The sequence below is a fragment of the Neomoorella stamsii genome (assembly GCF_002995805.1).
Classification (GTDB): domain Bacteria; phylum Bacillota; class DSM-521; order Neomoorellales; family Neomoorellaceae; genus Neomoorella; species Neomoorella stamsii.
In genome coordinates this window covers 1-57671 of the sequence record NZ_PVXL01000004.1, presented here as the reverse complement: position 1 = coordinate 57671, position 57671 = coordinate 1, and the positions used below count along the sequence as shown (strand labels likewise).

Below are 57671 nucleotides of genomic sequence, written 5' to 3'. Positions count from 1 at the left end.
ACCGGGTAATCAAGGATAAAGGTGGGCTGTACCAGATGGGGTTCCACTCTGGCCTCAAAGACTTCGTTAATGATTTTCCCCCATTCCAGGCCGGGTTCGAGTTCCACCCCCAGGTCAGTTGCCGCCTGCCATGCCTCTTCCCTCGTTGTTAGCCCGGAAAAGTCCACTCCGGTATATTTCTCAATGGCCGCAAACATGGTTAGCCTCGGCCAGGGCGGGGTTAAATCCAATTCCTCACCCTGGTAGGTAACGGTAGTCGTCCCCAGGGCTTCCCTGGCAACAAAGGCCACCATCTCCTCCAGCAGGCTCATCATATCTTCATAGTCGGCATAGGCCTGGTACAACTCCAGCATGGTAAATTCGGGGTTGTGTTTGGTGGATATGCCTTCGTTGCGGAAAATACGTCCCATTTCATAGACCTTTTCCAGGCCGCCCACCAGCAGCCGCTTTAAGTGCAGCTCCAGGGCAATGCGTAAATAAAGATCGATATCCAGGGCGTTATGGTGGGTAATAAAGGGCCGGGCCGCCGCGCCGCCGGGGATGGTGTGCATGCTCGGCGTTTCCACCTCTAAAAAGCCCCGGCTATCCAGAAAGGTGCGTATGGCCCGTAAAACCCCGGCTCTGGTAATAAATACTTGCCTTACTTCCGGGTTGACAATGAGGTCGAGGTAACGCTGCCGGTAGCGCAAATCTACATCCCTCAAGCCGTGCCATTTCTCCGGCAGGGGGCGTAAACTCTTACACAGCAGGGTTAGTTGATGGACTTCCAGGGAGATTTCCCCGCGGTGGGTACGAAAGACCCTGCCTTTAACACCAATAATGTCACCGATATCCAGCCGGCGGAAAAAATCATAGGTTTCAGGGCCAACATTGTCTATCCGGATATAGAGCTGGATGCGGCCGTCCCGGTCCTGTAAATCGGCAAAGGAGGCTTTACCATGCCCCCTGATAGCCAGGATACGTCCCGCCAGGGTTACTTCTTGACCTGCCAATTCGTCAAAATGCTGGTGAACGGCTGCCGTGGTATGGGTACGCTCAAAACGGCCCCCGTAAGGGTCGATGCCTTCCTCCTGGAGCTGCTTTAACTTTTCCAGGCGCACCGCTATTAAATCGTTCTCAACTTCCAAATTGTTGTTCCTCCTATTGCCCTCTGGCTATATCAATTATCTGGTAACGCAGGGTCCCGGCTGGTACCTGAATATTTATTATTTCTCCAATACGATGGCCCAGGATGGCCTTGCCTACCGGCGACTCGTTGGAAATCCGGTTCTCCGCCGGGTCAGCTTCCATGGAGCCGACAATTTCGTATTGCAGCTCCTCCCCTGCGTCCATGTCCTTTAAAGTGACCCGGGAGCCCAGGGAGACAACGTCACCCGGTACCTCACTGGCGTCAATAACCCTGGCGTTACGCAGCTTTTTTTCCAGGGTAAGAATACGGCCTTCAATGAAGGCCTGCTCGTTTTTGGCGTCCTCGTATTCGGAGTTCTCGCTGATGTCGCCGAACTCAATGGCCTGCTTTAAACGTTCGGCGACTTCCCGCCTTTTTACAGATTTAAGGTACTCCAGCTCTTCTTCCAGTTTCTTCAACCCGCTCATGGTTAATAAGGTTTCTTTTTCTGCCATCCTCTGCTCGCTCCCCTTCAATTACCACATCGTTTTAGGGCACCGGTGCTATCTCAATATATGTCCTTTTGCGTTCCTTTATGCGGCCAGTCCACAGGTCCAAGTACCATAACAAGCACCGGAGGCTTCCTCCAGTGCTTGTTGTGCCATAGTCCGCTTCGTTTATAGGTATTATAGGCCTGCCCGGTTACCATGTCAATACCTTTCCGGCAGTTAACGGGCCAGGGCTGCTTTACGGCGGGCCCGCTCCCGGATGGCTGCCACCCTGGCTTCGGAAACCGGCAGCTCGAAACTACGGAAGCCGGCTACGCGAAAGCCGTGTTTGGCCGCCAGGCGGTTGATGATATCGATCTGTTCTACCGTTAACTCCCGGCCCAGGGTAAAGTTCTCAATTCTCCCCTCGAGGGCCAGGATCATGGTTTCGGCCATGCAGGCATAGGCTAGACCCGGCGGGTAACCGAAATTAAAGTTAAAGTTGACATTGCCCGGTACCTCGACCACTCCACCGTCAATCACCAGTACATCGTCGCGCATCTCGGCTACCCGCCGGGAGACGTCCCGGGGCCGGGCGACGTCGCACACTACTGCCCCCGGTTTCAGGTCCTCGGGCTCGATGACGGTATCTACCGCCGAGGTAACGGTGATAATCACATCGGCGCGCCGGAGGGCTTCCCGGGAATGGCTGGTTATCCTGACTTTTAAACCGCTAGTAGCCTTTATCTCACCGGCCAGGCGGGCCAGTTTGGTTTCATTGCGGGCAATAAGGGTTAAATGCTGGCAACGGCGGGCCAGGATTTTAGCACACACGGCGCCAATGGAACCTGTCGCTCCAACAATGGCTACCTCGGCCCGGGGCAAGTCAATATCCATCATGGCCGCCGCCTTTTCCGTAGCTTCTATGGCCGTAGCTACGGTATAACTGTTACCGGTGGTCACCGCTATATTTAAATTGCGGGCCACAGTAATCCCGGCATCGCCAACTACGGAAGTCATGGCCCCCAGCCCCAGGATTTCGGCTCCTAATTTTTCTGCCAGGCGGCCGGTGCGAATAATACGCTCGATAACAAATTTTTCCGGCAAGCTTAACATCTGACGCGTAGTCAGGGGACAGGCTACGAACCACCCCTCTGTTTCAGCGTAAGGGGAACGGACACCATTAATATACGAGGTTTTCAGGGGGGGCAGATAACGTGCCGCCCGTTCCAGGAGGCCGGAGGGCAAGTGGCGGGCGAGGGGAAATTTCCTGGTAATATCGTTGATGTCAAGGGGATGGATCATAAAGGCGAATCTGTGCAAGGAAAACAACCCTCCTATAAAGAATAGAGGGGAGAAGCGGCGGGTCTGCCGGAGGCCGCCCCCCATCTCCTCCGTCCACCGGTGGTGAAGCGCCGCCACGGTGGGCTTCCCTCTAATGTAGAAGCCGGCGGCCGGATGGTGAGAAATGGCCTTCAACGGCCCTGGTTCAATTCAAATTTACGATGCGGGGTTTAAAGTCCAGGCGGTCTAGGAGGCGGTTGTAATCTTCCGGCGTAACTGCCTCCGGTTTTTTGCCACTCAAGGTTAAAAGAACACCTTCCATGACGTTGGTGCCGAAGGAGCGGCCGTTAAACTCCGGCGTCGTAGTGATCAAAGTTTTAATGCCCCGCCGGCGCAGTTCTTCGATGTCGGCGCTGGTAACGGTATTGGTGATTATCATCCGGCCCGGCAGCTCGGGGGGAAGGTAACGGCGAATGAAGAGGAAATCGCCGGCAATGATCTCCGCATCTTCGTAATAGCGCTGGTAACGGTTGTCGATTTTCTCCTGCTCTTTACCAGTAGGATAGAGAAGTTTAAAGGGCAACAAGCGCACCAGTGGGGCGGCCAGGTAGGCCACCCGCTGGAATCTTGCCAGGGAACGGATGGGCACGGGGATACCCAGGCCAAAAATAAGGTCGCCGCAAATAAGATCCGCGCTGGCAGCGTCCAGGGCTTCGGCCATGCCGAAGCGGTCGACGGCGCTGACCACGAGCACCCTTTTGCCCCGGAAATCCACGATACCTTCCCGGACCAGGTAGGCTATCACTCGGCGCTCCAGGGTATCCTTTAAGCCACCACCGTCTACCATGGGGGTCAGCCGGGCCGCCCGGGCAATTTTAGCCGCGTCCCGGAGGAGATAACGCCTGGTACCAACCCGGATGTAAAGGTCCATCCCCCCCAGGCCGAAGGCATCCACCTGCCCGTCCAGTTCCCGGATAAGATTAATCATCCGCTCCATATCGCCGTCGGTACCGATGCGCTCGATGCGGAACTTTTCTCCCAGGAATTCCGCTTCCACCTGGTGATCCCGTTTGGATGAACCCAGGCTGATGCTGACCACGCGTTTCATTTTTTATCCCATCCTTCTTTATCCTTCCCAGTATCTTTTCCCAGTTGGCGTACCAGGACACGCAATCCCTCCACGTCTACCTCCCGGTCTCCCCGGATAGGGGAAGGGCCGATCTCCACGCCCACCACTTCTCGTCCCAGCAGGGCTTCGCTGACCTTGATGCGGTAGTCGGAACCGATAATGATGACGACATCGTAATCCCGCACCCGGGCGACAATCTCCATCAGCTGGTTCAACAATTCCAGCCCGCTTTTCTGGCGGACAAAATCCCAGCGCTCGGCATCGGTTAAAAGTAATATGTATTCCACGCCCTCCTGCCGCAGCATATTTTCCATCTCGGCTTTATTGGCTACCGGGAAACCCACCACAGCTATGCGCCGGCCGCGCCGTACCTCGCCTAGGGTTTCTAACCGGGAGACAAAAGAGCGGTCCACATCTAACTGCCTGGCTGTTTCCTGCTGGGAAAAACCCTGGCAGCGCAACTCAAAGATGCGCTCCAGGATGGAGTTGATCTTGCGCCGGCTGATAAGCTTGTCGCCAATCCGGATCAGGTCCATTAGAAAGTCTACCCCTCTGTGCACAGAAATGTGCAAGGAAGATTATAGCAAAAAAATACCGTCCTGGCAAGTTGTTTATGGAGGACGGTAACAGAAACGCCTATTCATTATCCGAAACCCGGGTTGCTGGAGGCCTGCATCCTCACGGGCACGTATGTAGCCTGCTTCCTGCTGGCCGGCGGGACCAGACTGTTCTTTTTATTTTATAATCATAAATAACCTCAAGGCCTTTGCCTTTTATACGAACATCGGCCTGGCGCAAAAGTTCGTTAGTCCCGTAAACGGCTAATGGGCATGGTTCGCATGAGCCTTCGCACCCGGTATTCTGTTAGCGCTTCCGGACTGGTAAAGCCCATCCACTTCCGGAACTTCTTGTCGACCTCTTGTAGCCTTTCTATCTCTTCTTTTACCTTTTCGTCTTTAAGCGCCTCTTTTAGGGATTCCTGGGGTTACTTCAGGAAGCTTCATCACAATTTTCCTGGGAGCCCGTAGGATTTAGCGCTACCCACTCCTGCTGGTTAAGATAAGCAAATCTTCCAGGGCCCCTGCTAACTGGGGATAGCGAAACTGGTAACCCTCCTGCAAAGCCCGGGCAGGTAGCACCCGCTGGCCGGTAAGGAGAAGATTGGCCATTTCCCCTAAGGCCATTTTCAGCACCCATGCCGGTACTCGCAAACTGGAAGGCCGCTTCAGCACTCTTCCCAGGACCGAGGCAAATTCCTCCATCCGTACCGGCTGGGGTGCGGTAAGATTTACCGGTCCAGCCACGGTTGTATGTTCGAGGGCCAGCTGGATGATACCTACAGCATCAGCAATGTGAATCCAGGAAACCCACTGCCAGCCGCTGCCTAACGGGCCGCCAAGAAACAAACGAAAAGGGGTAACCATACGCGGCAGGGTTCCTCCTTCCCTGGCCAGGACGATGCCGGTACGTATGGTTACTACCCTCACTCCCCCTTCCCTGGGTATGACGCATCCATATGCTAAAAGGTTCCTAATCACAACTATAGGCAGTCAGGGTGGAGATGACTTCCGCCGCGGTATCAAGGGTATAAAGATGCTGGCGCAGGCGGGCTGCTCCCGGTAAACCCCGGAGGTAACAGGCCAGAACCTTCCGCATTTCTTTTACTGCAGTCTTTTCTCCTTTTAGCTCTACCATCATTTTGAAATGGCGGATAGCTGTGGCCATACGTGTGGCTACAGCCGGCGGTGGGGGTTCCGGCCGGCCTTCCAGGCGGGCGCGGATGGCCGCCAGCAACCAGGGATTGCCTATGGCAGCCCGGCCCACCATGACGGCATCGCAACCTGTCAGTTCCAGCATGGCTACGGCGTCTGCCGGTGTCCTGATATCACCATTGCCAATGACCGGTACCGGTACGGCTTCCTTTACCTGGCGGATGCAATCCCAGTCGGCCCGGCCGCTGTAAAACTGGCTGCGGGTGCGGCCGTGGATGGCTACCGCTGCCGCCCCGGCTTTAACCACCGCCCGGGCCGCCTCGATAACATTTACGGAATCTTCATCCCAGCCCTTCCGCATTTTGACCGTTACCGGCACCGGGCCGGCAGCCTCCACCATGGCGGCGACAATGGCCGCCGCCAGGGGTAGATCGCGCATCAAGGCCGCTCCCTCGCCATTTTTCACTATCTTGGGTGTTGGGCAGCCCATATTTAAATCAATAATATCCGCCCCGGCGGCCACGGCTAGTTTAGTAGCCCTGGCCAGGATTTCCGGCTCCCGGCCAAAGAGCTGGACGGCTACCGGGCCCGGCTCGTCCTTTAAATCAAGGAGCGCCCAGGTAGCCTTGCTTTGATAGATAAGACCCTGGGCGCTGATCATTTCGGTATAGGTCAAGGCCGCCCCCGCTTCCCTGGCGAGGAGGCGAAAGATACGGTCGGAAAAACCCGCCATGGGCGCCGTCACCAGGGGGGCTGCCAGGGTAACCGGGCCAATTTTAACTGTTGCGCTCATAGACGATACGCAAACCCTCCAGGGTTAACAGGGGATCAACCTTATCAATGCAGTTAACTTCGGGACCTATCAAACCGGCCAGGCCGCCGGTAGCTACCACCACGGCCCGCCCCCCCATCTCGGCCTGCATGCGCTTAACAATCCCTTCTACCTGGCCGATAAAGCCATACATTATCCCCGCCTGCATGCAGGCTACGGTATTTTTACCGATTACCTGGGGCGGCCTGATGAGTTCCACCCGGGGCAGTTTGGCCGCCCGGGCAAAAAGGGCATCCGTAGCGATGCCAATCCCGGGAGCGATGGCCCCGCCCAGGTATTCGCCGCTGGCGGAAATGGCGTCAAAGGTGGTAGCGGTCCCGAAGTCCACGACAATGGCCGGGCCACCATACAGTTCATAGACGGCCACGCCGTTGACAATCCGGTCGGCACCTACTTCCCTGGGGTTGTCAAAACGGATGGGCATCCCGGTTCTTACCCCGGGGCCGATTACCAGCGGCGGGCAGTTAAACTGTTCTTTGAGCATCATGGTCAAAGTCTGGGTCAAAGTTGGCACAACAGAGGCCATGACCACGGCTTTAATGGCCTCCAGGTCCAGCCCCTGGTAATGGGCCAGTTGACGTAAAATCAGGCCGTATTCATCGGCTGTCTTCTGCCGATCGCTGGCTACGCGCCAGTGGCATTGCAACTCCTTACCTTTATAAAGGCCAATGACAATATTAGTATTGCCGACATCTATGGCCAGCAACATGGCCGCATCCCCTCCATTCTTTTCAACTTCAATTATTCCACAATACCAGGCTTTATCCTCTTTCCTGCTGGTAAAAAAATAACCCCGTTAAGGGGTTAGTTACCAGCGGCAATAACCGCCGGCCAGCCAGGGGCAACCGGCGCAGAGGCGACCGGCCGCATTTTTATCAACTTTGCGGCCGACAAGTTCCCGGGCCGCGGCCCAGGTCAGGGCGGTACCGGGGGCCAGGCCCAAATGCTTTAACACCAGGTTATCCCGGGCAACCGCAGTGGTACAGTTATCTGTACCCCGGTTGGGGCAGGCCCGGCACCAGGCATCATAATCATTAATGACGCTTAAAAGCGATTGGGTACGTACCTGCCATAAAGCCAGGGTACGCCTCACCCGCCGGACAAAAGCCGGGCTGTAGCCGTAGCCCTGGAACTGGCGGGCACACAGTAAATGATGGGCGCGGACGGAATATAAAAGTGAGTTGGGGAAAAGGGCAGGTGCCATCTTGACACTAACATTAGTACCCGTTTTTAATTTGTGGATTCTGGATTAGTACTCCTGGCGGGCAGGTACCCCGCCTGCTGCAGTGCCCGCCGCGCTTGGAAGCTGACGGCTACCGCCAGGACCAGTTTGGCCAGGTCCAGGGGGATGTAGGGCAGAACCCCCAGGAGAAGACCTTTCACCAGGTTAAGATGCAGGAGATACATTAACTGTATAGTACCCAGAACGTAGATTACTACCAGGCAGGTGAACATGCCGGCAGCCAGGCGACCGTAACGCGGTTCCCCTTTACCCCTTTCCAGGACCAGGCCCATGACGTAGACTCCCAGGGCAAAACCCCAGAGGTATCCCCCCGACGGCCTGGCAAAGGCCGCCAGGCCGGCCCCGCCACGGGCAAAGACGGGCAAGCCAATGGCCCCCAGGAGTAAGTAAACGATTATAGCCAGGGTGCCTCTATTTTTACCCAAGATGGCACCAGCCAGGAATACTCCTAGGACCTGGCCGGTAATGGGTACTGGTGAAAAGGGCAGGGGAATAGCCACCTGAGCCAGGACGGCTACCAGGGCGGCAAAAAGGGCCACCAGGGCCATATCTTTAGTACGCACAGAAGATTCCTCCTCGTGAATAGCTCTTTTCGCAGCTGTAGGCGGCTATTATTGTTAACTATTTGTCACTTATATAGTTAACATATGCGGCAAAAAATTTTAGCTTGCCGGTCGCAGGCTCACCTCGCCGGAGTTAAAACGCCGGACCTCACCTCCCCCGCCCCTGACCAGCAGGGCACCTTCAGCGTCAATATCTACGGCCACGCCCCGGAAAACTTCCCGCCAGGAATTAACCTCCACTTCCCGGCCCAAGGTAACGCTGGCCTCTTTCCAGGCCCGCCGGACAGGGTCGAAACCCTCTTCCTGCCAGCGCTCATACCATTTTTCCAGCTGGTACAATATCTCCTGGAATAATGGCAGTCGCGCCACAGGCCGGCCCAGTTCTAAAAATAAAGAGGTAGCCAGGGGTCTAACCTCGGGGCTAAAATCACCCGCCTCCATGTTGACGTTTAAGCCTGTACCCAGGACAACATACTCGATGGCATCAATTTCGGCTTTAATCTCCGTCAGGATACCGCACACTTTACGCCCGCCGGCCAGGAGATCGTTGGGCCACTTTATGCCCGGCGGGAGTCCTGTGTGTCGTCGAATGGCTGCCGCCACGGCCACTGCCGCCAGCAGGGTCAGCTGGGACGCCAGGGCCGGAGTCACCCGGGGGCGTAAGATAACCGAGAACCAGATGCCTTTATGGGGCGGCGAGAGCCAGGAACGCCCCCGCCGGCCGCGGCCGCCTGTCTGGGCCTCGGCGATGACCACCGTCCCTTCCGGTGCCCCGCCATCGGCCAGTTCTTTGGCCACCTGGTTGGTAGAACCCACTTCGTCGTAATAGTAAAGGTTCCGTCCCAGCCAGGAGGTCTTGAGGCCTGCGGCCACCTCTTCGGGGTAAAAACAATCCGGGATGGACAGCAAGCAATAGCCGCGACGGGTCTGGGCATCAATCTGGTACCCTTCCTGGCGTAAAGCCTGGATATGCTTCCACACGGCCGTCCTGGTGATGGCCAGCTTTTTACTCAGCTCTTCGCCAGAAATATACTCGCCCCGGTGATGGCGCAGATACTCTAAGACCTGTTGTTTACTGCCTTCTATTGCCATGATTATATTTTAATCTTCCTTTTTATGGTTGTCAACTATTTATTTGCTGTCCGGGTTAACATATATTTGCTTTAAACCCAGACCTTCCCCGGCCGTTCCCCGCCCCTGACCCCGGTTATTTTGTTCTGGCCATCCAGGAGAATAACCCGCGGTTGGTAGGACCTGGCTTCGGCGTCAGTAAAAATGCCATAGGAAATAATGATAACAATATCGCCGGGCTGGACCAGCCTGGCGGCGGCCCCGTTGGCGCAGATAACCCCGCTGCCGGCAGGTCCGGGGATGGCGTAGGTCTCCAGCCGGGCGCCATTATTATTGTTGACTACCTGAACTTTCTCGTTGGGTAAAATATCGGCTGCGGCCATCAGCTCGCTATCAATGGTAATACTGCCGACATAATTCAGGTTAGCCTCGGTGACAGTTGCCCGGTGCAGCTTACTTTTCATCATGGTGCGCCACATCATCTTTCACCTCCAGGGTCAGGTTATCAATTAAACGGGTGTTGCCCACCCAGACGGCCAGGGCCAGCAGCACCCGGCCCTTGATTTCTTCTAAAGGTTCAAGGGTCTCAGCATCATTTACCGCCACATAATCAATCCGCGTCTCGGGCTGGGCTAAAATTTCCCCGGCCATGGCTTCCCGGACCACAGCAGCGCGGCGTTCGCCGGAGCGGATGAGTTCCACCCCCAGGTTTAAGGCGCGGTAGAGGGCCAGGGCGCTACGACGCTGGTTCGGATCTAAGTATTTGTTCCGCGAACTCATAGCCAGGCCGTCGGGCTCCCGCACGGTGGGGACGGTGATTATGTCAACCGGGAAATTTAAATCCCTGACCAGGCGCTTGATGACTACCGCCTGCTGGTAATCCTTGAGGCCGAAATAGGCCCGGTCGGGCTGGACGATATTAAAAAGCTTGCTGACCACGGTAGCCACGCCCCGGAAATGGCCCGGCCGGGAGGCGCCACAGAGAACTTCCGTCAAGCCTTCGACCTGGACATAGGTGGCATAGCCGGGCGGGTACATTTCTGCTACCGCAGGGGCAAAAATGGCATCAACGCCCGCGCCGGCGGCCAGCTTTCGATCCCGTTCCAGGTCCCGGGGATAACGCTCCAGGTCTTCCCCGGGGCCAAACTGGGTCGGGTTGACAAAAATGCTCATCATAACGACGTCATTCTGCTCCCTGGCCGTCCTGGCCAGGGTTAAATGGCCTTCGTGGAGATAACCCATGGTCGGGACCAGGCCAATGCTCTTGCCCTGCTGCCTGGCTGCCGCCACAAACTTGCGGACGGCCGCAATTGTTGTCAGTAACTCCAATACTGTCATCTCCTTCGCCTATGGCTCTATCATTGGCTGGCTTTACCCCTGACTCCTGCCTTCCTGCTTGCTGCATCAAATTTGGCAGCCAGGATTTGCCCGAACAGGGCTACCTTACGGGCGTCAATGCTCCCTTTCCGGCCGGCCAGGCCGGCCGTGTAGCGCCCCAAGGCGCGGTAAAGCTCGCCCAGTTCGGGTACGGTGGCCTCCATGGCTTTTAAGTGGTCCCTGACCGTACCGAAGTCGCCCCTGGCAATGGGACCAGTCAGGGCCTGGGGTATGCCCTTTTCATCAATATTATCTAAAGTACCTTTAATTAAAGGCGCCAGGGCCCGAGCCGCCATCTCCGGTTCCATACCGGCTGCCTGCATGAGCCGGCGACTTAAATCTATGAGGCTGACCAGGTAATTGGAAGCGACGCAGGCGGCGGCGTGATAGAGGGGTTTGGCCTCGGGGCTAATGAGGAAATACTCACCCCCCAGCTCGGTCACCAGGCGTTTCCCCAGGGGCAGGGCTTCCCGATCGCCTTCCAGGCTAAAAACAGACCCGGGGAGGTTAGCCACTGCCCGGTCGGCGTCGGCACAAGACTGGAGGGGATGGAGGCTTAAAGCCAGGGCACCGGCTTGCCGGGCCGGGTCCAGGACGGCTGAAGTTAAGGAACCGCTCATATGAATCACCGTTTGCCCGGGGCGAAAGCCCCCTTGAGCGGCTACGTTAGCTGCCACCTGGCCGATAGACTGGTCACTGGTGGTAATAAAGACAACATCGGCCCGGCGGGCTACTTCTTCCGGCTGCTCAAAGGCCGGGCAGGCCAGCCTTGCCGCCGCCCGCCGGGCTGAAGCAAGGGTACGACTGGCTACACCGGCGATGGTGTATCCCCGCCGGCGCAATAATATGCCCATCCCCGTACCGACGGCTCCGGCACCGATAATGCCTATTCGCATGATTGAACACTCCTCCTAAAACAACTCTATCGCAAACTGGCATTGTCACGCCCTCGCTGGTGGCGCCCTGCCGCCATGAGCGGCTCCTCCAAATAAAAAACTCCCGACGAGCTGCCGGAAGTTAATCCCTCATTCACCCGTCTCGGTCGCCAATGATCCAAGCGGTCTAACCTGCAATTGATAAATTATTGGACTGGAACAGACCCGTGCACTCCTTGTACGGTAGCGCCCGGTTTTATTTTAACACCTGTTACCCCTGTAAGGCAATACTTCCTGCCCGGGGAAAGGACCTGCAGCGGCGACGCCTGCCCGCCGGCCGTCGGGTAAAATAAGCTCCGGGGCTATTTCGGCCAGGGGTATCAGGACGAAGGCCCGCTCCATCAGCCTGGGGTGGGGAATTGCCAGGTCCGGTTCATTAACTGTTAAATCATCGTAAAGCAAAATGTCGATATCAATATTCCGGGGTCCCCAACGTTCCCGCCGCACCCGCCCCAGGCGCTGCTCTATCCCCAATACGGCATGCAGCAACTCGCGCGGGCGCATGGTGGTCTTGATCCTGGCCACCCCGTTTAAAAACCATCCCTGGTCGGTCTTGCCCACTGGGGCCGTCTCATACCAGGAAGAAAGGCGTTCCACCTCGATCCCTTCGGTGGCCGTAAGTATTGCTACGGCCCGCTGCAAATTCCCTTCCCGGTCACCCAGGTTGGAGCCCAAACCCAGGTAAGCCGTCGCAAAATCTTTTTCCCTAACCGGCATCCAATCATCTCCGCCATACAGGTTGACCAGTACCCTTATATTAGCATACCCCTGCCGCCCTGCTAACACACAGTTTTTACGAAATGAACTAGGGTTCAGCCTCGACAATTAATATAGAAGGATTGGTCAGGAGGCGGATAATCTCACCGGCCCGGCGCCGGGGCTGCAACACCTTGACCACCGGGCGCATGGGTACCTCCGGCTCCTGGGCTATTACCCGGGCGATTTCACCCGTCGTCAACCGTACCGTAGTCCCCACCGGGTAACTGGCAATGGCCTGCAAAAATACCCGTACCAGCTCCAGGTCCAGGTTGCCCATGGTACTTTCTACCATTAACAATTCCATGCCTTCATGGGGGAGATACCTGGGCCGGTAGCAGCGGTCGGTAGTTACGGCGTCGTAAACATCGGCAATGGCCACGCACCGGGCGGCCAGGCTTAACTCTTCCCGGTTTAATCCTTTGGGGTAACCACTGCCGTTACAGCGTTCATGGTGATCCCGGGCCACCCGGCGAACCGCTTCGCTGACCACGCCGTCCAGCCGCTCATAACCGGCCTGGGGATGGCGCTTGATAACGGCAAATTCCTCGGCAGTTAGCTTGCCGGGCTTTAATAAAACTGCCGGCGGTACTTCCAATTTGCCCACGTCGTGGAGCATGGCGCCAACACCGATGACCAGGAGTTCATCCTGGGAGAGGCCTAATTTTGAACCGAGGAGGGTAGCCAGGACAGTTACATTCAGGGAATGGCGCGAAGAATAGGGGTCCAGGTCCTTAAGCATGGCCATCTGCAAAAACATGTCCTGATTGTCCTGCATCCGGTTGAGAAAGTCGGCTACTATCTCCTGGATATTTTTTACTTCCAGCTGACTCCCGAGGCGACAGCGGTGATAGACATCGCTCAGGGCTTCCTGGGCTTCCTGGTAAATTTCCCCTACCGGCCCGTCAGGCACGCCTGTCATCCCTACCGGCTTCTCTATTGGTAACGGCTGATGATAACTCCCCAACGGCTGGCTGGTTGCCGGTTGAAAATGATATGTATCTAATCCAGCTCCCAATGGCCGGGGGGAATTTCCGTCCATACCGCAACCTCCGCCCTTTTTTGTTAATTACTGGCCGTATTTAAGGTTTTTCGACACCAATACTGGATTTCCTGCTAGTACCAGTTCTGATTTGCAAGGAGTTACTTGCTCCGGCGTCCGGGTATTTGATCAAATCTGTGTATAATTGTGACCCAGGTCACAGTTTATTTTAGCCCTTCCATTTATGATAAGGTTGTCCTGAAAAATTCCACCAAAGGGGGAGAAACCATGTTTTGTTACCAGTGCGAGCAGACAGCCGGCGGTACCGGCTGCACCAGGGCAGGCGTTTGCGGTAAAAACGAAGATATCGCCAGCCTGCAGGATACCATCCTCATCGGCCTTAAAGGTATTGCCGCCTATGCCTACCATGCCCGGGAACTGGGTGCCCGGGACGAAGAAGTAGACGCCTTTATGCACGAGGCACTCTTTACTACGCTAACTAACGTCGACTTTGATCTTAACCGTCATATAGAGATGGCCTTAAAAGTCGGGGCCGTGAACCTCAAAGTCATGGAATTACTGGATAAAGCACATGTAGAGCGTTTTGGCGCCCCGGTCCCGACGAAAGTATCTACCGGCACTAAGAAAGGTCCGGGTATTCTCGTTACCGGCCACGACCTGCTGGACCTCTATGAACTCCTGCGGCAGACGGAAGGTACGGGGATTAACGTCTATACCCACGGGGAAATGCTGCCGGCCCATGCCTACCCGGAACTGAAGAAGTTCCCCCACCTGGTGGGCAACTACGGCTCGGCCTGGCAGAACCAGAAAAAAGAATTTGAAGAGTTCCCCGGCGCCATCCTGGGTACGACTAACTGCGTGTTGATCCCCAAGGAATCTTACCGGGAGCGCATGTTTACCTGTGGCATTGCCGGCCTGCCGGGAGTAACCCATATTAAAAACCGCGACTTTACGCCGGTTATTGAAAAGGCGAAAGCCCTGCCGCCCCTGGAGGAAAAGGCCGGCGGCGAATTGACCACCGGTTTCCACCACACAGCTATCTTAAGCATAGCCGGCCAGGTGATCGATGCTGTCAAGGCCGGTAAGATCCGCCACTTCTTCCTGGTGGGCGGCTGCGACGGGGCCAAGCCAGGCCGCAATTACTACACTGAATTCGTGGAGAAGGTACCGGGGGACTGCGTGGTCCTGACCCTGGGCTGCGGCAAGTACCGCTTCAATCACCTCGACCTGGGCGATATTGGCGGCATCCCGCGCCTTATCGATATAGGACAGTGCAATAACGCCTATTCAGCCCTCCAGGTGGCCCTGGCCCTGGCTGAAGCCTTTAACTGCAGCGTCAACGAGCTGCCCTTGAGTCTAGTCCTGTCCTGGTTCGAGCAAAAAGCCGTGGCTATCCTGCTGACCCTACTGCACCTGGGGATTCAAAACATCCGCATCGGCCCCTCCCTGCCGGCCTTCCTGACACCCAATGTGCTGAAGGTCCTGCAGGAAAACTACAACCTGAAGCCTATTACCACGCCGGAACAGGACCTGAAAGATATCCTGGGTTAATAATAAACCGCCACGTAGTTAAGTGCGCTACGTGGCGGTTTTTTCATAGGTGCAAAGCCTTTACGGAGAAATTTGGGCCAGCCGTTTCAAGGCCTGGAGCTTGTCAGTCCGGCCGATCTTCGCTGATGCCAGGGCCTGCTCCAGGACGGCGATGGAGTGATCATAGACCCGACGGTCTACCGGGTAGGGGTGGCCGTCCTTGCCGCCGTGGCTGAAGCTGTACCGGACTGGATCGCGGAAGCTGGCCGGCGCGCCGTAGGCCACCTCGGCCACCATGGCCAGGGCGCGGACAGTTTTGGGGCCCACGCCTTCCACGCCCAGGACGGCGGCAAAATCCCGGGGCTGGGCGGCATATACTTTGAGCAGGGCCTTATTGAGGTAGCTCGCCCGGGGAACATCATGGCGCCAGGGGAGGGAGAGATTGGGCAACTTCCTCTCCAGGATGCGGTTAAACTCGGCTACTACTCTTTCCGGCCGCTGCCGGGCCAGCTCCGTCACCACCTGGCGGGAGGCCTGCCCCTCATTGGCCACCATGTTCAGCACCTCCCCCTTCGCATCGCAGCAAACAGCGGCATGGGGTTCGCAAACAAAGTCCCCTACTCCTTCGCCCAGCCAGTGGTAGCGGCGGGCCAGGCGCGTCATTTCATTCATCCCCTGCTGGACGACGGCCCACCGGCCGTCAAAGGTAAAGATAAAGACGTGATGGTAGAGCTGGTAGCCGTCCTGGAGGGCGGTATTGTCGACTTTAGCGGCCATCCTGCTGGCGTATACTAACTCTCCAGGTTGTAAAGAGGTCAGGGCCAGTCTATCGGCTGCCGTTGCGATTTCCTCCGGTGTCTGGCGGGAAGTGCGGCCCTTTCCCCCGGCAATGACCAGGCCCAGGTCCTTTTCCCGGCCGCGTATACCCTCCTTAAGGGCGCCGCAGAGGGTGGTAGTTAAGCCCGAGGAGTGCCAGTCAAAGCCCAGGACACAGCCAAAGGCCTGGAACCAGTGCGGATCGCTCAGGCGCCGTAAAACCTCCTGGGGGCCGTATTCCCGGACAATTACCTCCAGGATGGCCGGCCCCAGGCGTTTCATGCGTTCAAAAAGCCAGGGCGGACAGTGGCCTCCGTGGAGGGGGAGACTAGCCGTGCCGGTCCGCATAGCAAATCATCCTTTTTTACTCGCTTCATCCAATGCCCTTAAACGATACTTAACTGCTTTGCCCCGCTTTTTCTCCACATCCTCGCCGCTTTTAATCCGCTTTTGTACCCGATTTCACAATTAAGTAATACTTAACTTACTGCGGTAGCGGCGCCATTGCAAGAAGCCCCGGCCACAAACGCTGTCTTATCACCGGATATTATTGCGGGCCGGAAGCTAATACCTCCGCCAGGGCCTGTTCGTAGGCTACCAGAACCGGCTGGGAAAAAAGGACAAAACGTACTTCGCTAAAGGTACCCGGATTGGCAGTCAAAAAATCCTTTACCGTAGCCATGGCTATCCCGGCGGCTCGCTCCACAGGGAAGCGGTAAGCCCCGGTGCTGATGGAAGGAAAGGCCAGGGATTTGATTCCACGCTCCCGGGCAAGCTGGAGGCTGCTGCGGTAGGCACTGGCCAGCAGCTCATCTTCTCCTTGCCGGCCGCCGTGCCAGATGGGACCTACGGTATGGATAACGTAGCGCGCCTTGAGGAATCCCCCGGAGGTGATAACCGCCTGGCCGACTGGGCAACCGCCCTGCTCTTCCCGGATGCGGCGGCACTCTGCCGCTATGGCCGGTCCCCCGGCCTGGTGGATGGCGCCGTCGACGCCACTGCCACCCCACAGGCCGGTATTGGCGGCATTGACAATGGCCTCTACCTCTTGCTCAACAATATCCCCCTGGAGGAGTTTAAGCAGGGTACCGGCAATGTTGACTTCCATAAGACACCCCCTTACAAACCATACCGGCTTATACCGGCGTTTTACACGTAAATTGCAACGTGTATTTTCAATACCTTGATGCATTCACCCAGATGCTAACAGCGCTCCGATATTGTAGACGTCGTAATCGCTACTGCGGCGAGGAAATCCGTTTTATCGCTTTTATTATTTCGTCTTTTTTCCAGCTATTCCTCCCAATAAAGCAAAAAGAAGCCGCGATCCCTCCAGACCGCGGCTTTACCTTAATCCTGGATAATTTTCGCAGCCCCGTTTTGCTCCATAATTTCCCGGATGCGGGCTAGTTCATGGCGCGGTGCCTCAACGGCTACCGCTACACCCTGCCCGGCAGAGGCTGCCAGGAAGTCCGTATAGGTATCGGTCCCCTCCTGCCAGAGTTCATCCCGTTCGGTTTTGAGGTAAGCTATTTCATCAGGATTTTCCCACTCCGTAAAGGACCTGGACAAACTGGCGACAACCATATCCTTGCGGTCAAAACCGGCGTTTTTCAGGCTATCAATGAGCCCGCCCACCTGTTCCTGGTTGGGCATAATGCCAATGACCCTGGCCACCTGACTACCCCTTTCACCATTTACATTTCCGGGGATAGTCTGCGCCGGGGAAAAGAAAAAAATACTGATAGAATGTTAAAAACCTATTCTGCCCACTAGTCTAAGGGCCCGCCGTTGCTTTTTGGGCAGACCTGCCTTTTCTTCCCGCCAGAAAAGTGAGCAGTCCGGCCAGTCCGAAGAGAGAGGCTACAGCATACATACCGGCAAAACCGGTGAACCGGGCCACGACTCCCAGGAGGGTAGAACCCAGGCCTATCCCCAGGTCAAAAGCGGAAAAAAAAGTACCGTTCGCCGCACCGCGGCGGTTGGGAGCTACGCCGGCCACGGCCATGGCCTGGAGGGTAGGCTGGGCGGCGCCAAATCCCAGGCCGTAGAGGACGGCGGCTACGAGGAAAACCGGGAGGCTGCCGGCCAGGGCCAGGATCAGGGTGGCCAGGGTGGCCGCCAGCAAACCGGGGACCAAAACCGGCCCCTGGCCGTACCGGTCGGCCACCATCCCGGCCAGGGGCCGGATGAGCATCAGGGCTGCGGCATAAAAAGTAAAAAAGAGACCAATATTGGCAATACCGCGTTCGGCGGCATAAAGGGTCAGGAAGGTTACCACGCCGCCATAGGTAATGGTCATAAAGAAGGCAATCAGGGACGGATGTAAGGCTTTAGGCTCAAAAAAGGCCGGCGGGGACCCGCCGCGAGTAGCTACGGCCGGCATTTTTATCTTACCGGCCACCAGGGTGGCGGCCAGGGCCAGGGCTGCGGAAGTAAAGAAGAGTACTTTAAAACCGGCCAGGTCCAGGACCAGCAGCCCCAGGGCCGGGGCAATGGCCATGGCCAGGTTGGAAAACAGGCCATAATAACCCAGGCCCTCGGCCCGCCGTTGCGGAGGTAAAATGTCGGTAACAATGGTTCCCCCGGCGGTGGTGGAACCGCCCCAACCGGCGCCATGAAGAAGGCGAAAAAGAAACAGGATGAGGATCGAAGGTGAAATGGAATAACCCAGCACCGCCACAGCAAAAATCAACAAGCCCAGCAGGTAGATACCCCGCCGGCCACGGCGGTCCATTTCCCGGCCCAGCCAGGGACGGACCAGGACAGCAGAAATGGTAAAGATGCCCATGGTAAAGCCCACCACCAGGTTGTCACCACCCAGGGCAGCTACATATTTGGGCAGGGTGGGCATGAGCATCTGGAAGCCGGTAAAGATCAGGAAACTGGCCAGGGATAAAAGGATAAAATCCCGGGTCCAGATGCGGGTAGAATCTGGTGCCAACTTTTTTAACCTTCTTTCTTAAACGGCCGGTTCCGGGGCCAGGTCGACAAATTTGGTAAATTCAGGCAAAAAAGCCATTTCCACCGTTCCCACCGGCCCATTGCGGTGCTTGGCCACGATAACTTCGGCAATCCCTTTTTTATCGGTGTCGGGGTCGTAATACTGGGGCCGGTAAAGGAAGATAATGACATCGGCGTCAGCCTCAATGGCCCCGCTCTCCAGGAGGTCGGCCATAACCGGGCGTTTATCCTGGCGCTGCTCGACACCGCGGTTTAACTGGGATAGGACCAGGACGGGAACGTTTAGCTCCCGGGCCAGGGCCTTCATGGCCCTGGAGATAAGGGCAATTTCCTGCTGGCGGCTGTCCACCCGGCGGTGGGCCTGCATGAGCTGCAGGTAGTCGACTACCACCAGGCCCAGGCCGCTTTCTGATTGCAGCCGCCTGGCCTTAGCCCGGACCTCCAGGGCCGAGAGGGCCGGGGTATCGTCAATATAGATGGGGGCCTCCCCCAGGATACCGGCGGCATTGACTAGCCGCGCCCAGTCGTCTTCGGTTAAAAAGCCCGTCCGCAGGCGGTGCTGCTCCACCATGGCTTCAGCAGCCAGCATGCGCTGCACCACCTGCTCCCGGGACATCTCCAGGCTGAAAATGGCCACCGGCAGCTTTTGTTTGACAGCTACCTGCTGGGCAATATTCAGGCAGAAAGAGGTCTTACCCATCCCCGGCCGGGCAGCGCAGATAATCAGGTCGGAAGGCTGCAGGCCGGAAAGAAGGCGGTCCAGGTCATGGAAGGTGGGCACGCCGGTAACTTCACCCTTATGGGCGCTCAAACGCTCCAGTTGCTCAAAGGTTTGCAGCAGGACCTCTTTAATGGGCACAAAGCCGCTGCGGCGCCGGCCCCCGGCCACCTCAAAAATTAGACGTTCAGCCTCATCTAAAATCTGGTCCACTTCCCCGGCTTCGCTCAAGGCCAGTTCGGTAATGCGGCCGGCTGCCTGCACCAGGGCCCTTAAAGTGGCTTTTTCCGCTACCAGGCGGGCATAATAGCCGGCATTAGCCACACTGGGTACATCGCCCGTCAGGGAGGTCAAATAAGCAGCCCCGCCTGCTACCTCCAGCTGGCCCTGGCGGCGGAGTTCTTCCGTTACCGTCAGGAGGTCGACGGCCTCACCGCGCTCATTGAGGTCCAGGATGGCGCGGTAAATCAGCCGGTGGGCTTCCCGGTAGAAGTCTTCGACTTTAAGGATTTCCAGGACGGAAAGCAATGCCTCCCGGTCCAGCATAATGGCCCCCAGGACTGACTGCTCGGCCTCCAGGCTCTGGGGAGGGACTTTTTCCAGCTCGTCTGCCATAGCTTTCAGGCTCCCGCCCGCGACCGCCGCCGGCCCTTTGCCCTGGCCGTCGCCAGCAGCAGGTAATCCAGGGCCTCGGCCACCGTAGCCACGGGCCGGATGTCAATCCCCTTTATGCTGGCCGGCACCTCGGCCGCATTTTCTGCCGGGATTAAAACCATTTTCATCCCAGCCTGCTTGGCGCCATAGATTTTCTCCAGCACCCCGCCTACCGGTTTGACTTTTCCCTGGATGGAGATTTCCCCCGTCACGGCGATATCCTGGCGCACCGGCCGCTCCTGGACGGCACTGATAATGGCAGCGGTAATGGCCAGGCCGGCCGAGGGACCGTCGATATTGGCCCCGCCCACAATATTAACGTGGACGTCATAGTTGTATAAATCCTCCCCCGTCAGCAGGCGAAATACCACGGCGGCATTGAACACGGAGTCCCGCGCCATGCTGCCGGCCGTCTCATTAAAGCGGATGTTGCCTTTCCCCGGTTCCCGGGCCGGGAAGGCCATGGCCTCAATCTCCAGGACCGAACCCACAAAGCCGGCCACGGCCAGGCCCAGCACCCGGCCGATTTCCGGCGTATCCTTGGCCTTAACGGTAGTATAGGGCGTCAGGCGGGCGCTTCTTAAGACCTGCATGACATGGTCTACCGTAATCAGCCGGCGCCGGCGGCCTTTCTTCCGCTGCTGCTGGTAGAGACTGAGGCCGTAAGCTTCGGCCAGGATATTGATGGCCTTGCGGCCTTCAATGGTATATTCGGAGATTAGTTCCGGTACCGCCGGTTCCAGTTTAACCCCCAGCCGGCCCGCGGCTTCTTTGATAATGGTCTGGATGTGGGCCGGCGTGAGGGGTTCAAAAAACACCTCAGCGCAGCGGGAGCGCAGGGCCGGGTTCAGTTCCTCCGGCTCCCGGGTCGTAGCGCCGATAAGGATAAAATCAGCCGGGGCTCCTTCCTCAAAGAGTTTTTTAATATAACGGGGCACACTTTCATCGCCCGGGTCATAGTAGGAGGAATCAAATTCTACCCGCTTATCTTCCAGGACCTTGAGGAGCTTGTTGAGGAGCAGGGGATCCATTTCCCCGATCTCGTCAATAAAGAGTATGCCGCCATGGGCCTCCGTCACCAGCCCCAGTTTGGGCTCCGGCACCCCGCTCTCGGCCAGGTCCCGCCGCGCTCCCTGGTAAATGGGATCATGGACCGAGCCCAAAAGAGGGTTGGTCACTTCCCGGGGATCCCAGCGCAAAGTGGTACCGTCCACCTCAACAAAGGGCGCCTGGGGTTTAAAGGGGGAACTGCTTATCTTCTTGGCTTCTTCCAGGGCCAGGCGGGCCGCCGTCGTTTTCCCCACCCCCGGCGGGCCGTAGATAATCATGTGCTGGGGAAAGGGAGAGGCGAGTTTAGCGAGTATGGCCTGCACGGCCTGGTCCTGGCCGACGATTTCCTCCAAGCGCCGGGGCCGCAGGGCTTCCAGGGCCGTCCGGGAAAGGGTTATCCGGGACATCTTTTCCAGAATAGCCAGTTTTTTAAGGGTCTGGGCGTTTTCCGGCCCGTTATTTTCCTTTAGAACCTGGCGGCGAATCTCCTGGATATACTCTTCATGGCGCTCCTGCATCCTTTCGGCAATGCGCTGCTCCAGTTTTTCTTCCACCGTCCGCCGGGCAATAAAGTCGGCTAATTCTTCCTGCAGGGCTGTCAGGACCTGGGGTATCTCTTCTTCGGCCGGCAAATCATTGATGGTGGGGTCCTCATAGATCAATTTTTCCAGGGCCAGGACCCTGGCCGCCAGGTCGCCGGAACGGATTAAATCCAGGGCTTCCAGCTTGCTGGCCCTTAATACTACTTTGTCCGTGCCGTAAATATCACATAAAATACCGTATAAAGCGGCCACCTGGCGCTCCAGTAAATGACGGTCACTGGCCAGGACGGGCAGGACCTCTTTGCCGGTGTCAACGGCTGCGGTTATATTTTCTGACATGGCTTAACTCCCCTCTGCCACCACCTGTACCCGCAGGCGGGCCTGGACCTCAGGATGCAATTTCAAGGTAACTTCATAATTACCCAGGGCCTTGATGGGCTCTTTCAGATCTATTTTACGCCTGTCGATGTCCAGATGAAAAGTGTTTTTAATTGCCTGGGCTATTTCTTTATTGGTAACCGAACCAAAAAGTTTGCCCTTATCACCGGCGCGGGTGGTCACCTGTACCAGGGCACCGTTGAGCTGGCCGGCCTGGCGCCGGGCTTGTGCCAGCTCCTGGCTCTTTTTCTCTTCCTGGCGTTTCTTTTCCCGGTTTAATTCCTTTATGCGCCCGGCAGTGGCTTCCACCGCCAGGCCCCGGGGTAAGAGATAATTACGGGCGTAGCCCTCGGCTACTTCCACTACTGCCCCCCGATTGCCCAGTTTAGGCACATCAGCAGTTAAAATAACCTTCATCACGCCTCACTCTCCTTTACCAGACGGATTGATGCGCCGCCGGTAGCTGAAAAACGGGTCAAATAAGCCCAGCGTTACCAGGGAAACCAGGGCCACCGGGACATTGAGCAGGGCAATAATCACCAGCACCGCCTTGAGAAAGGGAGCCAGTTTCAACTGGTAAAAAAGAAAGCTCACTGCTGCCAGGCCGTTACCCACCAGCAGGGGCAAATATACATAAAGGATATTCACCCCTACCTTCCGGGCAAAAGCCAGGCCATAATAATCTCCCAGCTGCCATAGACCCAGGCCGGCAATTACCCCCCAGATAGCGTACCAGGGTAACTGCCAGTAACGGAAAGGCGGTAGCCCCCTCTCGATAAGGCCCAGGCGTTGCAGGATCTTTTCAGCTGCCAGGTAATTAACGAAGGCGGCCAGGATAGAAGCAGAGATTAAAATCCCCGGTAACAGAAGTTTTAGGAGATTGATCATGGTGATCAGGGCGGCCTGGAACTGTTCCGGGGTCATCCCCTGACTACCCATATGCTCCAGCATCCCCGTACGGCGGTAAAATTCCAGGGTATAATTAACTGTAGCCTCAAATTCCTGGAGCAGCCCCCCCAGGGGCAACCCTGTTAATTTTGAGGTCACGCCAAGGCTCAAAAGCAAAGAAAAGAGCGCAACAACCGCCCCCGCTGCCAGCACCTGGCCGGGCCGGGCCTTAACCTTGAAAAGGTAACCATAGACCAGTCCCAGGGCGGCAAACTGGATAAATAGCAACGCCGCATTTAGCGGACCGGTAAAAAAGGCTATGGCCAGGCCGGCCACCAAGGTGGCCATTACCCCCAGGCGTAAGCTGCGGCGCACGATGAGGACGACAATGGGGACCGTCCAGATAATATTGGTGAATACCTGCAATAGGGGGATAAAGTACCCCGTTAGCACCAGCACCACCGTCAGGGCTGCCATGAGGGCCCCTTCGGCCAGGGCTGCTACCCTACCTTCGGTGTGCATGTAATTATCACCTAAATTCCCCCTGATTTTAGCTCCCGTACTTTGCGCCGGAGGGGTAACTCCCCCTAACGGCGTATATAGAAAAGAGGGAGTTGCTGTCCTCCCTCCTGAAACTTGGCCGTTATTATTCGACCGTGTATGGCAACAGGGCCAGGGCCCGCGCCCGTTTGATAGCCGTGGTCAGCTGGCGCTGGTGATGGGCGCAATTGCCGGAAATACGGCGGGGCAAAATCTTACCCCGTTCGCTGATATAGCGGCGGAGGCGGTTTACATCTTTGTAGTCTACCTGTTCGATTTTATCGACACAGAAACTGCAAACCCGCTTCCGGGAACGTTTCTTGTCACGCCGCAATCTTATTTCACCTCTCTCGCTAGAAGGGCAAATCGTCTTCGCCCATATCTACTTCCGTGCCCATATCGCTAAAATCCTGGTTGAAGCTATCAGCACCCATAGCGGTACCGGTACCCAAGCCGGTAGGACCTTTTCCATCCTTGGGCCAGTCCAGGAAACGGACATCGTCGGCTACCACATCGGTAGCCTGGCGTTTCTGGCCGTCGGGCGTTTCATAGGAACGCGTCTGGAGGCGGCCTTCAACGGCTACCAGGCGGCCCTTGTTCAGGTGGTTGGCGCAGGTTTCCGCGAGTTTCCGCCATACGGTGATGCGGATAAAATCAGTACCCCGTTCACCCTGCTGGTTGACATAATTCCTATCCACAGCCAGGGTAAAGGTTGTTACTGCTACGCCGCTGGCCGTGTAGCGCAGTTCGGGGTCCCGCGTCAGCCGGCCAATTAAAATTACCCGGTTTAACATCCTTCTCCCACCGCCTTTATCTTTTAGCTGGCTTCTTCTTCCAGGCGCGTTATCAGGTAGCGAATTACCTCGTCGGTAATCTTTAATACCCGCTCCAGTTCCTGGGCAACGGCCGGCGTACCTTTAAACTTCATGAGGACATAATAGCCCTCCCGGTACTTGCGCACCTCATAGGCCATCCGCTTTTTGCCCCACTGGTCTACCTCGGTAACCTGGCCGCCCTGATCAGCTATCAGCCTGGTAAATTTCTCTACCACTGCGGCAGTAGCTTCGGCTTCCAGGTCGGGCTTAATTACGAAAACAACTTCGTAATTACGCAAATGACAGCACCTCCTCCCTGTGGACTTATGGCCCCACCCGCCGGTGGAGCAGGGAAGCTTTTCCGGTTGATTATAGCATAATTGATACCGGAGGGCAAGGTTGAGATTTGCCAAACAGGCCTGACGCATGCCTAAAAAAGATAAAATGCTAAGGGCTAAGAAAAAAAGAGGCAATTAGTTATACCGCCGTCGCAGGGCTATGAAAGGTTCATCGGGGTATAGCCCGTCTAAAGGCATTACCCGCGCCAGCCGGTATGGTAGCATCAATAATTAGTTTAGCCCGATGCACATTAAAGGGGTCCCTGGAAAAACCATTAGTATTATTAAAAACAATGGCTTTATCCGGGGAACTCCTAGTAGCTAACGCCCACAAGACGTCTTCCCAGTTAAAAATATCTACATCTGGGTCAACTGCGACACAATATTTTAACCATGGCACCTGTTCCAGGGCAATTTCCAAAGCCTTGCGCACCTCGGCCTTATCTTTAGGCCTTAATGAAATAACCCCATTTAAAACTACAGGCGATAGGTTAACGCCTGCTACATCTATACCTTCCTCTTTTAGCGCTTTAAAAACAGCGGCTTCCCTGGAAAGCGCCAGCAATAAACTATCCTCCAAGGAACCCGCCCTTATTCCTTGAAAAACAGGATTTTCCCGATGCGTAATTGCCGTCAAATGGATAGCTGGATTTTCGCCGCGCGGTACGTAATATCCCATAAAGTCGCCAAATGGTCCCTCAGGAGCATCATCCTCTGGATCTATATAACCTTCTAAAACAATTTCGGCCCAGGCCGGTACTTCTGCGTCGATAGTAACACATTTAGTTAACTGCAAAGGTTCACCCCTTATGGCACCGGCAATCTCCAGTTCATCAAGCCCAAAATGAACTTTACTTACAGCGGCTATTATTTCCGCGGGGTGGTTGCCAATTGTTATAGCTACCTGAACTCTTTTCCCTAGTTCTCCAGCTTTTTTACGGATTAATTCTAGATGGGAATCGGGTTCCAGGCGAATGCCCAATTGTTGTTTCCCCTGGACCTGAAGTCTGTGTATGGAAACGTTACGTATTCCTGTTTCCGGATCCCTGGCCAGAACCACACCAGCAGTAATATAAGGACTGGCATCCAGAGCATTATATTTTACAACAGGCAGCTTGTACAAATCCACCTGCGAGCCAATATACTGGACCTCTTGAACACTGCCGCTTTTTATTAATACCGGTTTTACGGGGTTGGCCAGGCACTTGAGATAGGCGGGCCATATTTCGTGTATGGTGCAACCAAAAACTATCGCATAATGATCTCTGCTGCTTAATACGTTAAACAAAAAGCCGCTTTCAAACCCTCTAACTTTTTTTATCCAGATTGTTTGTGGGCTTTTCCTGTTAGCAAATATTAAATCGGGGATATCTTCTATAGAAATGTCCTCTATTTCTTCCAATTTATTTTTGTGGTAAAGGTTACGCAGGTAATCTCTGAGACCTTCCTGCATAAATAATTCCCCTTTAACAAGAATGGATAGAGCTACCCGGAGTAGAAAGCCTCTTGATTATTTCTTGTGCGGTAATGACTTCACCAAGCACGTACTCGATATTTCTTAAAAAAGCGCGATGTAATTCCCTATCGGTACCAGCAACGCAATCAGAAATTACTACGACACGATAATCACGTTGCTGGGCGTCCAGAGCAGTAGCATAAACACATACGTTAGTTGCAACACCGGTAATAATAAGGGTGCTCCTTTTAAGCCCTTTAAGTAAGATTTCCAGGTCGGTCAAATAAAAGCCGCTGTACCTGCGCTTAGCAACAATAAAATCTCCCTGTTCCGGCCTGAGTTCATCGATAAATTCTACTCCCTTCGTTTGTTCCAGGCAGTGCTCCGGCTCTTCGCGTTCCAATTCCATACCAAAATCAACCTTTTCCGGCCGGTGCTTTTCCTGGGTATAAATTACAGGAATATTCTGGGCGCGCATAAAAGAGATTAATTCCTTTAATCGTGGGATAATCTCACGACCGCCAGGACATTCGATGGGAGCGCCCTCATCTATAAAATCCGCTTGCATATCAATTACAAGCAAAGCACAATCCTCTTTTTTATACATTTACAGCCCCTCCCTATAACGACTGGATTTCCTGGATAATTTCAATAATCTTCCTGGCCGCAAACTCTACTAAAAGGCGTCCCTTTTCGGAGGTAGCCTTGTTCGGGTCACCTATAACCCCGTTAGCCGAGATGTCCTCAGTTCTCCACCCCATAGTTACAGGGCCAAAAATGGTAACATATTTGTTGTTACGTAATGGTTCGGGGGGAAAGCTGGCAACAATTTGCTCTTTTTTAACCAGATGAGGAAAAGTGTACATAATAATAGAGGTTTCCAATTCGCAGGCGTGAAACACGCCATCTCGAGGAGATTCTTGAATTTCTTTCAAGATATCCTCCCAGAAATTAGTAAACCACCAGTCAATTACAAACACCTGGACATTTAATTGATCCCGCAAATCCCGGCATAAAGATGTCAAGGTATCTGTATTGCCGCCATGGGAGTTAAAAATAGCTATCTTTTTAAATCCATGACGGGCAACGCTTTTACATATATCTTCTATCACGCCCCTTAATGTTGCATACGAAAAAGAAATGGTACCAATAAAATTCAGGTGCTCGTTACTCTTGCCAACCGGTATAACGGGGGTTATCAATAGTGGTATTTCTGGGTCAATATCTTTTAAAACGCGATCTAGAACTGATTTTAGAATCATATTGTCGGTTCCTAATGGTAAATGTTTACCGTGTTGTTCTGTAGCTCCTACTGGAAGTAAAACGATGGTTTCTTCCCTGTTAAAGGCATCTACCTCCTGTGAAGTTAGTTCTTCTAATAACCTGGCCATTTTCACTTACCCCCATATCTCAGACTGACTGTAATTATAGTTAAAATAAAGAGCAGTAATAGCGCTATAAATATATAGTCATTGCCGGTTAATTGAAGTTCTTTGTAGTTCATCCTCTTTTTCCCGATGCCAAACTGGTACACGTGGAGACCAATACTTACGTTCTTACCCAGATTAATTGCGCGCATAACAAAAGGAAAAACAACTGAAGCATATTTCCTATACTTTTCTATCAGGCCACCCTGGTCAAGTTCGTACCCCCGGCTCCTTTGAGCGTTTAATATAGTCGTAATTTCACCGCTTAACAAAGGAATAGTTTGGAAAATGAGGGCTATCATAAAGGTTAAAGTATAAGGCAATCCCAGTTTTGATAAACCATAGGCCAGTTCACTAAAATCCGTTGTCAGGATCACGGTATAAAACACACTTATAGTGATAAAGATGTACAAGGCGACAGTAATGGCCTTTAAAATATCATTTCTCTCTAGTTGCAGGATCCCCAGAGAGAATAAAACTTCACCTCCTTCAGGCTTTAAGGCACCAAATATCATCCAGGTAACAATCGCAATGCTCAGAAGCGGTAGGGCTTTGCGCATTAAAGATAATATTTCCGGTAAAATCTTTGCTGACAGCCAAGCTCCCAGCAAGCTTAGCACAACTAATACCATCACAGGTAATGTCCGAAATACTAATGCCACAATGGTTATAACTATGAACCATATTATTTTTACCCGGGGATCAAGACTATGAAAGTAAGATTCCTTTTCAACGTAGCTAGCTAACTGCACACCTTCTCCTCCCTCTCTGTAGCATTTGTTAAGCAAGAGTCAATGAATTCGTCGACGTTTAAAATTGCCGGCGCCCCGGCTTCCAAGCCCAGCATGGTAATTTCAGGCAAAGGGATATTGATTTCTGCAAATATTTCCCTCTGGCTAAATATCTCTCTAATTGTGCCGCTTGCTTTCACTCTTCCTTTATCTAACAACAAAACTGTATCTACTAAATCAGCCAGGAAAGGTAAATCATGGGAAACAATTATTATGGTACTACCAGCGTTTTTCCATTCCTTGATTAACATTGCCAGCTTTTCTTTATCAAACCTGTCCATACCATTGGTCGGTTCGTCTAAAACTAGAATGGCAGGGTTAACAGCTACAGCGGAGGCAATCATCAACCATCTTTTTTGGCCGGCTGATAAATTTACCGGTAATTCTTCGCGATACTCCAGCAAGCCGAATTTTGCCAGGAGCTTTTCCACCGTCTCCTTTTGTTCGGGACTTACTTGTCTATAAATGGACCTAATGCCAAAAGTTGCTTCATCGTAGACCGTCTCTTCAAAGAGCATCTGGTCAGGATTCTGGAAAACAAAACCTATAATTTTAGCCATCGTGGCAATAGTTTCTTGATCAGGCCTTTTTCCATTAACCTCGATTGTTCCCCGGGTTGGTTTCAGCAAGCCATTGAGATGCTTTAATAACGTGCTTTTTCCAGAGCCGTTCTGGCCAATTAAACCGATAATGCGACCCCCTTGTAAATCAACATTTATGTCTTCAAGGGCCTTGAACCGGCCGTACATAAAGGAGAGCTCTCTTATAGAAATTAAAGACGGTGCCTTGGGACTCTCTTTAATAGCGTTATTATAATTAACAGACCTTGTCCTTAATGTTGGATTCTTCCTTATGAGGTTCTTTTCCCATAGGTAGCGTTTAGCTTCTGCATAACTAATGAAAACAGGTAACCGGTATCCCTTTTCAACTAGGGTATGGTATAACTCATTTACTTGGGTGGTAGTAATGCCGGAAGCAATAACTTTATTTTTATCAGCAAAAAAATTCTTGGCCTGGTTATCTAAAATTATCTCTCCATGATTCATAACGATAACTCGATCAAGCAGGGGGGCCACCCATCCCACGTTGTTACCAATAACGATGATAGTCCGGCCTTCACGTTTCAGCCGGGCAACGGCCTCCTGAATCAGAAGGACGCCCCCGGGATCCAGGGCCGAAACCGGTTCGTCCAAAACTAAAACCTTCGGTTCCATAGCCAGTATGGAGGCAAGACAGCATAACTGTTTCTGGCCACCGGATAGCTCGCCTGTAAATCTGTTTAAAAGATGTTCAATTTGGAGCTGCTTGGACACGCGTTCAATCCTCTTACCCATCTCTTCGCGGGGTAAACCGAGGTTTTCCATGCCGAAGGCCAGCGTGTCTTCTACCCTAAAGCCGAAAAGCTGGGTTTCAGGATTTTGCATTACCATGCCTACTAATACGTTGCCTGCATCTTTAACCTGGAAAACATTATTACCGGCTATTTTTAGTTCGCCTTCAATTATGCCGTTTCTGTAAAAATTTGGTATAATGCCGCTTAATATATAACCGAAAACGGATTTACCTGAACCGCTGCGTCCAAATATACCTACTACTTCACCCTCATTTATGGTCAGGGATATACTCTTGATCACCTGCGGAGAGCCGGGCCTAAATCTGTAAGACAAATTTTTCGCTTCCAGGATGGCCATGTTAATCCTCCTAAATGGTAACCCTAGAGATATATTGCTTGCCTGGCAGGGAAAGCCCTGGTCGAACCTTCCCTGCCAGGAGTATTCAGGCTGAGATATTAGAGACATCGATCCTGGACAGGCGTTTGATAAACATCTTGACTATTACCGGTGTACCGATCATTAATGGAGGAACATCGCTTAAGCCCAGCCAGAATAATGCCCACCGGAAATCAAATATACCCAGGATAGATAAACTCAGGGAAACGGCTATTATCATGGCAATTCCGGAAAGGCCGCACCACAAAACCGATTTCCATACCAGTGATTTGTCGGTAGCGATTTCCTCCAGTGTTCTACCTTTGCCGACCATAATTGCCGGTAACCAGCCCGTGAACCCTACCATAATCCCATCCACTAGCAGTGTGTGGGCGGGGATAAAGGCACCGCTAAGCAGCGACCAGACCAGGCTGCCAATATACCCGGAGGCGAAACCGGAAATAGGACCAAAAAAGATCCCTATTACCGCTGGTAGAAAAGCAAAAATACGCAAATGGATTACCCCGGGAACTAGGGTAATGGGGTTAACGTAGGCCCAGAGAACCCCGGTTAATACACCCCAAATTACCATGAAAACGAGACCTGCAGTAGTGACTTTACTTTTTTTAGTCATGCTTTACCCTCCTCGTTTTTTTATAAAAATAAGCCCTTTGTAGACTGTTTTACTACAAAGGGCCCCGTTACCCCTCAGTCAAACACCATTGCCATAAATAAAGGCGCATGCCGCCCCGGCGGCGCCATCAGAAGGATATGATATAATGGTAAATACTACCCCATTTTCAGGGTACGTAAAAGGTGGCTCATTAAATCCTGTTTTGCTTCATTTATTCGTGCTATCCTTTGTTCCAGTTCGAGGGCATATTCTTTATTGATCTCTTTGATATTAATTGCCACATTTAGCAGTGCTCCTTCAAGGCCGGCAGCAGCCAGGTGGGCGGCGACCCCGGCATCGCTTACGGCACTCGGAACGCCTTTGTCGATAACCACCGGTATTTTTTTGAGTAACTGCAAGCACTTCTCGGCGGTACGTAAAGGTACGAACGCTGCTTTTAAAGTTTCCTGTTTAATAGCCTCCTTCCGTTTATTTGCTTCACAGGGATCTGTTCTGGGTAACCGGTAAGCATTAATTACTCCAGCAAAGGCAGCTGCGTCTTCATCCATTAAACCCAGCAGTTCAGCTTTTAACTCTTCAATCTCACCTCCCACTTTATGAATTTCAGCATGGCTTTCTTTGTATTGTTCCTTTCCTAGCGTTAAATAGCATACCTTAAGAGCCAGGGCGGCGCTGAGGTAGCCACACAGGGCGCTTACGGTTCCCCCTCCGGGTACGGGCGCCGTTGATGAAAGCTGGGCAGCAAAATCGATAAGGCTTTTTCCAGCAAGCATAGGTATCTCCTAATTAAGATCAAATAAATTGTTCTCCAGTATCTGGTTACGCTTGAAACTCTTAAGCTGTAAGAAATACTCGGCCACCATAATTAAACTTTCCTGGGGAACGGTTCCCACAAGCTGGGTCTCCAGGACCGTTACTCCATAGCGGGCAGCCTCTCTTTTTACCAGCTCAAAGGTGCGGTAAAGAGGGGTCAATTCATAATCAAAAATATTCATCGATACCGCAACCAGGTCGCGCTCTTCATATCTGAGGCCCACAGCCCTGACAGTACTGAAGCCCCCGCTTGGCCCGCGGACCGCTTTAGCTATCCCCTGCGCCAAACTCAAGTCACTGGAATTGAGAACGACGTTATAAGCTACCAGGGGTCTGGTACCGGCACTGACAATAACCGCCCCGGCAGTTGGGTGCAGGGCAGCAGCCCCGATGTCCGGAGCCCTTTCCGGTAAATGGGCTACTTTTTTTAACCCCTCGTATTGCCCCCGGCGGATGAAGTCCAGGCTTTTTCTTTCCGGAGTGCGGGCATTTTCCCCGCTCAAGTAAACAGGTAATTGGAAACGGGCGTAAATCTCCTTTCCCAGTTCTTCCGCCAGAAGTTTACATTCCTCTAAGGATATATTCTTAAGTGGAAATAAGGGGATAGTATCCTGGGCTCCTATCCGGGGGTGGGCGCCGCGTTGCTCTTCCATATTAATCAATTCGACGGCTTTGCCGGTCATATTAAGCAGGGCCCGTTTTAAAGGTTCCGGCTCTCCTATCGCTTCAATGACAGTGCGGTTAAAATCGGGATCGGGATAATAGTCGATGAGTTTTACCCCGGGAATGTCTTTAAACTGCCCTACGATCGCCTCAATTACTTCTTTCCTGCGGCCTTCACTAAAATTGGGTACTGTGTGGATATATTGCTTCACTTAGCGGCCCTCCAATGCCTTAATCCTCATCAGTTAAAATAGCCACAGCTCTGATAGGAGACCCGCTACCATCCCTTATACGCAGAGGAAGCCCCATGAATAGGAACCTGCGGTTAACTACTTTATCGAGGTTACAGAGGTTTTCTGTATTGGTCATGTTATATTTACCGCAGACCCAGTGACCTGAAAAATCCAGATCGGCCGGATGATCAATAGCTGGGGCATCAACACCGATATTGACTACCCCCTTTTGGGCCAACCACTCTGCCGCCTCATAGCTAAGACCCGTATATTCTGTCTGCCATTTATCGGTACCGTAATTACGATCATAATGACCAGTATACATTAGAAAAATATCTCCAGCCTGGATCTCCAGGCCTGCCTTAGCCAGGGCCTGCTCCAGATCTTCAACAGTGATATACCTTGAAGGTGGTACATGGCTTAGATCTACGCAGATGGCGTCACCCCAAAAATGGGTCAACGGCATTTTATCGATGGTCGGCCCCTCCGGATTGTATTCCCACACGGCATCGCAATGGGTAGGCCCGTGTTCGCTAATCAACAGGTTGCGGGCCGAAAACCCCAGTGTCTTGCTCCCGGTCATCTTTTGATTTTCTTCGTGGGTCATATTTACCATAATAAAGGTACGCTGATGCATGGGAAAAACAGACATACCCTGGTAAATTTCCTGGGAAAGATCAATCAGGGTCCAGCGTTTATTCCGGTTCATCTTTATAAAACCTCCTTAATCGCTGAAAGTACGCAGTAATTATTGGCATCCACTACCCCTTTATCGGTAAGCTTCCATTTGGGGCTGGTGGTGAGAGAGAGAAAAGCAAGGTGCATAAAAGGAGCGTGTACCTTGCACCCGAGTTCTTCCGCGGCCAGGCGATGCAGCAACGCCGTCCTAGCTATTAGTTCATGAGCTGTTAGGGCATCAGTCATTAAACCTCCAATCTCTAGGGGAAGCTCTCCCAGGACCCTGCCGCCTTTTACTACGGCCACACCCCCCTGCATTTTAATAACGTGATTAACCGCCACGGCCATATCGTTATAGTTTGTACCTACAACTATGATGTTGTGGGCGTCATGGGCCACGCTTTCGGCAAACGCTCCATTTTTAAGGCCAAACCCTTTCACAAAGCTCCTTCCTATATCCTTTTGCCCGTACCTCCCTACTACGGCAATAGGCAACAAATCTTCGTCTAAAGAAGGGAGAATATAGCCACTGTCTACCTTCATTTCAACTTCGATAGCGTGGGACAGATTTTGATCGGGTATAAGACCTATACAGCGTACTATGGCTTTGGTGCCCCTTGCAGGCAACATCAGCTCTGCGGCTGAGACGTAGTCCCGTTTGACAGATTTTTTTACTGTTGCCGGGTAAGTATATGGCGGTAGATCAATAAGCAACTCGCCATCTTTCGCTACAAGTTCACCTTTCAGGTAAACCGCCTCTACCTCCATATCTTCGAGTTCACCCGCGATAACTACCAAATCTGCCAGTTTACCCGGCGCCAGGACACCAAGATGATTTAAGCCCAACCATGTGGCCGGATTAATAGTCGCCATTTGTATTGCTTCTACAGCACCTACACCCTGACGGATAGTACGGCGAATTATATCGTTCATATGACCGCTTTTGACTATATCTTCCGCCAGCATGTCATCGGTAGCCAGGATCATACGACGCGAATCGAAACCTTCTTCAGTAAGAGCTTTAATACATTCAGCCATGTTGCGCTGGGTTGATCCCTCGCGCATTAATAGATAAACACCGTAACGCAGTTTTTCTATGGCTTCAGCTTTGGTTGTGGTTTCGTGACAGGATACGTCCGTACCTCCGGCAATAATATGGGCTGCAAGTTCGGGACCGAACAACTCCGGTGCGTTGCCGTCAACTCCTTTACCTATAGAGCGGGCATATATGGTAGAAGCCAGGGTATCTTTAATCACGTCAGGGTTGTGGGCAAAAACAAATTTAATTGCACTGACCCCCTGGATCTCGCCGATGCCAGAAACAGATGGGTAAGACAACATTTCCGGTACTTCCCGTGAAGTTATATGATAACCCGGCGTTTCCAACCCCGGTGAGTCGGGTGTTAAAGCGGGGATGCGTAAGAATACGTGGTGAGGCATAAGGGCAGCTTCAGCGGCCATGGCCCTTACCCCTTCTGGTCCCAGGACGTTGCCTATCTCATGGGGATCGCATATCAGACAGGTAGTGCCTGTGGGCAAAGATATCCTCGTAAATTCGGTAATCGTGAGCATGGCACTCTCAAAATGCATATGGGCGTCAATAAAAGCCGGTGTTACATACTTCCCGTTCAGATCAATGACCTCTGTTTCCGGTCCAATCAAGTTGTTACAATCACCAATCATTAAAATTACTTTCCCGTTGATAGCAATATCCGCCCTGTAGATTTCCCTGGTTAAGACATTAACTACGCGGGCGTTCTTTAAAACCTTAGTAGCGAACTTTTGCGGAGAAAGTAAAACTTCTATTGCCCGAAATCGCTCTTCTATAAGATTTTGCTCTTCCTGGCTTAAATTCATATTTCCACCTCCGTTAAGCCTTATGTAGCAAGTTTCGTGCCAGACCAGGCAACATCTTATTAGCCGATCGATAAGGGTTGCAAATTAAAAATAAATAGGGGAAGATATTTCCGCTATTTTTATAAATCAGGACTGTGAACCGGAAATTATATCCGCTTTTTTTCCTTTTATCCTATACTTCTTCAGTTTATTCCTCAGGGTCCTATCTGTTATGCCTAAAAGGATTGCCGCTTCTTTTTTTCTACCACCGGTTTTCTTTAGAGTTGAGAGGATCAACTTTTTTTCTACCTGGTCCAGGGTTTCGCCAATAAAAACAGGTATGGCGTCGGGAATGTCCATGGGCAACGGATCAGATAAAGGCTGAAGATTTGAAGGTAAATTGTCTGTTGTAATTTCCCTGCCCGTTGCCAGAGCCACACCACGTTCAATAATATTTTCCAATTCTCTTATATTACCGGGAAAATTATAGTTTACTAATAAACGGAGAGCTTCAGGAGTAATAGAATCCACCTGACGCCCCAGCAGTGCCGAATATTTAGCAATAAAATGCTTTACTAATAAGGGGATGTCCTCTTTGCGTTCCCGCAGGGGCGGTAACTCAATATTAATTACATTCAGCCGGTAATACAGATCTTCACGAAAGTTATTCTGCTTAATAGCCTCGGGCAAATTCCTGTTGGTTGCCGCCAAGATACGTACATCAACCGGGTAGGTATTCTTGGAGCCCAGCGGTATCACGGTTTTATCTTGTAAAAAGCGTAAGACTTTGGCCTGGAGGACGAGGGACATCTCCCCAATTTCATCTAAAAAAATAGTACCACCATGGGCAGCCCGTAGTTTCCCCTCATAGCTGCGGTTAGCACCCGTAAAAGCTCCCTTCTGGTAACCGAAAAGCTCACTTTCCAATAAATTTTCCGGGATAGCAGCGCAATTTATAACCTCAAAAGGACCTTTTTGCCGCCGGCCGTAATAATGAATCGCCCGCGCCACCAGTTCTTTCCCAGTTCCACTCTCACCGGTTATTAAAACGTTGCTATCAATATCCTTTACTTTTTCTATCAGAGTCAAAATCTTATTAATTGCCCTTGATTTTCCAATGATACCATAAGATTCATATTGCTTTTTAAGTTCTTGGTTCAAGATTTCCAACCTGGCCTGCAGGTGGTACAATTCCAAACCTTTATTAACCAGGGCTTTGAGTTCCTCAATATCGACAGGTTTGGTCAGGTAATAAAAGGCACCTTCTTTAATAGCTTCTACAGAAGAACGGATACTACCATAAGCAGTTAAAACTATAACAACAGCGTGTGGATTAAACTGCCGAATCTTACGTAGTACCTGTAAACCATCAACTTGCCCGAGATATAAGTCAAGAATAGTGAGGGCAATCTCTTCATTCTGCAAATAATAGAACCCTACCGCCGGATCAGTGGCCGTAATTACTTCAAAATCATTCAGCAGGGCAAAGCTCAAAGAAGAACAAATGGCGGGGTCATCATCGATTATTAGAATTTTCTCCATGACGCACCTCCTGGCAGAAAGTGATCTTGAAACGTGTCCCCCGGCCCTTCTGGCTAAATACCCTTATATCGCCATGATTCTCTTTAACAAGTTGGTAGGTAATAAAAAGACCCAGACCCGTTCCTTTTTCTTTTGTGGTATAAAAAGGATCAAATATGTGTCCAAGGTGCTCTGAAGAAATGCCGCAACCATCATCCTCTACCTCAATCCACACCCCATCCTGGCCTTTACCTGCTGCAATTTTTACCTTGCCTTTTTCTTTAATGGCTTCAGTAGCGTTTAAAATGAGGTTAATTAATATTTGTTTTAGCTGTTGCTGATCAGCCCATATCCTTAGAGAAGTGTCGATTTGAACATCAAAATCGATTCCACTGTTAACCTGCCCTTGAAATAAAACCATAACTGAATTTACGATTTCATATAAATTACACCATTCGCGGACCGGTGCGCGGGGGCGGGCGTACTGTAATAATTCCCCGACAAGCTTATTAAGGCGCTCAATCTCCATGGGCACATATTTTAACATCTCAGCGCGAAAACGGGGGTTGTCATATTGAACAGGAAGAGTGTCAACAAAAGTTTTAATGGCCATAATCGGATTTCTAATTTCATGGGCTATGTTGGCTAAAAGCAAACCCAGGGATTCCATTTTATCCTTACGGGCCAAACTTTCACGCAAGTGCTTTGCCAGGGTAATATCCCTTAAACTAATAACTACCCCGATGACTTTATTGCTTTCGCCGTATAGAGGAAAAATATTATAGCTCAGCAAAGATTGTTTGCCATTCTTAATTTCGATTTCGTGATCAACAAAAGCCTTACCAGTCGCCATGGTTTCATATACAATACCAAAATCAAAATAGCGAACCAGTTCTGTTTCCAAAGCGTATTTTCCGATTAAGTTATGGCTCTTTATGTTTAAAATTTTACGAGCATAAGAATTGATTGAGGTAATTATTCCCATGCGGTTTAATCCAATTACTCCTACATCTACGCTATCGATAATATGACTGTTTAGATCTTCAGCTACCAGGCCAAACCACTTTTCGCAGATCCGATCGTAAGCCCCATTTTCTTTTATCGCTCGTAATCCTTTATTAAAAATTTCTACTAGTTGCTTCCTGCCACGACTGACAGCTATAGCATAAGCCTGTGGCGAAATTGGCTGGCCAACCAGCCTGATTTTATCTATGTGTCCCATCTTTTGGGCTAGGTAAGTTCCTGTAAGCCTGTTGCCGATAAAGGCATCGACTTTTCGTTTAATTAATTCGTTTAATGCTTCGCCTTGATCAGCAGTAAAGATATAGTGCAGAAAAGTTTTAGCGCTGCCAAGATGATGGTTGATCAAGTCATAAGATATGTCATCTTTTTGAACGGCTACCTTTAAACCCTTTAGATCATTCAAAGTTAAAATATCATACCGGTCCCTTAGAACAAAAACAGAATGAGAAACTACCAGGTATGCCTCGGTAAAATCAAAGATATCCTGACGTCTTGCACTTAAAGCCATACCCTGTATAGCATCAAAAATACCCTCCTGAACGGCTCGTATAGCTTCTGACCAGGGCATGGCTCTGAAATAGATTTCTACCCCCACCTCTTTGGCAATGGCTTTTAAAATATCCACGTTAAATCCCTTGAAGGCCCCATCATCGTTTAAAAACTCAAAAGGAGGGTAGCGACAATCACCGCAAACCCGGAGAATAAGTTTAGTAAACATAAGAAAGTCCCACCTTTTTGAGTGCCTGTTTAGTTATAGATGCTATTTTCCTCATCGAAAAAAGTGCTACCAGCCAGCAGCTTAATGAAAAATCTGCCCGATAGCACCTTTGCTTTCTCACCCGGGGAAATGATATAACGAAAAAAGTTACCTGCCTTTTAACAAAACAGGTAACTTCATCGTCCTGTAAGCCTCTTTGCTTACCTAAACTATCACTTTTTAAACTATTATATTTGTATGCTTCTATAATGTCAATATTGAGGTAGAAAACCTTGCGAAATAGCCCTGGATCAAATTATTGGCTGCCACCATTTTCTTGCTTTCGGTCGGGATAATCCTCTATAAGAGGATTATAGAAAATATCTACAACATTAACACAAAAACCCTCTATTACCCGGGAACGGACAATTCCTTCTTTCTCAATATCCTGGTCCAGTTTAAATTTGCCTTCCACCAGGGAAAAAACCTGAATGGATTTATCCTGGGGATCTATAATCCAATACTCCTTGACGCCATGTTTTCCGTAAACCTTGTATTTCTGGCGCAGGTCATAATAGGCTGTCGTGGGGGAAAGGATTTCCACCACCAGGTCCGGGGCGCCCTCGATCTTTTCAGGTTTAATAATATCCATCCGGTCGCGGGCAATGAAAATAATGTCCGGCTGGTAGGTTTCAGTTTCCTCGAGATAAACATCCATAGGCGCATGTAAAACTATACCTAAATTCTTTGCGGTTACATAAGCGACCATTTTAGACACGAGCTGCATAGAAATTATCTGGTGGTAAGAAGTGGGCGATGGTGTCAATACCAGTTCTCCCCCGATGAGCTGGTAAGGAGCTCCCTCCGGTAGCCGGCAGTAATCGTCGTAGGTATAAACCTTATCTTTGCTAACTGCTATTTCCTTTAGGGCCAGGCTCACTATTACCACCTCCCGCCTTTTTGCCTGAAGATATTTTATCGCTTCGCTTGGTGGCCAACAACCTCTGTTACCATTACTATAATTCCACTGCTAACACGCGGTTGAAATAAGCAGGCATATACTGCCGGACACGGGCATAATCGGGCATGGTTTCGTAATCAAATTTCATCAGGACCGTGACTTTTGTTCCCTGCTGAAATTTGCCGCTTTTCCGTAGGGCGTTTTTAATGCTCTGGTCCAGTTCAACCAGGGTACGACCCCTGGCCTCAAAATTAGCATCACCGGCTATCCATTCCCGGCCATTATGGATAAGCCTTACTTCCATATTTGCTCGCATTGAACCTTCGCTCCTTTGCCACGAAGAACATAAAATATGACCTGGTATCAGTATCAATAAATTAGTTAGCGTTCCTGCCAGGTGGTCCGGGCCAGGGCTAGTTCTAGTTCTTTTTTCGGGCAGGTGAGGCGGTGGAGGTAACACCTGGTACCGTCCCCGGCCTTTAGCTCCTGACTCTCGCTCAAGATGTGATCCCCGTAGCGGGCGTCTTTTTTATAAACAATCTCGATGGTGGCCGGAAAGGCCTGCCGGTGGACTTCGAGGGGCACGCTCTCCAGCAGCCAGTTTATATACCTTTTGTTATTGGCATGGTGGTTGATATCCATATCTGCTGCCCCCACGGTAAATTCTGCCGTAATAGATGGGCTTTCCAGAGTTGGTAGCTCGCTAAAGCCTGCCGGGATGGCCGCCTCAGGATAAAGCCCATAAGGTGCGCTTACCGCGGGCGGTATCCGCAGGGGCTTTTTACTGGCGATATCCAGGAAGATCCACACGGATGCGGCCCGGCCCAGGAGGTTACCCCCGGCATCATGGATATAAAAATTACGGTAGGCAAAACAGCGCTGGAAGCGTTCCACCCAGGTGGTGACGGTTATCTTTTCCTGCCAGCGGGGGTAGCGGCTCACCTGGAGATGATAGCGGTAGACGACCCAGCCCCGGCCGGCGGCGTTTAAGCTGGCAATGCTGTTGCCAGCTGTTTCAGAATGCCAGGTGGCCGTTTCTTCCAGGTAACCCAGGACAGTCACCGGTGAGGCTTCTAACATAAAATTGGTTTCATAATAGTGAACTTGATAGGACCTCTGGTATGTATTGAGCAACAAGTAGATCACCAGCGTTTAATTTGCCTTACCTGTTTATTATATTATACCAAGGATCCCGGAGGTAGCACCAACTATTATTATCAACTCCAGATAGAGAAAGGAACCAGGAAGGCATAGCCGCTAAATTAGCTTCCACCGTCATATATCTCGGGGGGCCGGGGCACCACTTAAGTTTTTATAGGGGCAACCGACTTTTAAGGGAAGAGATAATTAAAAGTAGAGGCCAGTTTTTTAAACATCCTTTATCTTTTCTTAAAATTATTAAGTTGGATTGTCGTCAGCTTCCGACATTTTTTTGAAGGCCGATATGTTAAACTGCTATCGTTGTGGAAAATCGATGCCAATCTGGTTAAATTATCATTTTCTATAAAAGAGGGCTTCTTAAAATGCACCGAGTTGGTATTATTGCCTGCCAGGATCACTGGAAGAAGGGATGCCCTGGCTACCAGGCCCATATTCTCTGTTTCCTGGCCCTGGAGAAAAAAAGGGGACCGCTAGGGGAGCTGCCGGGAGCTAAAATCGTGGCCATGCAGCCCTGCCCGGGCTGCCCGGGTACCGGCCGCCTGGATGTGGCCCGCCGCCTGGTTCGTCAAGAAGGAGTCGATTATTTCGTTTTTCCTTCCTGCACGTTTTTTGACAACCATTGCCCCACTGCCTTTGCCCAGGCAGAGGCCATTGAGGCCGAACTGGGCCGCCCGGTGCTCATGGGTAGTTACCTGGAGGCAGCTGCAGCCCGTTGCTGTTCGACCGTCAGTTTAAATCCAGGTGATATCCCCAGCCTCACCGAATGCCGGCAGCGCCTCCTCAACCTCAATTATTTGCGTTATTTATATGAAAAACAGGCCGCCACTCCCAGGAAGGCCTTGCAAATCCTGACCCTGCTCAAGGCAACTTAGAAATTACTTTTTTAATGCTCTTTTCCGCTTTCAGGCGAGGAATAAGGATTAAACGGCCGCATCCCAGGCAGCGCAGGCGAAAATCCATGCCTACCCGTAATATCTCCCACTGGTCGCTGCCGCAGGGGTGTTTCTTTCTGGTCTGGACGATATCGCCGACCTGCAGATCCATCCTGGTGTTCTCCTCCCATTGCTTGCTCTTCCCTTGCTGCACCCAGCTCGGCCAGGGCTGCGCCGGCAGCCACCCGGACTTCCCAGGTTGCATCGGCCAGGCAACCTTTAAGCAGGTCCCCTGCCTCCCGGCACTTTAACCTCCCCAGGGAACGGGCGGCGGCGGCTCGCACTGCGGCCACCGGGTCGGCCAGGGCCTTCTTTAAACTTTCGGCGGCCTGGCCGCAGCCTGTTTCTCCAAGGGCCATGGCTGCCGCTCTGCGCACGGCAGCGGTCCCATTCTCAAGGCAATGCTCCAGGGCCGGCAAGACCCGGCCATCCTCAAAGAGGCCCAGGATATTTATCACCCGTAAGGAAATATCTTCCGGCCCCCGGGCCAGGAGATCCAGTAAAGGCGGGATGCTGGCTGTTCCTAAGGCTAACAACACCTCGGCCACCCGCGCCGGCGGCCAGCGCCGGGGTTCCGCCAGGGCTGCAAGCAACGGTTCCAGGCAGCGCCGGTCACGTAAGCGGGTAAGGGCGGCAGTTGCTGCCATCTGGACGCCTTCATCCCGGTCCCCCAGGGCCGCCAGGAGGGGGCCAAGGGCGCGTTTAATTTCCATCTCGCCCAGGATGGTGGCCGCCGCAGCTTTCTCGCCGGCTTTTCCCTGTTCCAGGGCCCGCAGCCACGCGTCAATAAAACCTTCTTCCTCCGCTAGAGCCGCCAGCTGCTCACGGGTAGCTTCCTCCAGGCGCGGCCAGAGGCCGGCAAGGAGCCCGGCCAGGGCCAGGGCGTCCAGCCGGCACAACTCCCGTCGCAAACCTTTAGCTATTTTGCCCCGGCAACCTGCCAGGGCTGCTGACAGGCGCTGCTCATCCCGGTAACGCCGGCGCTGCCAGAGCAAAGTCACCACTCCCCTAGAGGGTAATTACCTTTTCCGCAGCCATGAGGTGCTCAATAATGGTATACATATTGGTAACGCTACCGGCACACAATTTTTCCTTCAGGTGGTAATAGTCCAGGCAGGTGCCGCAGGCCAGGATTTCCACTCCCTTTTGCTCCAGGGTTAGCAGGCTGTCCAGCACTGGTGAACCCTGGCAGCAGAGCTGGACACCACTGTTGATAAAGAGTACCCGCCGGGGCAGCACTTCCGTTTCACCCAAGCTGTAAAAGAAGCTGCGCATGAGGATGCTCCCCAGTTCTTCGGAACCGCGGCCCAGGTTGGCCGAGGTTACCAGTAATACCTGGCCCGGATTAACGCTTAACTGGGTAGCCGGTATGCTTTCCTTGCGAATATGGATATAGTACTCACTTCCCTGTTCCCTGACGCTGGTCTCACACTCCAGGCTCCGCGCCAGCTTTAAAACATTATCCCGGGCCACCTCATTATCGACAATAGTAACCAGCTCGCCATCCGGCTCCAAAGTTTCCAGGGCCTTTTTGGTCTGGATAACCGGTTGCGGGCAGGCCAGCCCGCGGGCATCTACTATTTTTTCCACCGTGTCAACCTCCCTTTTAAAAGAAAAGCACCTGGCGCCCATCCGCTCTCAAGGTACCAGGGCTTTTTATATACTTTTTCTCCATAAGGTTTTGCTTTTCCTGCTTAAAAATCCTTAACTGGCAAGAAAAGCCTTGTAGGCCCGGTAGGCCATATAAATATCCACCTTACTGGCTATCTCCAGGGGAGCGTGCATGGAGAGGAGGGCCGGGCCGCAATCGGCCACATCCAGGCCAAAGTAGGCCAGGAACTTGGCTATGGTCCCGCCGCCGCCGGCATCCACCTTGCCCATTTCGCCGCTCTGCCAGATAACCTGGTTCTGGTTGAAAATGTCCCGCAGCCGGCCCATAAACTCGGCACTGGCGTCATTGGCGTCGTATTTGCCCCGGGCACCTGAGTATTTGTTTAAAACTACGCCGTACCCCAGGCGGGAGGCATTATGCATGTCGAAGACATTTTCATAGGTGGGATCGACACCGGCGGTGACGTCAGCGGAAATGGCCTGGGAATTGGCCATAATCCGGCCTACATGGATAATGCTTGTGGTACCCACACGGGCCGCCAGTTCAGTTATGGCATATTCCAGGAGGCGGGAATGGGCGCCGGTATTACCTGTACTGCCGATTTCTTCTTTATCTACCAGGAGCACCAGGGCCGTATGGCGGGGCACCTCCAGGTCCAGGATGGCCTGCAGGGCCGTGTAGCCGCAGACCCGGTCGTCCTGGCCGTAACCTCCTACCAGGGAGCGGTCAAAACCCAGGTCCCGGGCCGGACCGGCCGGCACCAGTTCCAGCTCCGCCGTGATCAGGTCCTCTTCCACCAGGCCATAACGCTCATTTAACAGCTGGAGAATGGCCAGGCGAATTTTATCTTTTAGATCATCTTCGCCGGGATAGGGTATGCTGCCCACTACCAGGTTTAAATCGTCCCCGTTCAGGGCTTCTTCCATTGTCTTTTTCATCTGCTCCTTGGCCAGGTGAGGTAATAAATCACTTATGGTAAAAATGGGATCCGCGCTGTCTTCACCGATTACCACTTCCACCCGGCGACCGTTCCGTAACATAATCACGCCGTGCAGGGCCAGGGGGAGGGCCGTCCACTGGTATTTCTTGATGCCGCCGTAATAGTGGGTTTTGAACATGGCCAGGCCGTCTTTTTCATAGAGGGGCATGGGTTTCAGGTCCAGGCGTGGCGCATCAACATGAGCCCCCACCAGCCTTATACCTTCGGCCAGGTCGGCCGTTCCCATTATGCCCATGAGCAGGACTTTACCCCGCCATTCCAGGTAGAAGCGGCTCCCGGGATTTAACCCCCGGCCGGGAGGCAGGTCAGCCAGGGAAACAAAACCGCGCCCCCGGGCGGCTTCCAGGGCGGCACGGACGGCTTCCCGTTCAGTTTTAGCCCGGCTTAAGAAGGTTTTATACCCCTCGGCAAAGGCAAAAACCTTTTCCCTGGTATCCCCTTCCAAACGCTCCCAGGCACTCTTTTGGGGTAGGGCCAGTTCTTTTTGTAGTTTTTTGCCCCTGCTTTCTTCTTTTTCTGCCATTACGCAATTCCTCCTTTTTTGTTAACCTGGAGGCAGAAACCCCATTCTTTTTCTTTCATTCCTTAGAAGGCCTCCTGTCGCCAACCCCTAGATTAGGGTATGCAACAATCCGGCCAGCCAGTCATAAAAATTGCCCAACTGGAAGGCCATGCCGGAGTTATAGAGCTGCCGGGCCAGGGGTACAAAACCGGGAGCCGCCGTCATGGCCGGTAGGGCCAGGAGGGAGCGCAGCATCCCTACCAGCAAAGCCAGCCAGAAGACCTGCCCCAGGAGGCCCAGAGCCAGGCCCAGTCCCCGGTTTACCAGGCCAGCAGGTGCCATGTTGATCCCCATGGTGCCCCAACGAGCCAGGCGGCGTAAAAGAAATAAACTGCCGTAAAACAGGACCACCAGGGTTATTAATTCCAGGCCCAAGAAGACCAGCTGCCCGGCCAGGGCTTGGCCCACCGTACCTCCGGAAACCTTCTCCAGGCCCTCCAGCAGGCTCTGTTTTATCATACCCGGTAAGGGCGTGCCGTTTAAAAGGATTTCCATCTGCCTGGTGGCCGCCGTACCCAGGGGCTGGCTGAGAACCGATCGTGGTAATGGTAAGAGGGGAGCCAGCCCGTTACCCCAGCGACTGGTTAAATGCCAGGCCTGGTCCAGGGCTTCGGCCAGGGGCCGGGCATACAGGGCTGCCACTAGCCCCGCCACCAGGTAGCTGATCCAGCCGGCTACCAGGTTAACAAAGCCCAGGCGGTAACCCCGCCAGGCGCCCCAGGCCAGGAGTAGAAGCAAGAGCAGGTCCAGGTAATTGAGCAACTAACAGCGTCCCTCCATACATCCTTTTACCGGAAACTGTGTTCTTCACCGGGGAATTTCCCCTGGCGGACCTCTTCCCGGTAATCTGCAAGGGCCTTGACGATGGCTTCACCAAGGTTGACATAGCGCTTGACAAATTTGGGCTGGAAGCGGTCAAAGAGGCCCAGGAGGTCATGGTAAACCAGCACCTGGCCGTCACAATCAGGCCCGGCACCTATGCCGATGGTCGGTACCGGTAGTTCAGCCGTTATCCGCCGGGCCAGTTCTGCCGGTACACATTCGAGAACCAGGGAAAAGATACCTGCTTCCACCAATTCCGCGGCATCGGCGGCAATCTTCTCGGCTGCGGCTGCCTCCCGTCCCTGGACGCGGTAGCCGCCCAGCTGGACTACCGATTGGGGGGTTAACCCCAGGTGGCCCATGACCGGGATGCCGGCATCGACTATAGCCCGGACCATGGGTATCATGGCCCGGCCACCTTCCAGCTTGACGGCATCGGCTCCGCCCTCCTTGACCAGGCGGCCGGCATTATAAACGGCGTCCTGGACACTGGCCTGGTAAGACAGGAAGGGCAGGTCGGCCACTACCAGGGCTGCCGGGTTGGCCCGCATGACGGCGCGGGTATGGTGCACCATCTCATCCATAGTTACGGGTACTGTACTCTGGTAACCCAGGACCACCATGCCCAGGGAATCGCCCACCAGGAGCATGTCCATGCCGGCCCGGTCAGCCAGCAACGCTGAAGGGTAATCATAAGCGGTTACCATGGTAATCTTCTCACCCCGCTCTTTCATGGCCCGGAGCTGGGGTAAGGTTACCTTGGTGCGTGCGGCCATTTTTCCTCCTCCTTATTCCATATGTTACCATTATAACAGCAATTGGGAGTATTGACCAGCTATATGCTTTATTATAACAGAAAATCCCCCTGCGGGGGATCAGTTACCGGTTCTACTTCCATGGGGAATTCCGGTGGTGAGGTCTCGGGATGGGGCACGCTGTTGGGTTCCGGCGCTTCCCGGGGCCAGCCAGGAGAGTCGATGCGGTTAACCAGTTTGCTGCACCTGCCTTTTTTATGTTATTGTGCCCGGCAGGCAAGGGGGTTATACTATGCCAGAAAAAGCCGCCTGGATAGGGCATCCAGCCGGCTCGTTATATTTCCTGACCACGCGCTTAAAAGTGTCGCCCGCAGTATCTTGGCGCAGGTTCCTGTAAACGCTATTCTACTTCGCGACACCAATAAGCTCTTCCGTATGTTTCTTCACCCACTCGGGGTCCTTCGGCTCCCGGGCCACGCCGCTCTCCATGGCGGCTTTAGCCACAGCTGCCGCCACCGCCGGTGCCACCCGGAGGTCAAAGGCCTCAGGCATGACGAAATCGGGTGAGAGCCTGTCGCCTACCAGGTCGGCCAGGGCATGGGCGGCGGCAATCTTCATGGGTTCATTGATGTCGGAAGCCTTCACGTCAAGGGCACCGCGGAAGATACCGGGGAAGCCGAGGACGTTGTTGACCTGGTTGGGGAAGTCGCTCCGCCCCGTACCCACCACGGCCGCGCCGGCTTCCCGGGCCTTGTCGGGATAGATTTCCGGAACAGGGTTGGCCATGGCAAAGATGATGGGGTCTTTACCCATGGAGCGGACCATGTCCTGGGTAACGGCGTCCTTCACAGAAAGACCGATAAAGCAGTTGGCCCCTACCATGGCATCGGCCAGGGTGCCGCAGCGGTCCTCTTTGTTAGAGATTTTGAGCATCTCCCGTTTTTCCTGGTTTAGGTCCTGGCGCTTGGAGCAGACAATACCCCTGGAATCGCACAGGATCACGTCTTTGACACCTACACTGAGGAGGAGTTTGGCGGTGGCAATACCGGCCGCGCCGGCGCCGTTGATAACTACCTGCAGGTCGTTAAGTTCCCGCTTGGTAATCTTACAGGCGTTAATGATGCCGCTCAATACTACCACAGCCGTGCCGTGCTGGTCGTCATGGAAGATGGGGATGTCGGTGGTTTCCTTGAGGCGCCGCTCGATTTCGAAACAGCGGGGCGCGGCAATATCCTCCAGGTTGACGCCGCCAAAGGTGGGGGTCAGGAGCTGGACTGTCCTGACAATCTCGTCTACATCCTGGGAATCGATGCAGATGGGGAAGGCATCGACGCCGGCAAAGGTTTTAAAAAGCAGGCTTTTTCCTTCCATGACAGGCATGGCCGCCCGGGCGCCAATGTTACCGAGGCCGAGGACCGCCGAGCCGTCGGATACTACTGCTACCATATTCCAGCGGCGTGTATATACGTCTACAAGTTTGGGGTCTTTGTGAATCTCCTTGCAGGGTTCGGCAACTCCGGGGGTGTACGCGAGGGATAAATCCATACGGTCCCGCACAGGTACCCTGCTGCATACTTCAATTTTACCCTGCCACTCTTTGTGAAGTTCAAGGGCTCTTTCCTGAATATTCATTATGGTATACCTCCTTTACGTAAAAAGGTAGAAACCAGAGACCAGGGGGTAAGGGGAAGCGCCACTGACGTGATGGTCTAATGGTTGAACCGGCTGGCAGCTTTTTTAAAAAGCTGCCAGCCATACACCTCGCTCTTTACGCGTTCTTCCTGGCGGCATCTTTAGCCTGGATCTCTTCGTAGGCGCTCAAGATATCCTTGGCGTTGAGGTATACGGGGGTGTCCACCATCTTGCCCTGGTAGGAAATAGCTGCTTTGCCTTTAGCAATGGCTTCTTCTTCAAAGGCTTTAACAACACCGCGGGCCCATTCTACATCAGCGGGATCCGGGGAGTAGAGGCGGTTAGCGGGTTCAACCTGGCTGGGATGGATCAGCATCCTGCCTTCATAACCCATCTGCCGGCCCTGGAGCACACTCTTCTCGAAAGCTTCCATATCCTGGTAAGCGACAAACGGGCAGTCAATGGCAACTACCCCGGCCGCCCGGGCGGCAACTGCCATATGGGCACGGGCGTATTCCTGCTCCTTGCCCTCGGAAGTCAATTTGACCCGCATGTCCTTGCAATAGTCAACGGCACCGAAGATGGCACTAACCACCCGCGGGCTGGCGATGCAGGACTCATAGGCATGGATAATACCTTTAGCGGTTTCCAGCAGGAGAGACACCTTGATGCTCCCTATGGGCAGGCCGCGGCGCCGTTCCAATTCTTCTAATTTCCAGTCCAGGCGCTTGACGTGGTCCGGATGACCGCACTTCGCCAGGGTAACCCCCTGCAGGCCCTCATAGACAATGGCCTCCAGGTCGTCATTGGTCATCTCGGTTTCCCAGTTATTGATGCGTACGTATACCTCAGAGCCATTAGCACCAACAGCCTTAAGGTTCTCGCGGATAAGGTTCCGCGCATTTTCCTTCTCCGCCGGTGGCACCGAATCTTCCAGGTCCAGGGTGATTATGTCGGCGGGGAAGGTAGGCGCCTTGGCAATCATCTTGGGATTATTGCCAGGGACATAAAGGACAGAACGCATTACTGGCATTTCTTCTATTACCTCCTAATGCTTGAGTACGTTTTTGAGGATACGCGGGATATCATTCGGGCTCATAGCCACATAGCCGCCGGCTTTCTGGATGGCTTCCATCTTGCTCTTGGCCGAACCGCGGCCCCTTTCCACAATGCTAGAAGCGTGGGAGAAGCGCTGGCCTTCCGGTGCCCAGGCCCCTGCCACATAGATTACAAAGGGTTTGGTGAATTTACCCGCAGCAATTACTTCCGCGCATTCTTCTTCTTGGGTGCCGCCAATCTCGGAAAATACGGCTACGGCTTCCGTCTGGGGATCTTCTTCGAAAAGGGGTAGCAGGTCAGCAAAGGAAGTCCCCAGCACAGGTTCCGTACCCGTGTGGACGACGGTACTCACGCCGTAACCGTTTTCCTTGAGGATCCAGGGAATAGTTCCCGACTGGCCGCCGCTGCGGGAGAAAACACCAATTGGTCCCGGCCTGAAGAAGGAGTTAGCCCATTCGACATTACCGCCCAGCCAGCCGACAACCGCCTCCCCGGGCGTAATGATGCCGATGGAGCCCGGGCCGATGAGCCTGGTCCCCTTCAGCTTGCAGTACTCCACCATTTCCATAATGTCGTGGATGGGTACCGATTCTACACAGGGGACGATATTTTTAACCCCGGCGTCGGCGGCCTCTTTAACCACCGCTTTCAAAGCCCGGCCGGGTACGAAGATAACACTAAAGTCAATTTCCCCGTGTTCGGCCACGGCCTGCTTGACGGTATGATAGACGGGAATACCCGCTACCTCTTCGCCGCCCTTACCGGGACTTGTCCCGGCCACAACCTTCGTGCCGTAATCCTTCATATACTTGGCCCGGAGGGAACCTTCCCTGCCGGTAATCCCCTGGACAATAACCTTGGTATTTTTATCAATTAAAATCCCCATGATTATCCCTCTTTATCCTTTTCCTATTACTGGATGGTATTCTCTTCCAGCAGACCTCGCTTGCGCAGGTACTCATCCAGTCCTTCAATGGGAACGTCAATTTTAATGGCGCTCTTGCCGCGGAACCAGCATTCATACTCACAGGCAAGGCATTCTGTTCCCCGGCGCTGGACCTCATCTTCACTCAAATGGGCCACCGAGGGTACGCCGTCCTTGAGCTGCAGCATCCCCCTGGCAAACTTCTTGCACGCGTCGATGCAGGCCTTTGTTTCACACTCGCTGCACTTGCTGGTGTCGATGGTGACTTTAATTGTTCTTTCCCAGAATTCGAGCACTGGTTCCACCCTACTTTCGCTTCTCGGCTTGATATTCTTTAACTAGGGCCAGTAATCGTTGCCCTATAAAATCGGTATCGGTAACATGTTCCCGGCCATAAATCTCCACCCTGGTAGCTCCCTCTACATTGCTTAACCCTTCGCGTAAAATGGCGAGGGATTCTTCTTCCTTGTTACCACAGAGCAGTAAGACGCAGGGCAGGCCAGGCTTCTTGGGCAGGACTTCCCGCAGGGCCTTCACGACGGCGTGGGCGTGGTGCCATTGTTCCTGGTTGGCCATCATAAAGCCACCCAGGAGGTAGCCGTCAATGTTGGGCTGGGAGAGCACTACCTTGGCTACCCGGTACACCTTGGAAGCAACCGGGTTGCCGCTAGTATCAGCGTAGTTCGCCGGCTTCAGGTTGACTTTGTTCAGGGCATCCATGCCCATCATGGCCGACCCGCCGCCGATGGGATGGTAGCCGATATAACCCGGGCTCTTCTCGTCAAAGCCCATGCTCATGACGAAACCGGAACCGCGGGTGTCGGTCTTCTCAATGCCCCAGCCAATACGATCCAGTTCGGTAGGCTCATGGGGAAAGTCCCTGGCAATTTCAATACCCATTTCCGGGTGACGGTAAACGCTGCTGTTGTCTACCTCCATCTTGCAGTCGGCCGCCACCAGCTCCCCGTTAGCGGTTAAGACCAGCGGGTTAATTTCCAGGGTAAAGCAATCATATTTTTTATAAGCGTTCCACAGTTTGACCAGCACGCTGGCAAAAGTCATCAGCTGGTCATTGGGGATGCCGGCCTTCACCAGCATGTCAACGGCATCGTAAATTTCGAGGCCATTTAAGGGTGAAATGAGCAGCTTGAAAATCTTCTCTTCCGGAACACTTTCAATGTCCATGCCGCCCTCGGTGCTGAACATCATCATGGGGCAGCGGGCATTGCGGGCGGAATTAACAATAATCGTCACGTAAAATTCCCGGGCAATAGCCAGCTTCTCTTCCACCAGGACTTTACGCACCGGATACCCTTTAATTACCGTACCAAGAATAGAGGCTGCTGCCGCCCGGGCTTCTGCCGGGGTGTCAACCAGTTTTACCGCCCCTGACTTGCCCCTGCCGCCAGCCTGCACCTGGGCCTTCACTGCTACTGGCTTGTTGATCTCCGCAGCAATCTGTTCCGCTTCTTCCGGCGAGGATGCCGCCCGGCCCACAGGAACCGGGATTCCGGCCTTGCGTAGCCATTCCTTACCTTGAAACTCTAACAGCTTGGCCATACTTTCGTCCCTTCCACAAGAAATTTATTGGTCGGAAGACGATATGAAAAAATCCCCCGTACCATCCCCCCTTTTATACCTCTTATAAGCTGGTATATATTGTAAATGTACCCCATAGGGGTATAATCTCTTTACACTGTTATATTATATTCTCGCTAGAAATTAAAAATCCTGCTGGTTTATAAAAAATTTTAGCGCAACCATGCCAGCAGGTTTACCAGCAGGGCAGCAATGCCGCCGGCCATGAGGGGCCCCACGGGAATACCGCCAAAAAAGGCTACACCGATAATGGAACCTATAACCATACCGATCATCATCTGGGGAAAACGCTGGAGCAATTCCAGGCCCTGGCAGTTCATATGGGTGGCAATAATTCCGCTGGCGATGGCTATAATCCCGGGTACGGAAACAAAGGAGGCCAGCATATCCCGGGCTGATACCCGGCCGGACGCAAAGGGCACCAGTACGGAAACCACTAGAAAAATAAGGCCGGCCTCCAGGGCCCGGCGTTCAAGGAAAGGATAGATTCTTTGCAGGTTAGTAAACTGGAGCAGTAAAAGAATAGCAGCAGCGGCTGCAATAACGTTAGAGCGGCCCAGTATGCCTAGCAACATGAGTAGTAACAGGATTGCCGTTGTCGCGCTCATTGAACACGCCCCTTGTACCAGCCATCCTGTACCATATATATGCCGGGGCTACCGGGACAAGAACGCCATAAGTGGCGTTAGCTGGCCTTTTTAATAATACCGCCACCATACACCGGAACTACATCTGTCGCGCCCACCCGAGAACAGAATTCTACATCGGCTTCCATTCCCAGGTCTGCCAGGAGCCGGCCATGAAAACTAGCCTTCAGGGCTGCCGCCGGGTCGGCCCGGTGGCAATAATAATAATCCCTGGCTGCCAGGGCGCCATCGCGCAAGACAAATTCTCCCTGGCCGGCAAGCTGGTCAACCAGTAACCCGGCTGTCAAAAAATCTTCCAGGGAGAAACGATCCCTGGTACCGGCACAAATAATGGTTATGTCAGTTGCTGCCGTAGCAGCCAGTCCGGCCACCGCCGGAGCATTTATCATGGCGCCCAGGAAAACCAGGCGGCCGCCTGCTGCCCGGCGAATGGCCCTGGTGCCGTTGGTAGTAGTTATAATCAACCTTTTGCCGGCAACAATTTCGGTGGTATATTCCAGGGGTGAATTGCCCAGGTCAAAGCCCGGTATTTTTAAGGCATTGCGCTCACCCCCCAGGAGTACCCGCTCGTCCCCCAGGCGCTCACGCATTTCAATGGCTTCCTCGGGGGTCAGGACGGGAATTACCTCCAGGCAACCGGCCGCCAGCGCCACCGTAATGGTGGTCGTTGCCCGCAGCACATCAATAACTATAACTGTTTTATTATTAATGGCCTCATCCGGTATACCATTTAAAGTAGCAAAGACTTCGATTTCCAAACTCAATCGCACCTCCAACGTCTTGCCGGTCCGATAGTTATTCGCGAAAGATTGGTCAGATTCCTGCCGGCCAGGAAGCAAAAGGTAATAATTAAACGAGAAGCAGGAACCCCATCTACCGGCACCCGCTTCCCGTATTTCTTAACTCTTAACTCACTTCAGCCACCTTCAGGGTAGTCCTCAAGGTATCGCCCCGCAGCCCCACCCGCAGGGCTTCCAGGGCCAGGACATCCCCTGGCTGGACATTGCCCAGGTTAACATTGGGCCCCAGGCGCATTATTAAAGCCTGCTGATGCTGCTTCTGGGGAGCCTCCCAGATCACCCGGTCCAGGTCCTTGATGCCTGCCAGCAGGCTGGCTAGTATATCTTCCTTGACGGCCCCGCGTCCGTCGTAAATGACGACTCCCTGGCCCGATTCCCGGCCCTCTACGATGACATAGTCGGCCCCCGCCTCCTGGTCGCCGGTAATCTGGCTTAAGAGAAGGGCTTCGCTTAGGGCATCCCGCGGGTCCTTCTTGCCCACTTCAGTTATGACGCCAAAGCCTGCCGCCCGGGCCTGGCGCACCGCCGCCAGCCGCACGGTCCGGCTCATGTCAATAGTTCCATCGGAGATTTCAATAAAAGTATACCCGAGTTCCCTGGCCGTTTGCAGGTAAAGGTTTAGCCGCCCCTGGAGAACGGCGACTTCAAAGAAGGTGCCGCCGGGAAAAATATCAACATTGTAAGAGCGTGCCAGGCGAATTTTTTCCCGTAAAATAGCCGCCGGGTAAAAAACGGAAGTGCCAAAACCAAGTTTAATGAAATCAATATAGGGCGCTGCCACCTCCAGCAAATCCCTGAATTCCGTCAGGCCCAGACCCTTGTCAATAACCATGGTTAACCCTGCTTGCCTGGGTTTTTGCTGGCGTCCACCAATGGGAAATTCCAGGACATCTTTCCAGGTAGTAGTTGCTTTTTCCTGCATTAATTTCGCCCCTTCCTGTCTTTTTATTTTTTAACCTGCTTTTTTATCTTTATGCCCGGGGCAGGAAGGGGGTAACAATTTTGCCAGCGGTACTTTTTCACAGGTCAGACGACTGTTGCCCCACCATTATTACCGCCTGACGCCATAAAAAATGAGGCCCACCCCCAGGATAATGGTCAGCATTTTAACGGGGGAGATTTTACCGGCCAGACCCCAGAGCCCCAGGGCCATCACCGTCAACATAACCGTCGGGCCAACAAAAGCCAGGGTCGCGTTTATTTTTAAAGCAGCCTCAACCCGGTTTAATTTTAACATCAGGATGGCCGCCGTCAATTCAATCATGCTGGACAGGATGCGTACTGTCGCCATGGCCAGCACATGTTTGTCCGGCAAAAAGAAAAACATGGCATCTCCTCCCCTTATTTTTTATGCGCTGCCGAGACAAAATAGAAGCAGCACTTTCTCCAGGAGGTTTAACAGGTTGCAGTCAGCAATGAAATTACCCTTTGCCATTCTTTGTGCCGTACCCTTTATCATGGTCCTGGGTAACTCCATGCTGGTTCCCTTGCTACCCGTCATGCGTACCACTTTGAATGTCAGCCTGGTCCAGGTCAGCCTTTTTATTACGGCTTTTTCCCTGCCAGCCGGCCTTGTCATCCCCTTTGCCGGTTTCCTGTCCGATGCTTACGGCCGCAAACCCCTTATGGCACCGGCCCTGCTCATTTACGGTTTGGGGGGGCTGCTGGCCGGCCTGGCCGCCTGGCTGGTAGCTTCCCCTTATTACCTGATCCTAGGTAGCCGCATTCTCCAGGGTATTGGTGCCGGGGGTACTTACCAGCTGGCCATGGCCCTGACCAGCGATATTTTCCAGAGCAAGGAGCGCACCAAAGCCTTAGGTTTACTGGAGGCTTCCAACGGGCTGGGAAAGGTGGTCAGCCCCATTGCCGGCTCCCTTGCCGGCCTCATCGCCTGGTTCGCTCCCTTTTTTGTCTATGGCTTCCTGGCCATCCCCATTGGCCTGGCCGTGTGGTTCTTCATTAAAGAACCTTCGGGGCAAGATAAAAACAGGGTAACCTTCCGGACCTATTTCCGTGACCTGGGCCAGGTTTTCCAGACCAGGGGCTTATCCCTTCTGGCCTGCATCCTGGCCGGGATGGTTGTTCTTTTTATTTTGTTCGGGGTTTTAAGTTACGTTTCTGATATCCTGGAAGCAAATTATGGTATCCGGGGCCTCAGTACCGGCCTGCTTATAGCCATTCCCGTGGGTACCATGGCCCTTACTTCCTATTTATCCGGCAGTTACCTGCAACAAAAGGCCGGCAACTTCCTGAAGATGACCATTGTTGCCGGCCTGGTCCTGGAGACCGCTGCCCTGGCAGTTATGGGCTTCTATGATAATATCTATATATTTTTCCTGGCTATGGTGGTCATGGGGATCGGTACAGGTATCGTCCTGCCCTCAGTCAATACCTTGATAACCAGCGTGAGCGCTAAGGAGAGGGGTGGCATTACCTGCCTTTACGGTTCCATGCGTTTCTTTGGTGTCGCCCTGGGACCCCCGGCCTTTGGCCTGGCCATGACCCTAGGCCGGCTACCCCTTTTCCTGGGAGCCGCCATCCTGGTAGGACTGATAACCTTTTTAACGGCGACCTTCATTCAAACGGAAAAAATGCTGCCCCCCGAACTGTTACCCGGTCATTAAAAGACCCGGGTTAAGCTAACCCGGGTCTCTCAATCGTTTAATTCTTTCCGTTCGCCGGTGGCCAGGTAAATAGCTTCCTCGGCTATATTGGTGGCATGGTCGGCTATGCGCTCCAGGTAACGGCTGACAAAAAGCAAATAGGTAGCCTGGGTAATGGTTTTGGGATCCTCCATCATGAAGACCAGCAGTTCCCGGAAGACCTGGTTGTGGAGCATGTCGATTTGGTCGTCTGCCCTGGCTACCGTATAGGCCAGTTCTGTATCTTCCCGGACATAAGCATCCAGGGCTTGCTTGACCATTACCTGGGCTAACTCGGCCATGCGGGGAATATCAATTAAGGGCTTGATCAAAGGCTGGCCAGTTTCCAGGATACGCTGGGCCGTACGGGCAATATCAACTGAATAATCGGCCATACGCTCTAAATCGGTAATAATCTTAAATCCGGCGGCAATTTTGCGTAAATCCTTGGCCATGGGCTGCTGGGTAGCAATAAGCTTTAAACACTGGTCTTCAATCTGTAACTCCATCTCGTCAACAACAACATCGCCCTCAACCACTTCGGCGGCCATTCTGGCATCCTGCCTGGCCAGGCACTCTACTGATTTGGCAATGGTTTGTTCAACAATACTCCCCATGCGCAGGATGTTTTGCTGCAAATCTTCCAGGGAATGTTGAAAGCCCTGCCTGGTTGTGATGGCCATAGTTAGCCCTCCTGTAAATTTGTTACCTTCCATTATATTCACCTCACTTCTTCTCTGTCACTTTTTATGGGTTAAAAAGTTGCTTTTTCTTGGTTAGAGGGGCTTTAACCGAAACGACCGGTAATATAATCTTCCGTCCGCTGGTCACGGGGCCTGGTAAAGATGATTTCCGTCTCATCGTATTCCACCATCTCCCCGTTGAGGAAGAAGGCGGTATAGTCGGAAACGCGGGCTGCCTGCTGCATATTGTGAGTAACTATGATAATGGTATATTTTTCCTTGAGGACCCGGATGAGTTCTTCGATTTTTAAAGTGGAAATGGGGTCCAGGGCCGAGGAAGGCTCGTCCATGAGAACAACTTCCGGCTCGACAGCCAGGAGCCTGGCAATGCACAGGCGCTGCTGCTGGCCCCCGGATAACCCTAAGGCCGGCTGGCGCAGGCGGTCGGCCACTTCATCCCACAGGGCCGCTGCCTTGAGACTCTGCTCCACAATTTCGTCCAGTTTTTTCCTGTTATGGAGCCCGTGAATCCGGGGACCATAAGCCACATTATCGTAAATGGACATGGGGAAGGGATTGGGACGCTGGAAAACCATACCTACCCGTTTGCGTAAGTTGACCACATCGACATCTGGAGCATAAATATTCTGCCCGTCCAAAAGGATTTCCCCGGAAAGTCGCGCTCCTTCAATGAGGTCATTTAAGCGGTTTAAGGTCCGCAAAAAAGTAGATTTGCCGCACCCCGAGGGGCCAATGAGGGCCGTGACGGAATTGGGTTTTATTTCCAGATTAACATCCTTTAAAGCCCATTTAGAACCATAATAAAAATTTAAATTGGTAATTCTTATTTTGGGTTGCATCATATAAAAACGATTACCTCCCCGGTCCAGGCCGGCCTTAACAAGTAGCGGATATCATTAAGGTAGCTCCCAGGCCTGTATCCTGCAAGTTAAGAGGCAAGGCAGCCTCCCCCTGCGGGTATTAGTATTATATCCCGGAGTTGTATTAGTACCAAGGCCAGGAATGAACTGCATAAGCGAAAAGGGCACCAACTGTAGCCCCGCCCAGGACATCGGAAGGGTAGTGCATGCCCACATACATGCGGCTGAGCCCGGTTAAACCGGCCGCCGTAACCAGCGGCCAGGTAAGGACCGGGAAATTCAGGGCGAAGACTACCGCCAGGGAAAAACTGGCGGCCGTATGTCCCGAGGGGAAGGAAAAGTCCTGCCAGGGCCGGGCCAGGTAACGGGCCCCGGGAAGGACCAGATAGGGACGACACCGGCCCACCAGGCCTTTACAAAACCTAACCACCAGGTGACTGCCCACCAGGGCCAGCATGGCCTGCCAGCCCACCAGGCGCGTTTGCTCCCGGCCCAGCAGGGCAGTCGCCAGGGAAAGGGCCAGTCCAAAGGTAGCGCTCCCCAACAAGGTAAACCAGGGCATGGTCCGGTCCAGCAGGGGGCACTGCAGGCGTTGGTTAACATAATAAAAGAGGTAACAGTCGCCCGCGTTCAACCAGCGCCTTAAGGTCAAAACTCCTATCTCAATAATTTGCTTCTAGCTCGTTAAATCTCTTGCTCTCTTAGATTTTCATTTTTATGATGAAGTCCAAGAAGGCAGACTAAGCCTTCATCTTCATCATCAGTAGACGTAGTTGTTGTGGA

62 protein-coding genes and 1 pseudogene (1 of these 63 running past the window's edge) are annotated in these 57671 nt (G+C 53.0%); 3 read left to right on the top strand and 60 right to left on the bottom strand.

Annotated features, from left to right (window positions below; genetic code table 11):
- From lysS to MOST_RS00280, 16 genes are all read right to left on the bottom strand, one after another.
- On the bottom strand, window positions 1-1127 hold the 5' portion of the coding sequence (gene lysS, locus MOST_RS00360) for a lysine--tRNA ligase (RefSeq protein ID WP_054937913.1). Its footprint begins 337 nt before the window's first position; the window shows 1127 of its 1464 coding nt (coding positions 1-1127); it begins with the start codon at window positions 1125-1127; its stop codon lies beyond the left edge, outside the window.
- A 13-nt stretch (window positions 1128-1140) separates the two neighbouring features.
- On the bottom strand, window positions 1141-1623 hold the full coding sequence (gene greA, locus MOST_RS00355; protein ID WP_054937912.1) for a transcription elongation factor GreA: 483 nt from the start codon (window positions 1621-1623) through the stop codon (window positions 1141-1143).
- 213 nt (window positions 1624-1836) lie between these two features.
- A complete protein-coding gene (locus MOST_RS00350) occupies window positions 1837-2919 on the bottom strand; it encodes a polysaccharide biosynthesis protein (protein WP_054937911.1) in 1083 nt (360 codons plus the stop codon).
- 166 nt (window positions 2920-3085) lie between these two features.
- Complete coding sequence (locus MOST_RS00345) at window positions 3086-3988, bottom strand: DUF8754 domain-containing protein (protein ID WP_054937910.1); 903 nt, start codon at window positions 3986-3988, stop codon at window positions 3086-3088.
- Entirely contained in the window at window positions 3985-4545 is a 561-nt protein-coding gene (locus MOST_RS00340; protein WP_054937909.1) for a helix-turn-helix domain-containing protein, read from the bottom strand. The genes MOST_RS00345 and MOST_RS00340 overlap by 4 nt, the downstream gene beginning before the upstream one ends.
- 501 nt (window positions 4546-5046) lie before the next feature.
- Window positions 5047-5496: a DUF1731 domain-containing protein gene (locus MOST_RS00330; RefSeq protein WP_054937908.1), complete on the bottom strand. Its 450-nt coding sequence runs from the start codon at window positions 5494-5496 to the stop codon at window positions 5047-5049.
- Between the two features lie 43 nt (window positions 5497-5539).
- The gene (gene dusB / locus MOST_RS00325) at window positions 5540-6514 is read right to left on the bottom strand and encodes a tRNA dihydrouridine synthase DusB (RefSeq protein WP_054937907.1); all 975 of its coding nucleotides are present in this window, start codon (window positions 6512-6514) and stop codon (window positions 5540-5542) included.
- Window positions 6498-7262 (bottom strand): type III pantothenate kinase, encoded by a 765-nt coding sequence (locus MOST_RS00320; RefSeq protein WP_054937906.1) that lies wholly within the window; start codon window positions 7260-7262, stop codon window positions 6498-6500. The genes dusB and MOST_RS00320 overlap by 17 nt, the downstream gene beginning before the upstream one ends.
- 99 nt (window positions 7263-7361) lie before the next feature.
- On the bottom strand, window positions 7362-7757 hold the full coding sequence (locus MOST_RS00315; RefSeq protein WP_054937905.1) for a DUF1284 domain-containing protein: 396 nt from the start codon (window positions 7755-7757) through the stop codon (window positions 7362-7364).
- A gap of 26 nt (window positions 7758-7783) precedes the next feature.
- Window positions 7784-8359: a biotin transporter BioY gene (locus MOST_RS00310; RefSeq protein WP_054937904.1), complete on the bottom strand. Its 576-nt coding sequence runs from the start codon at window positions 8357-8359 to the stop codon at window positions 7784-7786.
- Window positions 8360-8458: 99 nt separating this feature from the next.
- Window positions 8459-9451, bottom strand: coding sequence for a biotin--[acetyl-CoA-carboxylase] ligase (locus MOST_RS00305; protein WP_054937903.1), 993 nt, complete (start codon window positions 9449-9451; stop codon window positions 8459-8461).
- 71 nt (window positions 9452-9522) lie between these two features.
- Window positions 9523-9909 (bottom strand): aspartate 1-decarboxylase, encoded by a 387-nt coding sequence (gene panD / locus MOST_RS00300; RefSeq protein WP_054937902.1) that lies wholly within the window; start codon window positions 9907-9909, stop codon window positions 9523-9525.
- The gene (panC, locus tag MOST_RS00295; RefSeq protein WP_054937901.1) at window positions 9884-10759 is read right to left on the bottom strand and encodes a pantoate--beta-alanine ligase; all 876 of its coding nucleotides are present in this window, start codon (window positions 10757-10759) and stop codon (window positions 9884-9886) included. The genes panD and panC overlap by 26 nt, the downstream gene beginning before the upstream one ends.
- Window positions 10760-10788: 29 nt before the next feature.
- Window positions 10789-11703, bottom strand: a complete 915-nt coding sequence (locus tag MOST_RS00290) for a Rossmann-like and DUF2520 domain-containing protein (RefSeq protein ID WP_054937900.1) — start codon at window positions 11701-11703, stop codon at window positions 10789-10791.
- A gap of 240 nt (window positions 11704-11943) precedes the next feature.
- Window positions 11944-12459: a 2-amino-4-hydroxy-6-hydroxymethyldihydropteridine diphosphokinase gene (folK, locus tag MOST_RS00285; RefSeq protein WP_054937899.1), complete on the bottom strand. Its 516-nt coding sequence runs from the start codon at window positions 12457-12459 to the stop codon at window positions 11944-11946.
- A gap of 88 nt (window positions 12460-12547) precedes the next feature.
- Window positions 12548-13540, bottom strand: a complete 993-nt coding sequence (locus MOST_RS00280) for an HD-GYP domain-containing protein (protein ID WP_083476794.1) — start codon at window positions 13538-13540, stop codon at window positions 12548-12550.
- A gap of 228 nt (window positions 13541-13768) precedes the next feature.
- Here MOST_RS00280 and hcp point away from each other — a divergent pair, with 228 nt between their 5' ends.
- The gene (hcp, locus tag MOST_RS00275) at window positions 13769-15052 is read left to right on the top strand and encodes a hydroxylamine reductase (protein ID WP_054937897.1); all 1284 of its coding nucleotides are present in this window, start codon (window positions 13769-13771) and stop codon (window positions 15050-15052) included.
- A 60-nt stretch (window positions 15053-15112) separates the two neighbouring features.
- Here the strand turns inward: hcp and MOST_RS00270 are convergent, their stop codons facing one another.
- From MOST_RS00270 to MOST_RS00145, 26 genes are all read right to left on the bottom strand, one after another.
- Window positions 15113-16195 (bottom strand): DUF763 domain-containing protein, encoded by a 1083-nt coding sequence (locus MOST_RS00270; RefSeq protein WP_054937896.1) that lies wholly within the window; start codon window positions 16193-16195, stop codon window positions 15113-15115.
- Between the two features lie 199 nt (window positions 16196-16394).
- Window positions 16395-16955, bottom strand: a complete 561-nt coding sequence (locus tag MOST_RS00265; RefSeq protein WP_054937895.1) for an O-acetyl-ADP-ribose deacetylase — start codon at window positions 16953-16955, stop codon at window positions 16395-16397.
- Window positions 16956-17197: 242 nt separating this feature from the next.
- Window positions 17198-17524, bottom strand: a complete 327-nt coding sequence (locus MOST_RS00260; RefSeq protein ID WP_054937894.1) for a hypothetical protein — start codon at window positions 17522-17524, stop codon at window positions 17198-17200.
- A gap of 100 nt (window positions 17525-17624) precedes the next feature.
- Window positions 17625-18791: an MFS transporter gene (locus MOST_RS00255; RefSeq protein WP_054937893.1), complete on the bottom strand. Its 1167-nt coding sequence runs from the start codon at window positions 18789-18791 to the stop codon at window positions 17625-17627.
- A gap of 18 nt (window positions 18792-18809) precedes the next feature.
- The gene (gene dnaB / locus MOST_RS00250) at window positions 18810-20144 is read right to left on the bottom strand and encodes a replicative DNA helicase (protein WP_054937892.1); all 1335 of its coding nucleotides are present in this window, start codon (window positions 20142-20144) and stop codon (window positions 18810-18812) included.
- Between the two features lie 5 nt (window positions 20145-20149).
- Window positions 20150-22114, bottom strand: coding sequence for a Lon family ATP-dependent protease (lonC, locus tag MOST_RS00245; protein WP_054937891.1), 1965 nt, complete (start codon window positions 22112-22114; stop codon window positions 20150-20152).
- Between the two features lie 3 nt (window positions 22115-22117).
- Complete coding sequence (gene rplI, locus MOST_RS00240; RefSeq protein WP_054937890.1) at window positions 22118-22570, bottom strand: 50S ribosomal protein L9; 453 nt, start codon at window positions 22568-22570, stop codon at window positions 22118-22120.
- A gap of 6 nt (window positions 22571-22576) precedes the next feature.
- On the bottom strand, window positions 22577-23563 hold the full coding sequence (locus MOST_RS00235; protein WP_054937889.1) for a YybS family protein: 987 nt from the start codon (window positions 23561-23563) through the stop codon (window positions 22577-22579).
- A 124-nt stretch (window positions 23564-23687) separates the two neighbouring features.
- Window positions 23688-23915: a 30S ribosomal protein S18 gene (rpsR, locus tag MOST_RS00230; RefSeq protein WP_054937888.1), complete on the bottom strand. Its 228-nt coding sequence runs from the start codon at window positions 23913-23915 to the stop codon at window positions 23688-23690.
- Window positions 23916-23934: 19 nt separating this feature from the next.
- Window positions 23935-24375 carry a single-stranded DNA-binding protein gene (locus tag MOST_RS00225; protein WP_054937887.1) on the bottom strand — a complete coding sequence of 147 codons (441 nt, stop codon included), beginning with the start codon at window positions 24373-24375 and terminating at the stop codon, window positions 23935-23937.
- Between the two features lie 23 nt (window positions 24376-24398).
- Window positions 24399-24695, bottom strand: a complete 297-nt coding sequence (gene rpsF, locus MOST_RS00220) for a 30S ribosomal protein S6 (protein ID WP_054937886.1) — start codon at window positions 24693-24695, stop codon at window positions 24399-24401.
- 208 nt (window positions 24696-24903) lie between these two features.
- Window positions 24904-26187 (bottom strand): UbiD family decarboxylase, encoded by a 1284-nt coding sequence (locus tag MOST_RS00215; RefSeq protein ID WP_054937885.1) that lies wholly within the window; start codon window positions 26185-26187, stop codon window positions 24904-24906.
- Window positions 26188-26200: 13 nt separating this feature from the next.
- Complete coding sequence (locus MOST_RS00210) at window positions 26201-26797, bottom strand: cysteine hydrolase family protein (protein ID WP_054937884.1); 597 nt, start codon at window positions 26795-26797, stop codon at window positions 26201-26203.
- A 13-nt stretch (window positions 26798-26810) separates the two neighbouring features.
- Window positions 26811-27581: a creatininase family protein gene (locus MOST_RS00205; RefSeq protein WP_054937883.1), complete on the bottom strand. Its 771-nt coding sequence runs from the start codon at window positions 27579-27581 to the stop codon at window positions 26811-26813.
- A gap of 2 nt (window positions 27582-27583) precedes the next feature.
- Window positions 27584-28369 (bottom strand): energy-coupling factor transporter transmembrane component T family protein, encoded by a 786-nt coding sequence (locus MOST_RS00200; RefSeq protein WP_054937882.1) that lies wholly within the window; start codon window positions 28367-28369, stop codon window positions 27584-27586.
- Window positions 28360-30099, bottom strand: coding sequence for an ABC transporter ATP-binding protein (locus MOST_RS00195; RefSeq protein WP_054937881.1), 1740 nt, complete (start codon window positions 30097-30099; stop codon window positions 28360-28362). Before MOST_RS00195 ends, MOST_RS00200 begins: the two co-directional genes overlap by 10 nt.
- An 85-nt stretch (window positions 30100-30184) precedes the next feature.
- Window positions 30185-30751, bottom strand: coding sequence for a hypothetical protein (locus MOST_RS16900; RefSeq protein WP_054937880.1), 567 nt, complete (start codon window positions 30749-30751; stop codon window positions 30185-30187).
- A gap of 155 nt (window positions 30752-30906) precedes the next feature.
- On the bottom strand, window positions 30907-31524 hold the full coding sequence (locus tag MOST_RS00185) for a cyclodeaminase/cyclohydrolase family protein (RefSeq protein WP_054937879.1): 618 nt from the start codon (window positions 31522-31524) through the stop codon (window positions 30907-30909).
- 9 nt (window positions 31525-31533) lie between these two features.
- Window positions 31534-32439 carry a glutamate formimidoyltransferase gene (gene ftcD, locus MOST_RS00180; RefSeq protein ID WP_054937878.1) on the bottom strand — a complete coding sequence of 302 codons (906 nt, stop codon included), beginning with the start codon at window positions 32437-32439 and terminating at the stop codon, window positions 31534-31536.
- A gap of 19 nt (window positions 32440-32458) precedes the next feature.
- Window positions 32459-33169 (bottom strand): cyclase family protein, encoded by a 711-nt coding sequence (locus tag MOST_RS00175; protein WP_054937877.1) that lies wholly within the window; start codon window positions 33167-33169, stop codon window positions 32459-32461.
- A 2-nt stretch (window positions 33170-33171) separates the two neighbouring features.
- Window positions 33172-34995, bottom strand: coding sequence for an adenine deaminase (locus tag MOST_RS00170; RefSeq protein ID WP_054937876.1), 1824 nt, complete (start codon window positions 34993-34995; stop codon window positions 33172-33174).
- A gap of 126 nt (window positions 34996-35121) precedes the next feature.
- Window positions 35122-36516 (bottom strand): sigma-54-dependent transcriptional regulator, encoded by a 1395-nt coding sequence (locus tag MOST_RS00165; protein ID WP_054937875.1) that lies wholly within the window; start codon window positions 36514-36516, stop codon window positions 35122-35124.
- Complete coding sequence (locus MOST_RS00160; protein ID WP_054937874.1) at window positions 36491-38236, bottom strand: transporter substrate-binding domain-containing protein; 1746 nt, start codon at window positions 38234-38236, stop codon at window positions 36491-36493. The genes MOST_RS00165 and MOST_RS00160 overlap by 26 nt, the downstream gene beginning before the upstream one ends.
- A 295-nt stretch (window positions 38237-38531) precedes the next feature.
- The gene (locus tag MOST_RS00155; protein ID WP_054937873.1) at window positions 38532-39155 is read right to left on the bottom strand and encodes a Uma2 family endonuclease; all 624 of its coding nucleotides are present in this window, start codon (window positions 39153-39155) and stop codon (window positions 38532-38534) included.
- A gap of 76 nt (window positions 39156-39231) precedes the next feature.
- Entirely contained in the window at window positions 39232-39492 is a 261-nt protein-coding gene (locus MOST_RS00150; RefSeq protein ID WP_054937872.1) for a DUF5395 family protein, read from the bottom strand.
- Window positions 39493-39557: 65 nt separating this feature from the next.
- On the bottom strand, window positions 39558-40310 hold the full coding sequence (locus MOST_RS00145; protein WP_054937871.1) for an acyl-[acyl-carrier-protein] thioesterase: 753 nt from the start codon (window positions 40308-40310) through the stop codon (window positions 39558-39560).
- A 389-nt stretch (window positions 40311-40699) separates the two neighbouring features.
- Between MOST_RS00145 and MOST_RS00140 the strand changes: the two genes are divergently transcribed.
- Window positions 40700-41209 carry a CGGC domain-containing protein gene (locus MOST_RS00140; protein ID WP_054937870.1) on the top strand — a complete coding sequence of 170 codons (510 nt, stop codon included), beginning with the start codon at window positions 40700-40702 and terminating at the stop codon, window positions 41207-41209.
- Here the strand turns inward: MOST_RS00140 and MOST_RS17730 are convergent.
- From MOST_RS17730 to MOST_RS00070, 15 genes and pseudogenes are all read right to left on the bottom strand, one after another.
- Window positions 41196-41381 carry a DUF951 domain-containing protein gene (locus tag MOST_RS17730; RefSeq protein WP_156272728.1) on the bottom strand — a complete coding sequence of 62 codons (186 nt, stop codon included), beginning with the start codon at window positions 41379-41381 and terminating at the stop codon, window positions 41196-41198. The two genes, MOST_RS00140 and MOST_RS17730, sit on opposite strands and share 14 nt — an antisense overlap.
- Window positions 41382-41424: 43 nt before the next feature.
- Window positions 41425-42270: pseudogene (locus tag MOST_RS18330) on the bottom strand (HEAT repeat domain-containing protein); the annotation flags it as partial.
- 7 nt (window positions 42271-42277) lie between these two features.
- Window positions 42278-42859 carry a sulfurtransferase-like selenium metabolism protein YedF gene (yedF, locus tag MOST_RS00130; protein WP_083476790.1) on the bottom strand — a complete coding sequence of 194 codons (582 nt, stop codon included), beginning with the start codon at window positions 42857-42859 and terminating at the stop codon, window positions 42278-42280.
- A 114-nt stretch (window positions 42860-42973) separates the two neighbouring features.
- Window positions 42974-44404 (bottom strand): aminopeptidase, encoded by a 1431-nt coding sequence (locus tag MOST_RS00125; protein ID WP_054937867.1) that lies wholly within the window; start codon window positions 44402-44404, stop codon window positions 42974-42976.
- Between the two features lie 87 nt (window positions 44405-44491).
- Window positions 44492-45205, bottom strand: a complete 714-nt coding sequence (locus MOST_RS00120) for a CvpA family protein (RefSeq protein ID WP_054937866.1) — start codon at window positions 45203-45205, stop codon at window positions 44492-44494.
- 26 nt (window positions 45206-45231) lie between these two features.
- Window positions 45232-46041: a 3-methyl-2-oxobutanoate hydroxymethyltransferase gene (panB, locus tag MOST_RS00115; protein WP_054937865.1), complete on the bottom strand. Its 810-nt coding sequence runs from the start codon at window positions 46039-46041 to the stop codon at window positions 45232-45234.
- Between the two features lie 384 nt (window positions 46042-46425).
- Entirely contained in the window at window positions 46426-47655 is a 1230-nt protein-coding gene (locus MOST_RS00110; protein WP_054937864.1) for a malic enzyme-like NAD(P)-binding protein, read from the bottom strand.
- A gap of 133 nt (window positions 47656-47788) precedes the next feature.
- Complete coding sequence (locus MOST_RS00105) at window positions 47789-48685, bottom strand: HpcH/HpaI aldolase/citrate lyase family protein (protein WP_054937863.1); 897 nt, start codon at window positions 48683-48685, stop codon at window positions 47789-47791.
- Between the two features lie 15 nt (window positions 48686-48700).
- Window positions 48701-49597, bottom strand: a complete 897-nt coding sequence (locus MOST_RS00100) for a succinate--CoA ligase subunit alpha (protein ID WP_054937862.1) — start codon at window positions 49595-49597, stop codon at window positions 48701-48703.
- A gap of 26 nt (window positions 49598-49623) precedes the next feature.
- A complete protein-coding gene (locus MOST_RS00095) occupies window positions 49624-49932 on the bottom strand; it encodes a hypothetical protein (RefSeq protein ID WP_054937861.1) in 309 nt (102 codons plus the stop codon).
- A gap of 10 nt (window positions 49933-49942) precedes the next feature.
- Entirely contained in the window at window positions 49943-51196 is a 1254-nt protein-coding gene (locus tag MOST_RS00090; RefSeq protein ID WP_054937860.1) for an ATP-grasp domain-containing protein, read from the bottom strand.
- A gap of 191 nt (window positions 51197-51387) precedes the next feature.
- Window positions 51388-51843, bottom strand: a complete 456-nt coding sequence (locus MOST_RS00085; RefSeq protein WP_054937859.1) for a DUF441 domain-containing protein — start codon at window positions 51841-51843, stop codon at window positions 51388-51390.
- A 77-nt stretch (window positions 51844-51920) separates the two neighbouring features.
- Window positions 51921-52640, bottom strand: coding sequence for a 2-phosphosulfolactate phosphatase family protein (locus tag MOST_RS00080; RefSeq protein ID WP_054937858.1), 720 nt, complete (start codon window positions 52638-52640; stop codon window positions 51921-51923).
- 148 nt (window positions 52641-52788) lie between these two features.
- Window positions 52789-53604, bottom strand: a complete 816-nt coding sequence (gene comA / locus MOST_RS00075; protein WP_054937857.1) for a phosphosulfolactate synthase — start codon at window positions 53602-53604, stop codon at window positions 52789-52791.
- 129 nt (window positions 53605-53733) lie between these two features.
- The gene (locus MOST_RS00070) at window positions 53734-54009 is read right to left on the bottom strand and encodes a YqhV family protein (RefSeq protein ID WP_054937856.1); all 276 of its coding nucleotides are present in this window, start codon (window positions 54007-54009) and stop codon (window positions 53734-53736) included.
- A gap of 76 nt (window positions 54010-54085) precedes the next feature.
- On the opposite strand from MOST_RS00070, the gene MOST_RS00065 reads away from it, so the two are divergent.
- On the top strand, window positions 54086-55306 hold the full coding sequence (locus tag MOST_RS00065; protein WP_106006975.1) for an MFS transporter: 1221 nt from the start codon (window positions 54086-54088) through the stop codon (window positions 55304-55306).
- 29 nt (window positions 55307-55335) lie between these two features.
- Here MOST_RS00065 and phoU read toward each other — a convergent pair whose 3' ends face one another.
- The 3 genes from phoU to MOST_RS00050 all read right to left on the bottom strand — a co-directional run bounded on the left by phoU (window position 55336) and on the right by MOST_RS00050 (window position 57540).
- Window positions 55336-56007 carry a phosphate signaling complex protein PhoU gene (phoU, locus tag MOST_RS00060; RefSeq protein WP_054937855.1) on the bottom strand — a complete coding sequence of 224 codons (672 nt, stop codon included), beginning with the start codon at window positions 56005-56007 and terminating at the stop codon, window positions 55336-55338.
- Between the two features lie 104 nt (window positions 56008-56111).
- Window positions 56112-56870: a phosphate ABC transporter ATP-binding protein PstB gene (gene pstB, locus MOST_RS00055; RefSeq protein ID WP_054937854.1), complete on the bottom strand. Its 759-nt coding sequence runs from the start codon at window positions 56868-56870 to the stop codon at window positions 56112-56114.
- A 142-nt stretch (window positions 56871-57012) separates the two neighbouring features.
- Window positions 57013-57540: a phosphatase PAP2 family protein gene (locus tag MOST_RS00050; RefSeq protein WP_106006974.1), complete on the bottom strand. Its 528-nt coding sequence runs from the start codon at window positions 57538-57540 to the stop codon at window positions 57013-57015.
- Window positions 57541-57671: the final 131 nt, after the last annotated feature.

Coding starts and splice junctions, on each gene's coding strand:
- greA (WP_054937912.1), bottom strand. CDS start 1,623: ATGGCAGAAAAAGAAACCTTATTAACCATGAGCGGGTTGAAGAAACTG.
- MOST_RS00345 (WP_054937910.1), bottom strand. CDS start 3,988: ATGAAACGCGTGGTCAGCATCAGCCTGGGTTCATCCAAACGGGATCAC.
- MOST_RS00340 (WP_054937909.1), bottom strand. CDS start 4,545: ATGGACCTGATCCGGATTGGCGACAAGCTTATCAGCCGGCGCAAGATC.
- dusB (WP_054937907.1), bottom strand. CDS start 6,514: ATGAGCGCAACAGTTAAAATTGGCCCGGTTACCCTGGCAGCCCCCCTG.
- MOST_RS00320 (WP_054937906.1), bottom strand. CDS start 7,262: ATGTTGCTGGCCATAGATGTCGGCAATACTAATATTGTCATTGGCCTT.
- MOST_RS00315 (WP_054937905.1), bottom strand. CDS start 7,757: ATGGCACCTGCCCTTTTCCCCAACTCACTTTTATATTCCGTCCGCGCC.
- MOST_RS00305 (WP_054937903.1), bottom strand. CDS start 9,451: ATGGCAATAGAAGGCAGTAAACAACAGGTCTTAGAGTATCTGCGCCAT.
- panD (WP_054937902.1), bottom strand. CDS start 9,909: ATGTGGCGCACCATGATGAAAAGTAAGCTGCACCGGGCAACTGTCACC.
- MOST_RS00290 (WP_054937900.1), bottom strand. CDS start 11,703: ATGCGAATAGGCATTATCGGTGCCGGAGCCGTCGGTACGGGGATGGGC.
- folK (WP_054937899.1), bottom strand. CDS start 12,459: ATGCCGGTTAGGGAAAAAGATTTTGCGACGGCTTACCTGGGTTTGGGC.
- MOST_RS00280 (WP_083476794.1), bottom strand. CDS start 13,540: ATGGACGGAAATTCCCCCCGGCCATTGGGAGCTGGATTAGATACATAT.
- hcp (WP_054937897.1), top strand. CDS start 13,769: ATGTTTTGTTACCAGTGCGAGCAGACAGCCGGCGGTACCGGCTGCACC.
- MOST_RS00270 (WP_054937896.1), bottom strand. CDS start 16,195: ATGCGGACCGGCACGGCTAGTCTCCCCCTCCACGGAGGCCACTGTCCG.
- MOST_RS00265 (WP_054937895.1), bottom strand. CDS start 16,955: ATGGAAGTCAACATTGCCGGTACCCTGCTTAAACTCCTCCAGGGGGAT.
- dnaB (WP_054937892.1), bottom strand. CDS start 20,144: ATGGCAGACGAGCTGGAAAAAGTCCCTCCCCAGAGCCTGGAGGCCGAG.
- lonC (WP_054937891.1), bottom strand. CDS start 22,114: ATGTCAGAAAATATAACCGCAGCCGTTGACACCGGCAAAGAGGTCCTG.
- rplI (WP_054937890.1), bottom strand. CDS start 22,570: ATGAAGGTTATTTTAACTGCTGATGTGCCTAAACTGGGCAATCGGGGG.
- MOST_RS00235 (WP_054937889.1), bottom strand. CDS start 23,563: ATGCACACCGAAGGTAGGGTAGCAGCCCTGGCCGAAGGGGCCCTCATG.
- MOST_RS00225 (WP_054937887.1), bottom strand. CDS start 24,375: ATGTTAAACCGGGTAATTTTAATTGGCCGGCTGACGCGGGACCCCGAA.
- MOST_RS00215 (WP_054937885.1), bottom strand. CDS start 26,187: ATGCAGGAAGGTCTCAGAGATTACCTGCGTAACCTTTACCACAAAAAT.
- MOST_RS00210 (WP_054937884.1), bottom strand. CDS start 26,797: ATGTATAAAAAAGAGGATTGTGCTTTGCTTGTAATTGATATGCAAGCG.
- MOST_RS00205 (WP_054937883.1), bottom strand. CDS start 27,581: ATGGCCAGGTTATTAGAAGAACTAACTTCACAGGAGGTAGATGCCTTT.
- MOST_RS00195 (WP_054937881.1), bottom strand. CDS start 30,099: ATGGCCATCCTGGAAGCGAAAAATTTGTCTTACAGATTTAGGCCCGGC.
- MOST_RS16900 (WP_054937880.1), bottom strand. CDS start 30,751: ATGACTAAAAAAAGTAAAGTCACTACTGCAGGTCTCGTTTTCATGGTA.
- MOST_RS00185 (WP_054937879.1), bottom strand. CDS start 31,524: ATGCTTGCTGGAAAAAGCCTTATCGATTTTGCTGCCCAGCTTTCATCA.
- MOST_RS00175 (WP_054937877.1), bottom strand. CDS start 33,169: ATGAACCGGAATAAACGCTGGACCCTGATTGATCTTTCCCAGGAAATT.
- MOST_RS00170 (WP_054937876.1), bottom strand. CDS start 34,995: ATGAATTTAAGCCAGGAAGAGCAAAATCTTATAGAAGAGCGATTTCGG.
- MOST_RS00165 (WP_054937875.1), bottom strand. CDS start 36,516: ATGGAGAAAATTCTAATAATCGATGATGACCCCGCCATTTGTTCTTCT.
- MOST_RS00160 (WP_054937874.1), bottom strand. CDS start 38,236: ATGTTTACTAAACTTATTCTCCGGGTTTGCGGTGATTGTCGCTACCCT.
- MOST_RS00150 (WP_054937872.1), bottom strand. CDS start 39,492: ATGCGAGCAAATATGGAAGTAAGGCTTATCCATAATGGCCGGGAATGG.
- MOST_RS00140 (WP_054937870.1), top strand. CDS start 40,700: ATGCACCGAGTTGGTATTATTGCCTGCCAGGATCACTGGAAGAAGGGA.
- MOST_RS17730 (WP_156272728.1), bottom strand. CDS start 41,381: ATGGATCTGCAGGTCGGCGATATCGTCCAGACCAGAAAGAAACACCCC.
- MOST_RS00125 (WP_054937867.1), bottom strand. CDS start 44,404: ATGGCAGAAAAAGAAGAAAGCAGGGGCAAAAAACTACAAAAAGAACTG.
- panB (WP_054937865.1), bottom strand. CDS start 46,041: ATGGCCGCACGCACCAAGGTAACCTTACCCCAGCTCCGGGCCATGAAA.
- MOST_RS00105 (WP_054937863.1), bottom strand. CDS start 48,685: ATGCCAGTAATGCGTTCTGTCCTTTATGTCCCTGGCAATAATCCCAAG.
- MOST_RS00100 (WP_054937862.1), bottom strand. CDS start 49,597: ATGGGGATTTTAATTGATAAAAATACCAAGGTTATTGTCCAGGGGATT.
- MOST_RS00090 (WP_054937860.1), bottom strand. CDS start 51,196: ATGGCCAAGCTGTTAGAGTTTCAAGGTAAGGAATGGCTACGCAAGGCC.
- MOST_RS00085 (WP_054937859.1), bottom strand. CDS start 51,843: ATGAGCGCGACAACGGCAATCCTGTTACTACTCATGTTGCTAGGCATA.
- comA (WP_054937857.1), bottom strand. CDS start 53,604: ATGCAGGAAAAAGCAACTACTACCTGGAAAGATGTCCTGGAATTTCCC.
- MOST_RS00070 (WP_054937856.1), bottom strand. CDS start 54,009: ATGTTTTTCTTTTTGCCGGACAAACATGTGCTGGCCATGGCGACAGTA.
- phoU (WP_054937855.1), bottom strand. CDS start 56,007: ATGGCCATCACAACCAGGCAGGGCTTTCAACATTCCCTGGAAGATTTG.
- pstB (WP_054937854.1), bottom strand. CDS start 56,870: ATGATGCAACCCAAAATAAGAATTACCAATTTAAATTTTTATTATGGT.